This window comes from Chryseobacterium sp. AC405b, assembly GCF_979258685.1.
Window position 1 is genome coordinate 1,903,161 of sequence record NZ_OZ409877.1, and the last position, 57,671, is coordinate 1,960,831.

The 57,671-nt window shown below is 35.3% G+C and carries 46 protein-coding genes, 2 tRNA genes and 1 pseudogene (1 of these 49 only partly in view); 31 read left to right on the forward strand and 18 right to left on the reverse strand.

Annotation, left to right across the window (positions count from 1 at the left end; all coding sequences use genetic code 11):
• From tssR to polA, 12 genes and pseudogenes are all read left to right on the forward strand, one after another.
• On the forward strand, positions 1-1,363 hold the 3' portion of the coding sequence (gene tssR, locus ACZZZA_RS09245; RefSeq protein WP_463431181.1) for a type VI secretion system protein TssR domain-containing protein. It extends 1,106 nt beyond the left edge of the window; 1,363 of the gene's 2,469 nt are visible here — the last part of the coding sequence; its start codon lies off the left edge, out of view; the stop codon is at positions 1,361-1,363.
• A gap of 93 nt (positions 1,364-1,456) precedes the next feature.
• Positions 1,457-1,960 carry a DUF4280 domain-containing protein gene (locus ACZZZA_RS09250; RefSeq protein WP_463431183.1) on the forward strand — a complete coding sequence of 168 codons (504 nt, stop codon included), beginning with the start codon at positions 1,457-1,459 and terminating at the stop codon, positions 1,958-1,960.
• Positions 1,961-1,978: 18 nt separating this feature from the next.
• Positions 1,979-5,002 carry a M23 family metallopeptidase gene (locus ACZZZA_RS09255; RefSeq protein ID WP_463431185.1) on the forward strand — a complete coding sequence of 1,008 codons (3,024 nt, stop codon included), beginning with the start codon at positions 1,979-1,981 and terminating at the stop codon, positions 5,000-5,002.
• A 28-nt stretch (positions 5,003-5,030) separates the two neighbouring features.
• Positions 5,031-5,828, forward strand: coding sequence for a hypothetical protein (locus tag ACZZZA_RS09260; RefSeq protein ID WP_463431187.1), 798 nt, complete (start codon positions 5,031-5,033; stop codon positions 5,826-5,828).
• An 85-nt stretch (positions 5,829-5,913) separates the two neighbouring features.
• Positions 5,914-6,861: a hypothetical protein gene (locus tag ACZZZA_RS09265; RefSeq protein WP_463431189.1), complete on the forward strand. Its 948-nt coding sequence runs from the start codon at positions 5,914-5,916 to the stop codon at positions 6,859-6,861.
• A 163-nt stretch (positions 6,862-7,024) separates the two neighbouring features.
• On the forward strand, positions 7,025-7,429 hold the full coding sequence (gene tssD, locus ACZZZA_RS09270) for a type VI secretion system tube protein TssD (RefSeq protein WP_463429230.1): 405 nt from the start codon (positions 7,025-7,027) through the stop codon (positions 7,427-7,429).
• Between the two features lie 293 nt (positions 7,430-7,722).
• Positions 7,723-9,649 (forward strand): annotated as a pseudogene (locus ACZZZA_RS09275) (type VI secretion system Vgr family protein).
• An 11-nt stretch (positions 9,650-9,660) separates the two neighbouring features.
• The gene (locus ACZZZA_RS09280) at positions 9,661-11,004 is read left to right on the forward strand and encodes a hypothetical protein (protein WP_463431191.1); all 1,344 of its coding nucleotides are present in this window, start codon (positions 9,661-9,663) and stop codon (positions 11,002-11,004) included.
• 7 nt (positions 11,005-11,011) lie between these two features.
• Complete coding sequence (locus ACZZZA_RS09285; protein ID WP_463431193.1) at positions 11,012-11,452, forward strand: hypothetical protein; 441 nt, start codon at positions 11,012-11,014, stop codon at positions 11,450-11,452.
• 258 nt (positions 11,453-11,710) lie between these two features.
• Positions 11,711-12,115 carry a type VI secretion system tube protein TssD gene (tssD, locus tag ACZZZA_RS09290; RefSeq protein ID WP_463431195.1) on the forward strand — a complete coding sequence of 135 codons (405 nt, stop codon included), beginning with the start codon at positions 11,711-11,713 and terminating at the stop codon, positions 12,113-12,115.
• A gap of 89 nt (positions 12,116-12,204) precedes the next feature.
• Complete coding sequence (locus ACZZZA_RS09295) at positions 12,205-12,591, forward strand: META domain-containing protein (protein ID WP_463431197.1); 387 nt, start codon at positions 12,205-12,207, stop codon at positions 12,589-12,591.
• Between the two features lie 98 nt (positions 12,592-12,689).
• Complete coding sequence (gene polA / locus ACZZZA_RS09300) at positions 12,690-15,524, forward strand: DNA polymerase I (RefSeq protein WP_463431199.1); 2,835 nt, start codon at positions 12,690-12,692, stop codon at positions 15,522-15,524.
• An 18-nt stretch (positions 15,525-15,542) separates the two neighbouring features.
• Here polA and ACZZZA_RS09305 read toward each other — a convergent pair whose 3' ends face one another.
• The 5 genes from ACZZZA_RS09305 to ACZZZA_RS09325 all read right to left on the reverse strand — a co-directional run bounded on the left by ACZZZA_RS09305 (position 15,543) and on the right by ACZZZA_RS09325 (position 18,780).
• On the reverse strand, positions 15,543-15,962 hold the full coding sequence (locus tag ACZZZA_RS09305) for a hypothetical protein (protein WP_463431201.1): 420 nt from the start codon (positions 15,960-15,962) through the stop codon (positions 15,543-15,545).
• A 260-nt stretch (positions 15,963-16,222) separates the two neighbouring features.
• Entirely contained in the window at positions 16,223-16,621 is a 399-nt protein-coding gene (locus ACZZZA_RS09310) for an immunity 22 family protein (RefSeq protein ID WP_463431203.1), read from the reverse strand.
• Positions 16,622-16,859: 238 nt separating this feature from the next.
• The gene (locus ACZZZA_RS09315; protein WP_463431205.1) at positions 16,860-17,423 is read right to left on the reverse strand and encodes a DUF4256 domain-containing protein; all 564 of its coding nucleotides are present in this window, start codon (positions 17,421-17,423) and stop codon (positions 16,860-16,862) included.
• 24 nt (positions 17,424-17,447) lie between these two features.
• Complete coding sequence (locus tag ACZZZA_RS09320; protein ID WP_463431207.1) at positions 17,448-18,158, reverse strand: hypothetical protein; 711 nt, start codon at positions 18,156-18,158, stop codon at positions 17,448-17,450.
• A gap of 64 nt (positions 18,159-18,222) precedes the next feature.
• The gene (locus ACZZZA_RS09325; RefSeq protein ID WP_463431209.1) at positions 18,223-18,780 is read right to left on the reverse strand and encodes a YdeI/OmpD-associated family protein; all 558 of its coding nucleotides are present in this window, start codon (positions 18,778-18,780) and stop codon (positions 18,223-18,225) included.
• Between the two features lie 266 nt (positions 18,781-19,046).
• On the opposite strand from ACZZZA_RS09325, the gene ACZZZA_RS09330 reads away from it, so the two are divergent.
• Positions 19,047-21,926 (forward strand): M16 family metallopeptidase, encoded by a 2,880-nt coding sequence (locus ACZZZA_RS09330; protein ID WP_463431211.1) that lies wholly within the window; start codon positions 19,047-19,049, stop codon positions 21,924-21,926.
• A gap of 23 nt (positions 21,927-21,949) precedes the next feature.
• Here the strand turns inward: ACZZZA_RS09330 and ACZZZA_RS09335 are convergent, their stop codons facing one another.
• Both ACZZZA_RS09335 and ACZZZA_RS09340 read right to left on the reverse strand, forming a co-directional pair.
• On the reverse strand, positions 21,950-22,756 hold the full coding sequence (locus tag ACZZZA_RS09335; RefSeq protein WP_463431213.1) for a GLPGLI family protein: 807 nt from the start codon (positions 22,754-22,756) through the stop codon (positions 21,950-21,952).
• Between the two features lie 5 nt (positions 22,757-22,761).
• Positions 22,762-23,073: a hypothetical protein gene (locus tag ACZZZA_RS09340; RefSeq protein ID WP_463431215.1), complete on the reverse strand. Its 312-nt coding sequence runs from the start codon at positions 23,071-23,073 to the stop codon at positions 22,762-22,764.
• Positions 23,074-23,202: 129 nt separating this feature from the next.
• Between ACZZZA_RS09340 and ACZZZA_RS09345 the strand changes: the two genes are divergently transcribed.
• Positions 23,203-23,556: a helix-turn-helix transcriptional regulator gene (locus tag ACZZZA_RS09345; RefSeq protein WP_463431217.1), complete on the forward strand. Its 354-nt coding sequence runs from the start codon at positions 23,203-23,205 to the stop codon at positions 23,554-23,556.
• A gap of 59 nt (positions 23,557-23,615) precedes the next feature.
• Here ACZZZA_RS09345 and ACZZZA_RS09350 read toward each other — a convergent pair whose 3' ends face one another.
• The 5 genes from ACZZZA_RS09350 to ligA all read right to left on the reverse strand — a co-directional run bounded on the left by ACZZZA_RS09350 (position 23,616) and on the right by ligA (position 33,521).
• On the reverse strand, positions 23,616-25,757 hold the full coding sequence (locus ACZZZA_RS09350; protein WP_463431219.1) for a S46 family peptidase: 2,142 nt from the start codon (positions 25,755-25,757) through the stop codon (positions 23,616-23,618).
• A gap of 207 nt (positions 25,758-25,964) precedes the next feature.
• The gene (locus ACZZZA_RS09355) at positions 25,965-26,546 is read right to left on the reverse strand and encodes a Crp/Fnr family transcriptional regulator (protein ID WP_463431221.1); all 582 of its coding nucleotides are present in this window, start codon (positions 26,544-26,546) and stop codon (positions 25,965-25,967) included.
• A 126-nt stretch (positions 26,547-26,672) separates the two neighbouring features.
• A complete protein-coding gene (locus tag ACZZZA_RS09360) occupies positions 26,673-27,317 on the reverse strand; it encodes an MgtC/SapB family protein (protein WP_463431223.1) in 645 nt (214 codons plus the stop codon).
• A 117-nt stretch (positions 27,318-27,434) separates the two neighbouring features.
• Positions 27,435-31,181 carry a DUF7619 domain-containing protein gene (locus tag ACZZZA_RS09365; protein WP_463431225.1) on the reverse strand — a complete coding sequence of 1,249 codons (3,747 nt, stop codon included), beginning with the start codon at positions 31,179-31,181 and terminating at the stop codon, positions 27,435-27,437.
• Between the two features lie 339 nt (positions 31,182-31,520).
• Positions 31,521-33,521 carry an NAD-dependent DNA ligase LigA gene (gene ligA, locus ACZZZA_RS09370; RefSeq protein WP_463431227.1) on the reverse strand — a complete coding sequence of 667 codons (2,001 nt, stop codon included), beginning with the start codon at positions 33,519-33,521 and terminating at the stop codon, positions 31,521-31,523.
• A gap of 179 nt (positions 33,522-33,700) precedes the next feature.
• Here ligA and ACZZZA_RS09375 point away from each other — a divergent pair, with 179 nt between their 5' ends.
• From ACZZZA_RS09375 to ACZZZA_RS09415, 9 genes are all read left to right on the forward strand, one after another.
• On the forward strand, positions 33,701-34,450 hold the full coding sequence (locus tag ACZZZA_RS09375) for a glycerophosphodiester phosphodiesterase (protein ID WP_463431229.1): 750 nt from the start codon (positions 33,701-33,703) through the stop codon (positions 34,448-34,450).
• Between the two features lie 275 nt (positions 34,451-34,725).
• Positions 34,726-37,701, forward strand: a complete 2,976-nt coding sequence (locus tag ACZZZA_RS09380; RefSeq protein WP_463431231.1) for a SusC/RagA family TonB-linked outer membrane protein — start codon at positions 34,726-34,728, stop codon at positions 37,699-37,701.
• Between the two features lie 13 nt (positions 37,702-37,714).
• Positions 37,715-39,166, forward strand: coding sequence for a SusD/RagB family nutrient-binding outer membrane lipoprotein (locus tag ACZZZA_RS09385; RefSeq protein WP_463431233.1), 1,452 nt, complete (start codon positions 37,715-37,717; stop codon positions 39,164-39,166).
• A 46-nt stretch (positions 39,167-39,212) separates the two neighbouring features.
• The gene (locus ACZZZA_RS09390; protein ID WP_463431235.1) at positions 39,213-40,778 is read left to right on the forward strand and encodes a calcineurin-like phosphoesterase C-terminal domain-containing protein; all 1,566 of its coding nucleotides are present in this window, start codon (positions 39,213-39,215) and stop codon (positions 40,776-40,778) included.
• A gap of 158 nt (positions 40,779-40,936) precedes the next feature.
• Positions 40,937-41,650: a 3-ketoacyl-ACP reductase gene (locus ACZZZA_RS09395; protein WP_463431237.1), complete on the forward strand. Its 714-nt coding sequence runs from the start codon at positions 40,937-40,939 to the stop codon at positions 41,648-41,650.
• A 252-nt stretch (positions 41,651-41,902) separates the two neighbouring features.
• The gene (prmA, locus tag ACZZZA_RS09400; RefSeq protein ID WP_463431239.1) at positions 41,903-42,733 is read left to right on the forward strand and encodes a 50S ribosomal protein L11 methyltransferase; all 831 of its coding nucleotides are present in this window, start codon (positions 41,903-41,905) and stop codon (positions 42,731-42,733) included.
• Between the two features lie 13 nt (positions 42,734-42,746).
• Positions 42,747-43,583 carry an SH3 domain-containing protein gene (locus tag ACZZZA_RS09405; protein ID WP_463431241.1) on the forward strand — a complete coding sequence of 279 codons (837 nt, stop codon included), beginning with the start codon at positions 42,747-42,749 and terminating at the stop codon, positions 43,581-43,583.
• Between the two features lie 7 nt (positions 43,584-43,590).
• A complete protein-coding gene (locus tag ACZZZA_RS09410) occupies positions 43,591-43,998 on the forward strand; it encodes a hypothetical protein (protein ID WP_463431243.1) in 408 nt (135 codons plus the stop codon).
• 72 nt (positions 43,999-44,070) lie between these two features.
• Positions 44,071-44,568 carry a hypothetical protein gene (locus ACZZZA_RS09415; protein ID WP_463431245.1) on the forward strand — a complete coding sequence of 166 codons (498 nt, stop codon included), beginning with the start codon at positions 44,071-44,073 and terminating at the stop codon, positions 44,566-44,568.
• An 86-nt stretch (positions 44,569-44,654) separates the two neighbouring features.
• On the opposite strand, the gene ACZZZA_RS09420 is transcribed toward ACZZZA_RS09415, so the two are convergent.
• From ACZZZA_RS09420 to ACZZZA_RS09430, 3 genes are all read right to left on the reverse strand, one after another.
• Positions 44,655-44,728, reverse strand: a tRNA-Arg gene (locus tag ACZZZA_RS09420).
• A gap of 30 nt (positions 44,729-44,758) precedes the next feature.
• A tRNA-Pro gene (locus ACZZZA_RS09425) sits at positions 44,759-44,833 on the reverse strand.
• 225 nt (positions 44,834-45,058) lie between these two features.
• Positions 45,059-47,206, reverse strand: coding sequence for an endonuclease MutS2 (locus ACZZZA_RS09430; protein ID WP_463431247.1), 2,148 nt, complete (start codon positions 47,204-47,206; stop codon positions 45,059-45,061).
• Positions 47,207-47,461: 255 nt separating this feature from the next.
• Between ACZZZA_RS09430 and ACZZZA_RS09435 the strand changes: the two genes are divergently transcribed.
• From ACZZZA_RS09435 to ACZZZA_RS09445, 3 genes are read left to right on the forward strand one after another with little or no spacing between them, the layout of a single operon-like run.
• A complete protein-coding gene (locus ACZZZA_RS09435) occupies positions 47,462-47,971 on the forward strand; it encodes a GNAT family N-acetyltransferase (protein WP_463431249.1) in 510 nt (169 codons plus the stop codon).
• A 21-nt stretch (positions 47,972-47,992) separates the two neighbouring features.
• Positions 47,993-48,664, forward strand: coding sequence for a hypothetical protein (locus ACZZZA_RS09440; RefSeq protein WP_463431251.1), 672 nt, complete (start codon positions 47,993-47,995; stop codon positions 48,662-48,664).
• A gap of 4 nt (positions 48,665-48,668) precedes the next feature.
• Entirely contained in the window at positions 48,669-49,310 is a 642-nt protein-coding gene (locus tag ACZZZA_RS09445) for a uracil-DNA glycosylase (RefSeq protein WP_463431253.1), read from the forward strand.
• On the opposite strand, the gene ACZZZA_RS09450 is transcribed toward ACZZZA_RS09445, so the two are convergent.
• The 3 genes from ACZZZA_RS09450 to ACZZZA_RS09460 all read right to left on the reverse strand — a co-directional run bounded on the left by ACZZZA_RS09450 (position 49,297) and on the right by ACZZZA_RS09460 (position 51,534).
• On the reverse strand, positions 49,297-49,785 hold the full coding sequence (locus ACZZZA_RS09450; protein WP_463431255.1) for a hypothetical protein: 489 nt from the start codon (positions 49,783-49,785) through the stop codon (positions 49,297-49,299). The two genes, ACZZZA_RS09445 and ACZZZA_RS09450, sit on opposite strands and share 14 nt — an antisense overlap.
• Positions 49,786-49,789: 4 nt before the next feature.
• Positions 49,790-50,281, reverse strand: a complete 492-nt coding sequence (locus ACZZZA_RS09455; protein ID WP_463431257.1) for a DUF456 domain-containing protein — start codon at positions 50,279-50,281, stop codon at positions 49,790-49,792.
• 74 nt (positions 50,282-50,355) lie between these two features.
• Positions 50,356-51,534, reverse strand: coding sequence for a carboxypeptidase regulatory-like domain-containing protein (locus ACZZZA_RS09460; protein ID WP_463431259.1), 1,179 nt, complete (start codon positions 51,532-51,534; stop codon positions 50,356-50,358).
• A gap of 166 nt (positions 51,535-51,700) precedes the next feature.
• Here ACZZZA_RS09460 and ACZZZA_RS09465 point away from each other — a divergent pair, with 166 nt between their 5' ends.
• The 5 genes from ACZZZA_RS09465 to ACZZZA_RS09485 all read left to right on the forward strand — a co-directional run bounded on the left by ACZZZA_RS09465 (position 51,701) and on the right by ACZZZA_RS09485 (position 57,661).
• Positions 51,701-52,966: a mechanosensitive ion channel family protein gene (locus tag ACZZZA_RS09465; RefSeq protein WP_463431261.1), complete on the forward strand. Its 1,266-nt coding sequence runs from the start codon at positions 51,701-51,703 to the stop codon at positions 52,964-52,966.
• Between the two features lie 79 nt (positions 52,967-53,045).
• The gene (locus ACZZZA_RS09470) at positions 53,046-53,765 is read left to right on the forward strand and encodes a pyridoxine 5'-phosphate synthase (protein ID WP_463431263.1); all 720 of its coding nucleotides are present in this window, start codon (positions 53,046-53,048) and stop codon (positions 53,763-53,765) included.
• Between the two features lie 98 nt (positions 53,766-53,863).
• Complete coding sequence (locus ACZZZA_RS09475) at positions 53,864-54,652, forward strand: alpha/beta fold hydrolase (RefSeq protein ID WP_463431265.1); 789 nt, start codon at positions 53,864-53,866, stop codon at positions 54,650-54,652.
• 232 nt (positions 54,653-54,884) lie between these two features.
• The gene (locus ACZZZA_RS09480) at positions 54,885-55,901 is read left to right on the forward strand and encodes an NAD-dependent epimerase/dehydratase family protein (protein ID WP_463431267.1); all 1,017 of its coding nucleotides are present in this window, start codon (positions 54,885-54,887) and stop codon (positions 55,899-55,901) included.
• Complete coding sequence (locus ACZZZA_RS09485; RefSeq protein ID WP_463431269.1) at positions 55,901-57,661, forward strand: AMP-dependent synthetase/ligase; 1,761 nt, start codon at positions 55,901-55,903, stop codon at positions 57,659-57,661. Before ACZZZA_RS09480 ends, ACZZZA_RS09485 begins: the two co-directional genes overlap by 1 nt.
• The last annotated feature ends 10 nt before the right edge of the window (positions 57,662-57,671 follow it).

Here is a 57,671-nt window from a genome sequence, read left to right on the forward strand (position 1 = left end):
TGCACCGTATGCCCCAATCGTAAAATCACTTTTACAGGATCTGCAGCTGAGATTTGAAAAACCTTCATATTTTAATTCAGTTAAATATGGTGTTGTACTTTATAAGAATAATCCTTGCGGAGAAAACGTAGTTCCGTCTCCTTTAAGCAAAGACTACAGCAAGATCACAACATTTATTGATCAGAAAGTCAATGAGATGAATTGCCAGAGTACAGGCGGTAACCAACCTGTCAACGAAGGTTTGATTGCAGCTGGTAACTTATTGTCTGAAGTTCCGGACGAAACCAATATCGTGATCACAATCGGCACCTCTGCCAATAGCGGCAATATGTACGGCGTTATCAATTCTTTAACGCAGGCTCAGGCGAAAGTGATTATGTTCCAGACGAGTGCAAGATCTTCAGATACGTACAATGACTTCGTTTTGATGGCAGAGAATATTGTTACAAATACTGCCAAGAACGTTGCTGAGCTCAAAAAACAGAAAATCATCAATCAAAGTGATGTTTTAACGAAGAATAATTTTAATTTAATTGAAGGTGATGCGGGCTTTTACTCACTAGATTTTCCTAAGCAGAGTATGGCTCCGGGGTTTGTTATTTTTCCTAAAAAAGGTGATATTACAGCACCCGGTTTCCTGAAAAAATCGGTTGATAGTCTTATCGCTCAGGTGACATTAGACAACAATATGATAGATAAATCTTTAAATGATTATTTCCATTCATCGGTAGGTGCAGGAAGAACAGATGTAGATTTTAAATATAAATATCTTTACCCCGGACTTACCAATCCGGTTCCTTCCGGTATTGCGGCACAGTTGATTAATTACGGGAATCCTTTTTTAGTGAAAGGTTATATTCCGAGAGAACTAAAAGAATTTGATCCGGGAATGGAAAAGGGAATTTTAATTTCTGAAACCGAATATGATCAGCTTAAAGCTTTTTATGCTGAAGTGTATGAAAATACCGGAGCTGCAAGAACAGATTTTAAACAGTCAAGAGCCGTCAGAGAGTACATCAAACTTCTTAAAAAATATAATCCTACCCTTAAATTTTTAGATAAAGGAGAATTGTATGAGCAGCCCATGTCTTACGCAGTTGGGGTGAGTACCGGGTTTGATAATTCTGAAGCTGAATTGATGTCAAAATATAAATTGAAAGGCTGGAAAAAATCAAAGATTATTACCAACGATCAGGCGAGAACCTATTTCAAATTTTACAAAGATTTGGCTGAAAGAATGCTTACCCACAGAAATAATCCTGCTGTAAAGATCAGGCAGAACGGACAGGAATTTTACTGGCTTAATGAATATTTTATGCCGACTACTTTACCTGCAGATGCACCGGAATATACTCAACATTAATAACTTATAATACAAAAAAAACGGAAATTTACTTTCCGTTTTTTTTATGTTTAATATCTTTTCGTTATCTTTGGTTACCAAACATCACAAAATATGTCAGAGCAATCATCATCTCATGATGGCAAACACTTTGTCGTTCAAAAAGGGAAATGTCAGTGTAATCAAGGTGATCAGTTCCCACAGCATAAAGTTACAACCCATCAAAAACATTACTGGAATGATGCTGAAGGCGGTGCAGATTATCTTGCCGTTACAGAAGACGATTTGCAGTTTAACCCGGCAGGTCCCAGTTTCGGAAAATGCAAACTCAAGCCAAGCTCCAGCGGATACCTTCCCTGCTCGTATGCTCCTGCAGGAAAATGGCAGAAAACCTATGAGAAAGTTCTGGTTATGGGTAAAAAAGTTGTGACAGAAATTTCTGAGCTTCAATGTACTGTTGGCGGTAAAATTACCATTAAAGATCACGGACAACGTGGCGAAATGAGCAAGCAAAATGTGAAAAATGCTGATGAGAAAATCATCAGACATATAAATCCTCTTGTGGATGTGAAAGCATTCAAAGAAACGGCTTTGGAAAGTGAATTAGACGCTTATTAATCTGTAAATAGTTCTGTGATGACAAAAAGAGGAGTTTCAAAAATAGCAGGAAATCCTTCTCCAAAAATAGGAGAACAAACCACTTATACCGTTACCGATTGGTACCCTGCAACACCGCAAACAGAAAGAAATATAACTGGTGTTACCTGGGAATTGTTTAAAAAACGTTCCAATGGCAGATTTACCACTACAAATATAAAAAAAACAGGTGCAGGAGTTTTCACATTCGGGGAGGTGGCTCAGAGAAATACGTACCGTCTTGAGGCATATCTGTACGAGTCTGAAGGGGACGGACCTTCATCCATAGAAATTTCGCCGCAGCCTGTTGCTATTCCAAGAATTAATAAAGTTGAACTTCAATATGTTGATGATTCACCCGGAACAGTTTTTAGTTATACCGAAAAAATGCGTGCAAGAGCACAATGTGTAAACTTATCAGGACAAAAATTAAAATTCTCTCTATGGGAAGATGATGCAACAGGAGATGGTCATAACACCAGCAATCTTTTAATTGAAACTAAAGAAGCAACCGTTAATTCCAGCGGAGTTGCCGTAGCAGAATTTATGTTAACCCGAGCATTGATGCAAAAAGCAATGCGTGGCGAGACAGATCCTCAAAAGCTAGAATTTTATGTTACGGTAGAATATTTTCAGGACAGAAAACACGCAACGGAAAATCGGGAGGTGAACAACCCTTCATACACTCCGAGATCAACTGCACAGCCAAGACCGCAGCAACCTGCAAATAATTCTACACCGGCTCAACCAACCCAACCTCGTAACAATAATGTTCCGCCAAGAGCTCCAAACTCACCTGCAGCCGACAAACCACAGTCTCAAAAAGAAGAGAAAGGAATTGTGGATACGGTAACTGAATGGTGGAATAATCTGGATCTTTGGGATTGGGCAGAGTCTCCAGGAACAATTACACCCGCAAAACCACCCACGCAGCAGGCTGATGGTGGAAGAACGGTAAGTATCGTACAAGATTCTGGAGTTGAAAATTTATTGGACGCTTATTTTGCTAAAAAAGAATATTCTAAACTAACGGGTGAAGCAGATGGAAATCATGTTTACACTTTTGGCGGAAGAAAAGCTAATAACAAAACATCAACAGCTGAAGAAAAAACAAAAGTTGCTGATTCTATTTTGAGAAGAGTTGCAGGTACTTTAAAGAAAGAAAAAAAGTATACCACAAAGGAAGCCATCATAGGTGCTCTCACTGCAAATGAATATGGAACAGATACTGTAAATAATAAAACAGTTACCATTCCAGCCTTTAAATTAGGCGCAGAATTCAAAAAAATTAACAGTGCTCCAATAGATTCTAAAGTTTATTTGGTTGCCAGAACATCTGGTTTGAATGGAACACAGGCAACAATCATCATCAAAGAAAAAGATGGCTTACTGAAGGGCTCTGCGGGAGCTGTACTGCCAATTTTAGAAATAACCGAAGCTCAAATGGAACAAGCTCCACCTACGACAGGAGAAGTTCCAGGAACTGAGAAAACAGAATTTAAGGCAACCATAGAAAACGGAGTTGCCAAAGTACCGGTTCATCTGAGACCTAAATCTAATGATGATTTTAAAATTTGGAGAGAAAAAATAGCAAAAGGAAAAGAAGAAGGAGAATATACGTATAAATTTGGAGGTCCGAATACGATAAGCAACGAGGCCGATAAGAAAAGAATTGCCGGGATTATCTTAGATATCGCAAAAAAAGGAAATGCCAACAACCCTAAAATTGCAGATGATAAAACAGCTTTTGTAAGCGACATTGAAAGTGTATTAGCAATAAAAACGTATGCTCAAAATGACACGATTAAATTTAAGCTCTATAAAAAACAACCTGAATTTTTATACCTGCAGGCAAAAGCGCAAGGTGAAAAATCGCATGAAAAAGATTTCCTCAAGTCTGACGGGGCATATTTCCAGATGACAAAAACAAAACCGGTAATTTTCCCATTGCTTGTAAAACCTGAAAATGATACAGGTAAAACATGGGGACAAAATTATTATTGGGCAGCAAGCCAGGGAAGTAACATGACCACCTTTAATTCTAATAGAAGCGGAGGCAAGCGAAAACATGCCGGTCGAGATTTATATACATTACCGGAAACCGAAATTGTTGCAATGGCAGATGGTATAGTCCTGAAAACAGCACCTTTCTATGCCGGAACAGATTATATTGCGGTACATCATACCACCAATGACGGAAGAGAATTTATCATCAATTACGGAGAGGTTGCTCCAGGCAAAAAAGAAGTGAAAGAAGGTGATAAAGTAGTACAGGGTCAAAAATTGGGCGTTACAGGTTATCTTCAGGGGATTACTGTAATCAGCGGTCATACGATTTATATGATTCACTTTGAACATTATACCGGAAGTGAAGGATTTGATTTAAACGCCAATCATATTTTGTCTGGAGATAACCGTTATAAAAGGAGAAGTGATTTGGTAGATCCTCTGGAAATTCTGAAGGAAGGTTATCGCAATACTTTTGAAGAAGATACAGATGATGATGAATTGTTTACTGTCGAGGATGGTAAAGCAGCGATAGAGGAACTTTACAACCGCTACAAGGATAGTAAATGGAATTGGAAATGGGAAGGTTCTGAAGAAGAAGTTGAGGTTACCGGAAAAGATTTGGTTACTATTGTCGAGAAAATGTATAGATTAGAAACTGCGCATTTTGCTTCAAAACAGTATCAGCACTGCGGTACCGGAGGTATGGAAGCATTTGGAGAGCCACCTTATTACGGCTGGGATTCTACACTTTTTGTCGAGCAGCCGGTAGGAACCTGGAGTGCATTTGAAGGAAAAGGATTAAGTGGTGCCGGTGGAAATGCGCAAATTACCGACAAGCCAAAAGAATTTGTGAAATTACCTTCAGTAATCGCCGGAATGGAGTACAAAGCAAAATACATCATCAAGTATCAGGGAAATTACGCAAGATGGTTTAACAGTAGAGATACAACCGCACAAACCGCATACAGAACATCTCTTCAGAACGTTAGAGCAAGATTTACTGATGCCTTGTAATAAAATTTAAAATATTTATCAAATTAAAATGAAGCACACCGCAATAGTTTTTTTCGTTTTATTCATGTTCGGATGCCAAAAGGCTTCCAGCAAAGTAGATAGAAATGCCATAGTACAAACAGCTCAAAGTCCACAACAGCAAATTGATACAAAAGATTCTGAAATTAATTGTGAAGAGTTTTTCCGGCAAATTGTTTTATCAAGTAATATTACAGCAGTAAAAAATTACAAAGATATTTTTGTTAAAATAGAAAGTAACTCTGATGAGAAGATTGTTTTGGAAGTCTTTGTAAAAAACCAGTCAGAATCTGTGGAGAAACAGACCATAGAAAGTGCGGTTGCCTGGCTTCATTTTTTTCCGGATACAGAGAAACTCTATGATATCACATCAGATCCGCAAGAGCCATCTGACGTCAGTTACAATAAACAACTTCTGAAAAAATATGATTTTAGAAAGCTTTGCGGAATAACTGCTCAAAAAAGAACAGAAAATAAAGCCGCAGGCTTAAATAAAACAAATTGTAAAGAAATTACGGGAGATATGCTTTCAGGTGAAGAATGTACGGTTTCAAATCAATCTTTAGATGAGGTTTACGAGGAAATTGTTAATAAATCATTAGTGAAAGACGCAGAATTTCTATTGAAAAAGCTTCCTAAGAGTAATACATCCGAAAAAATTAACAAGAATGGGATCATTGAGATCTCCTATAAAATAAAGCAAAATCAAGTTCTGATTGAAATGCTTTATGAAGGTGGAATTACAGATATTGAACTGAATAAAAAAAATGAATCTGTCGTTAGAAAAATTATATACAATGCTGATTAGGAAAATAATTATCAAGCAGCAATTTTGCGATTACGATAATCAACAGCTGTATTTAGTTGACTAACTTAAAGAATAAAGAAAAGGTATGATGCTTCATTTCATTCGTCCGGGAGACACTCTGCAAAGCGTTGCCGATCAGATCAATTTAGAAAATCCAATATACATTAAAGAATTTCACAATCAGAATTGTGCGAGCGAAGATCTGATTGATGAAAATCTCATTGCAGGAAAAAAATTGTTTCTTCCCAATAATGTAATGGTTCAGAAATACAATTCAAGAAATGATGCACCTTTCAAAAGCCCTGAGCGAAATCCGAAAATCAATTTTATACCGAAAAATTTACATTCAAAATACAAAGTAAGTATCACAGAATCATCTTCAGATGATGAAAGACAGACAAAAAATTCCTTTTCTTGTGAGTTTTCTTTAAAATGGATAAAAAATGAATTTGGAAACCATACTTTTCATCTTTCAAAAAACAATTTCTCCAATAAAAATCACTCAAAGATGGGAGATTTGGCAATGGGCTGCATTCAATCAATCAATCCGATAGAAATTCACACCAATCAAAAAGGTGAAATTCTGAGAATAAATCTTTTACAAGAAACCATTGAGAATTTCCCTAAAATAAAAGAAAAACTGAAAGATCAGTTTCCGGATCAGTATGCCGAAATCTATATTGAAGAATTTGAATATGTTGTTCAAAATGAAGAATTATTTCAGAAAAAAATGAAGGATGATGAGTTGATCAAAACCTATTTTGCACCCATCCGTAACGAATTCAAAAACGGAAAATCTCACTTTGAAATAATTTTAGAGAATGAATTGACAGCTATTCATCAGGTTGCGGATATTTCAGAAAATGATGATGAGATTATTCTCAACCAAGCTTCTCATTCCGGAATTTATTATACAGGAAAATATATTCTTTCAAAAGACAAAGGTCTCATCAAATCTTTGGAAATCACTCATTCCTATACTCAATATAAAGTTTTGTACACCACAGATTTCAAGCTTGATGAAGTTATTTAAATCCATTTCCACTTCTTTAGATTGTAATTTACTGTATTAAAATCGTAGAATTACTACAAATTTTGAAATAGTGCTTTAAAATTTTCAGAATGAGTTTGGTTGGAATTATCTTTGGTAAACAAAATACAAATCAACATATATTAACGATTAAAATTTACGGTACATGGCATCAAATTCAAGAGGAATCTTAAAATTCAACGGGAGCGAGGGTCAGAAGTTATTAAAGCTTAATTACAGCGTATCGCGCTCCACGGATGTTTCTGGGAGAGTGGCTTCAGATCCGTCGAATGCAATCATCAAATTAACGATCGAGGCGACAGAAAAGTCAGACATTCTGGAGTCTTTACTGAACGGAAAATACAAGCCGACTTCGGGCGAGATCACGTTCAACAAATCTCATGAAGAGGGCACACTGATCACCCTGAACTGGGAAAACGGCTACGTGATCCAGCATGAGGTAGACTTCGATGCGGTAGACGAAAACTCAATGCTCATCAGCTTTGTAGTGAGTGCCGAGAAGATCAATTACGGAAACGCAGCTTATGAAGGTCTTTGGCCTTCAAGCTAAAAATTTTTCACTTTTCAGTATTATTGTATACAAAGCAAAGATCGTCCTGCAGGACGGTCTTTTTTGCCTGAAATGTTTTTTGCATCAATTTCCGTCTGTAGTTTATCCTGAGTGAAGTTGAAGGATTTCCCTCCGGTCTTCTGGAAGCAGGTTTTAGAAATACCTGTCAGCGAAAGGATTATTTTTCATAAGTATTGACGAATTTAAAAGTTAAAAATCCAAAATTTAATCTTTAAAAACGGTAAGAACAGATAAAATTTAATAACTTTAAACCACCACACAATCACAACAATATGAATACCGCAGAACAAAGCCGAGGTTCATCCTTCCGCCCTTCTCAGAATGCAGAAGGAATCTCAGAGAGCCATCATACGGGGATCAACCGTCTGGTAAAATTATCTTTGGTGATAGAAGGTAAGGTGATCAGATATTACAAACATTTTAAGCTCACCCAGAGCGCACGCCGCCATCATGAGTTTACCCTTACCCTGGCTCACGACACTTTGGGAGACCGTCAGACCCATACTTTAGAAGAAGCCAACAAGTTTTTAGGCAAACGCTTGACCGCCGTTATTTCCTACAAAGACATCGACAGGAGTCCGGAACGTACCTTTGTGGGCGTTATTACGGGGGTAGGTTTCAGTCAGGAAAAAATGAGTCTGGGGAATATTGTTTTATCCGGTTACAGTCCGACCATTTTACTCGACGGAGCACCGCACATCCAAAGCTTCGGAGGCAGCCAGCCTGTGAATATGGGAATCATCGCCGAAGAAGTCATCAAACAGGGTTTAGATAAAAGCCGCTTCGATATCCGGATCGATACCCACGATTATTCACAGATTGTCTACAGCAGCCAGTACGATGAGACGCATTACAATTACCTGGCGAGAATGGCAGAAGCGTATGGCGAACAGTTCTACTACGACGGGGAAGTGCTTCACTTCGGGAAACTTCCTGCTCAGAACACACCGATCAGACTCACGTACGGAAGCAGCGCCAACGACATCAAAGTAGAGCTGAAAGCGGTACACACCAAACCTCAGTTCTACGGTTACAACAGCAGCAAGAACGAGAAGCTGACTTCAGGAGAGACCCCGATCCGCCATGTCGGAGATCTGGCCAAAACAGCGTATCAGCACAACGATAGTATTTATAAAACTCCTTCACTGCGTGTTGCCCCCATTAAAGCTACGACCCATTTGGATGTAGAATATTCGCAGAAAAGCACATCGGGAAGTGAGGGCGTGAATGTTTTTAATCTTTCAGGTTCTACAACGGTTCCTTTTTTACATCCGGGATGCGCAGTCGACATCGAAATGCGGAAACCGGATACGAATGAAACCTCTTACTTCACGAGAATCATGGTGACGGAAACCACGCATGAGATTGATGCAATCGGTCACTACACGGGAAGCTTCCACGGGATTGCTTCAGACACGGGCTTTCTCCCGAAGCCTGACTTTTCAACCCCGAAAGCCGAACCACAGATCGCCACGGTGATCTCGAACACCGATCCGGAAGGACAGGGCAGGGTTCAGGTGAGGTTCGACTGGCAGACGAACGATACGACGCATTTTATCAGAATGATGAGTCCTGATGCGGGAGGTACAGATCAGATCACCCAAAACCGGGGGTATGTTGCGATTCCCGAAGTGGGCGATCAGGTGATGGTCAACTTCGTACACAATCATCCGGAACCGTCCTTTTGTGATGGGCGGAATGTTCCACGGAGGCATCGGATTGGGTGGCGGGATGGATAACCGTGTAAAATCGATCCAGACGCGGAGCGGTCACCGAGTGGTTTTCACAGAAGATGAAAGCATTATCATTACCGATAAATCCGGCAATAAGATTCATCTGGATACCACGGGAAGCAACATCAATATTACAGCGCCTGAAACGATCAATATTAAATGCAGGAATTTTAATATTGATGTTCTGGAGAACATGAATACGAATGTAGGAATGAATAAAAGCAATTCTGTCGGACTGAATATAACGGAAACAGCGGGAGCCAATATCTGGCAGAATGCGAGTTTAAATTATAATCTGAATGCGACCAATATCATGAATATGGCGTCAGAAAATTTCACTTATGATGCTACAGACATCCACAAAAATGCTTCAGAGGGTATTGAAGTAGCGGCTGCAAAAGATTATGTACAAAACAGCGAGCAGACGATTCATAATCTGTCAGGAGAGAAAGGTCATAATGCATAAATCGAAAGGCGATGGAAGATCAGAAAACGAAAGGCAGGATACAAATTTTCGCAAAAAACATCAGAGGTAATGCCAACGGAGGAATTCTAGAAGAAAGCAGATTTACAAAGAATGTTGCAGGAGGACGACAGGTGCAGAATGGTTCCGGTGGAGGGGTAAATCATGATGTGAATCAACCAAAAAAAGAACTTTTAAAAGTCATTAAAGTTGAAGGTCCGTTTGATGAAAACAATAAACTTGTAGACTGTGTTGAAAAAGGAAAGTGGTATAATTATAAAGCAAAATTTAACAGGCAGCCGGAAAATGATGAAGAAAAAAATTTAAAATGGGCTTCAGAATATGATGAAAACGGTAGAAAAAAAATATTAATCGATGTTTCCAATAAAGGATTAATAGAAGTTTCTCATAAAATTCTAAATTCTTTTACGGCTCATAAATTAAAGATGTATGCTTATTTCCAGACACCTGAATCTCACGCTAAAGCTGAAATCATACAAGGGGAAATTCTGATCGTAGTAGGAACCGAGCAACATTCTCAATCTTATGGAAATAAACTTATGTTTCCCGCACAAGCGGTTCGAGAGATCAGAGAACATTATAAAGATCATAAATATGCAAATATCATCATCTTTTCTGATGCGTTTACAGACATGCAACTAAGCATCATCAAGAGAGATGCAAAAAAATGGAATGCAAATCTGTATTTTAAGAAAATAAAAACGGTAAGCGAGCTGATAAAATATATCAATGACGGAGATGCTACCATAAGCAGAAGCAAAGCAAAAGTTTCTACTCTGAAGATTTTTGCACATGGTTTACCGAGTATCTTAGATTTTGGTTTGGATGGTGATCAGGAAGAATCTCAACGTTTTAAGAAGGAACATGTATCGGAATTAAAGAAAGAATCTTTCACTTTAAAGCCTGAAATATTTTCTTACGCATGCCGAACCGGAAACAGCGATGACAGAACAGTCACTCTCAATCCATCTTATAAATATGATTCAGAATCTTTAAAATTAGTAAAGCCAAAGGAAAGTTTAGCTCAAAAGCTAAGCGATCACCTTGATGCGAAGGTTTACGCATTTCTGAGAAGAAGTAATTACACTTCTACATGGCTTGACGGAGGAAATAAAGAATATAAATCTCAGTACATGACCATCGAGGATGAAGGTGTGAGCAGTCCATTCAATCCTGCAGACTGGTACAGGGCAACTCTTGGTGACAGCCGATGGGATGAATCACTTTGGAATCCCAGAGGAGCATTTCTATTGCCAACCTCAGGAGCTTCGCCAGCAGGTCTTCTTGAAGCAGGAATGTTCATTTTTGAAAAAGGAAAAGAACCAATAAAAAAATAATCGACTGATGAGATTTTTTAAAATATTTACATTTTTTGTGATTGTATATTTACTGAGCGTTTTTACAGCTTACTTTTCGATGATTGATTATAAAGATACCGTTTCAGCATCATGTTTAGAGTGCTCACTGATTCGTGATGTTTTTGTTCTTCCTTTATTGAGTAGTGTTGTACTGACTGTTCTATACATTTTTTTGAAAAAAATAATCGAAAAAAAAATAGTGCTTTCTATTATTACAGTAATACTTTTTTTAGCATTGAACTGCCTGAATAATTATTACATTTTTGTCGACCGGGTTTCATCATGGAGTTCATTTACTTTGCAGGGTGAGATAGCAGGAATGATTTCCAATTCATATTTATATTTAATAATAAGCGCTTTTATAGTCTATATCTCAGCAAAGAAATTAAATGTAAAAGCACAAGATGATATTCAATTGAGAAAATAAACTGAATGATCTTATTTAATTATTTAAAATTCATTTAATAGTGAATTTTATTCGATAAAATATATGTAAAACCTTTTCTGATAAAGGTTTTTTTCTTTTCGATAAATCAAAGTAGTAATTCTACTACACAAAATCGTAGTTCTACTACAAAATACAAATTAGACGAATAAAAACTTCCGGTTGCCAATCTTTGGCTCTATCTTCGCTATAGAAATAACATCAAATCACAAAATATTAATTGCTTAAAATTTACAAATCATGGCAGACAATTCAAGAGGAATCTTAAAATTCAACGGTAGCGAAGGACAAAAATTATTAAAGCTTAATTACAGCGTATCCAGATCTACAGACGTTTCAGGACGTGTAGCTTCAGATCCTTCCAATGCGATCATCAAACTTACCATCGAGGCTACAGAAAAATCTGAAATCTTAGAAAGTTTGCTCAATGGAAAATACAAGCCAACTTCTGGTGAGATCACTTTCAACAAATCTCACGAAGAAGGTACACTGATCACTTTAAACTGGGAAAACGGATACGTTATCCAGCACGAAGTTGATTTTGATGCAGTAGATCAAAATTCTATGCTGATCAGCTTTATCGTAAGTGCAGAAAAAATCAATTACGGAAATGCAGCTTACGAAGGTGTTTGGCCAAGTGCTTAAAGAGATCTTTAATTAAATTATCAATGAATAGCCTGCCTAAAAGCAGGCTATTCATCTTGTAAAATCAAAAAAATCAAAAAAAATTAATTATGAAAAAAATCATCATCTTAGCATTATTTACTTGTTTAGGTTTTACCATAAAAGCTCAAACAAATGAACTTGAAAAAACATCTTGGGAGATCGAAAAAGTGAATACTGACGGAAGTGCCACTTTCAAAAAAGCTAAATCAATAAAATTTCCTGAAGAACAGCCCAAAAATAATTTTCTGCAGTTTGATGAAGACAAAAATTTTCATACAGGAAACGATTGTTTTCACATGATGGGAAAATACAATGTTTACGAAAATAATCAAATAGAAATTTCAGAGGGCATTTCAGATATGGTTGAAAATTGTAAAGAACCCAAAACATTCGTAGGGACCTTTACTTTCAAAATCAATAAAGACCGTCTTGAATTGATCCCTGTTAAAAATTAAATTTTTGAATCAGTTTTTTACTCGGATAATTTATGCTCATTTAGAAATTCTGGAATAAAACCAAAGCCATTTTCTTATATTTGTTCATTATTCAAAATATGGACGCAACACAAGACAAAAGGCTTTTTCTGATCGATGCTTATGCAATGATTTTCAGAGGATATCACGCAATGTCAAAAAACCAGAGGTATACCAGTTCCGGAATGGAGACAACGGCTATTTTTGGTTTTATGAATTCATTGATCGAACTCATTAGAAAAGAAAAACCTACTCATTTAGCAGTAATTTTTGATGTCGGTCAGGCAAGTATTCGCACAAATGATTATGCCGAATATAAAGCGAATCGAAGTGAAACACCTGAAGCAATTAAATTTGCCATTCCATATATCCACCGTATTTTGGAGGCGATGCACGTTCCGAGTTTAGGTATTGAAGGATACGAAGCTGATGATGTCATAGGTACCATTGCATGTAAAGCCGAAAAGGAGAATTACACGAGTTTTATCGTGAGTGGAGATAAAGATTTTGCTCAGTTAGTTACGGATAAAATTAAGTTGTATAAACCAGGTTTCAGGGGTGGCGAAATTTCAATTTTAGGGGTAGAAGAAGTAAAAGCAAGATACGGAATTGAAGATCCGAAACAGGTGATCGATTTCTTAGCAATGATGGGCGATTCATCTGATAATATTCCGGGACTGGATGGTGTAGGAGAAAAAACAGCCATGAAATTTCTTAAAGAATATGGCAGCATAGAAAATCTTTTAGCAAATACCCATCAGTTAAAAGGGAAGATCAAAGAAAAAATAGAAGCCTCTGCCGAGCGTGGAATTTTATCTAAAAAATTAGCAACCATTATCTGTGACGCTCCCGTAGAATTTCACCAGGAACAATACGATCTTGATACTCCCGATTTTGAAAAGGTAAAAGAGATTTTCGACGAGATAGAATTCAGAAGACTTTACGAAAACCTTTACCGTGCATTTGCTCCGGCTGAAACAGTTACGGTAAAAACGACAACGGTAGAATCTAATGCCGACAACCAAAAACCAAAAACCGCCAGCCAAAGTGGTCAGCTTGATCTTTTTGCCAGCTTTGAAGAACTCGATCAGGCAACTTCTACCAAAGAAACCATTGAGCAAAATGACCATCTGTATCAATTTGTTGATAATCCTAAGGCTCAGAAAATATTAGTACAAAATCTTCTAAAGCAAAAAGCGGTATGTTTTGATACGGAAACAACTTCGCTGAACGAATTGGAAGCCGAATTGGTCGGAATGAGTTTCTCCTACAAAAAAGGTTTGGCATATTACATTCCGCTTTCTGATGATCAGGGCGAAGTTTTGCAGACACTGGAAATTTTCAGACCGTTTTTTGAAAAAGAAGATTTAATTAAAATCGCTCACAACTTAAAATACGATTATAAAGTTCTGAAGCAATATAACATGACCGTAAAAGGTGCGATGTTCGATACCATGATTGCACATTACCTTTTGAATCCCGACGGAAGACATGGTATGGATTATCTTTCAGAAGTTTACCTCAATTATAAACCTGTTTCCATTGAGACCATTATTGGCAAAAAAGGAAAAAATCAGGGCAATTTCAGAGATGCAGATTTGCGGACACAGACTGATTATGCAGCAGAAGATGCAGATGTAACTTTCCAGTTATATGAATTGTTTGCACCTCAATTAAAGAAAGAAAACCTTGAAGACCTTTTCTATAATGTGGAAATGCCTTTGATGGAAGTTTTAGCTAAAATGGAACTCGAAGGAATTTCTTTAGACGAAAAATGGCTTGCTCAGGAAAGTATTGACCTGGAAAATGATTTAAGACAATTAGAATCGAAAATTTTTGAAATTTCGGGTGAAGAATTTAACATGAACTCACCTAGACAATTGGGCGATGTCTTATTCGATAAAATGCAGCTCGACCCAAAAGCCAAGAAAACGAAAACCGGACAATACGCAACATCAGAAGATATTCTACAGAAATTAGCTACAAAGCACGAGATTATTCAGCATATTTTAGAATACAGAACCTACCAGAAACTGAAATCTACTTATGTAGACGCTTTGCCATCACAGATTGATAAAGATGACAATCGGGTTCATACCAATTTTTCACAAACCACAGCTGCAACAGGTCGTTTGGCAAGTGTAAATCCGAATTTGCAGAATATCCCGATTCGTACGTTGAGAGGTCAGCAAATCCGTGGAGCATTTGTTTCCGGTGAAGGAAAGAAGATTATCTCTGCCGATTATTCTCAGATCGAATTGCGTCTGATTGCCGAAATTTCTGGGGAAGATAATATGATCAAAGCGTTTCAGGATGGGGAAGATATTCATGCTTCTACAGCTGCAAAATTATTTAATATTCCATTGGAAGAAGTTTCAAAAACACAGCGTGGACAGGCAAAAACCGTCAATTTTGGAATTCTCTACGGTCAGGGAGCTTTTGCCTTAGCCGAACAAACCGGTTTATCCAGATCTGAAGCGAAGCAGATGATCGAAGCCTATTATGAAACCTACCCGAAACTGAAAGAATACATGGCTGCACAAGTACAAAGAGCCCGCGATATGGGTTATGTAGAAACGATTTTAGGAAGAAAACGTCACTTGAAAGACATCAATTCCGGAAATTTTGTGGTGCGCGCTCATGCTGAAAGAAATGCCGTAAATGCTCCCATTCAGGGAAGCGCAGCAGATGTGGTGAAAATGGCTATGATCAAAATTCAGAAAGAATTAGAAAAAGAAAAATTGCATACTAAGATGCTTCTTCAGGTACATGACGAATTGGTTTTCGAATCTCCTATTGATGAGGTTGATGTGGCTACAAATATTATTAAAACCGAAATGGAAAATGCTATTGAAACACAAGTTCCGTTACTCGTTGAGGTTGGAGTAGGATATAACTGGCTGGAAGCGCATTAGAGTATCACTGAAAATTTTCTAAAAATGGACTTGCTCTTTCAATAATTCGATTTGTCTTTTGTATAAATCACTATATGCTATATGAATAACAAAATTATTTAATTCTTGAGAAATAAAGCGTACATAGTTTTGATATAGAATAAGATTTAAGTTATTTGAATTTGATATTTTAAGTAATGTAATTTCACCCTCTTTATTAATAGCCGATCTATCATTTGCTATACTAAAAGTATTAGCTATGGGCTCTGCTATTCCAGTTTCGGGATATAATACTAAAATATCTTTAAAAGATTTATATATATTACCATTAGTGATATGATGGATTTCGTACTTATCAATTATCATTGGTCCTAAGCCATAATTGCTTAAAGAAATTTCTAATTCACCATGATTATTTATGAAATTAAAGTTTCCATATGGTCTAGCTAGTTCTTGCAACGTCCATTGATTTCTTTCGGTATCTTCTTTTACTAAATTTATTGATAAATAAGTAAGAACAATTAGGTTAAGAATTCCAATAATAGGATTTAAAAGTCCTCCAACATAATCTCCAAAAGTGACCCCAACTTTCAGGACTGGTAGAGAAATTTAAAATTCCAAAATTGCAGATGTAAGGAATAATTACAATGCATAATGCAATTAATGTTGAAATCCAAAGTGATCTGATTAAAGTTTTATTTTTCATAATTCAAATTTCACTAATACTCAATCTCCACGCTACCCATATACACCAAAGAAAATTCATCATTTTCAACAGAAACAGACTTTGGAATTTGTCCTTGGCTTACAAATATTAAAGAGTTGATATCAAATTTCAATTCTAAAAGGTTGATTTTGTGAACCAATTCCGGAAGCCATTGATCGGCAAATGAGTATTCTGAAAAGTTTTCGTAAATATTATTGCTTAGATTTTCAAAGCCATATTCTGCCAAATCGCCGTCAAACCAAACCGTATCTTGCGATTCTGCAAATTTTGAGATATAATTGTCGTCATCTTCTTCATTCAGATAATAGTTCTCATCTTCCTCTACAAATTGTAAAAACTGTTCTTCTGAATTAAAATTCCCTACCCAAAAATCTAAAATCTGTGTATTCATGCCTAATTTTTTGAAGCGTCAAAGGTAAGATTAATAGTTTTTATATTAAAAGTTTTCTGTGATTTTACAAGGGAACAAATTGTGTAAACCGTCAGTTCGAGTAGATTTTGAAAAAATCATATCGAGAACTTGTCAGATGGTAAACAAATGTTGTTTTTAGTCTCACAGGTTCTCGATACATTTTTCTCCATTTCATTCCGAAAACCACTCGAACTGACGAAAGTAATATATTTTAAACCTAAACCTTCAAAACTCCACGAAAGGCTCTCGCTGCATAATAAGAATTGGCACCATTATGATACACAAAAACCGTATTATAACGTCGGTCACAAAATAATGCGCCGCCCAAAGCTCTGATGTCTTTTGGTGTTTTGATCCAGCTTGATGTTTTGAGATCAAATTCTCCTAAGGTCTGTAAAAACCGATATTGTACTTCATCAAGAATTTCAATACCCATTTCTGTAGCAACTGTGAGTACATCATTCTGGGGTTTATTTTCTTTTCTCGAATCCAAAGCTTCTCGGTCATAGCAAAAACTTCTTCTGCCTTTCGGGCTCTCTGCCGAACAGTCAAAAAATACATATTCATCAGAGTTTTTGTCGTAATCTACGACATCTGGTTCGCCACCTGAATTTTCCATTTCGTTCAATGACCAAAGTTTTTGTGGATTTATCGTGAGTTTTTCTTCAATTTTTGACCAATCCATTTTCGGATGGCGATGGGTATTTTTTTCAAAACGTTGTTGAAGAACATCAAGAAGTTCTGTGGTTTCTCTTTCAGATAATTGTTGTTTTGATGCCATGATGAAGTGTTTTTAGTTTAAAATTTAAGGAAAATAGATCAGCCTGTCATTGGGCAGATCATACTCGTAGATTTTGTCAGTTTCAGGATCAATGTAAAGCCATTGAAAAGTATTGATTGTATGTTCAGATTCGGTATAAATTCCCAGCACGTAATATTGCTTGTCTTCTCTGTTGCGTTTCTCAACTGAATAAGACAAGTTTTCCTTATTTTTTATGGATAATTTAATTAAATCTTTATGAGAATTGGCAATATAATATTCTGCAAGTAGATAAAGACGATCACGATAGCTGTCGGACAATTGATCTTCATTAGATAAATGATATTTGATTTCTTTGCCGTATTCTTTCCTGAACTTTGAAACGTTTCCGTCTCTGATTTTTTTAGCAGAAACAATCCATTGTGCATTTTGCGGAGTTTCTCCGTCTCCTGCAATGTAAATAGAATCATTTTTCCATGTAATGGCGATGAGGTCACCTCGAAGGAAACTTCGGTCGTTGTTTTTATCGTTTATAAAATCAACTTCTTTTTTTCCTTTTTTACCGTTGAGTTGTGAATAATCGAAATCATCATTATAAGAAATAAATTCGATGGTGTCTTTTTTAATGGAATCTTTCGCAGCGACAATTTTCTGCACTATTTCTGTTTCACGCTCATCTACTGATTGTTTTTTTGGTTCAGTCGGTGTACAGGAAAAGCAAAATATAAGGAGTAGAGCTACTACAGCTTCTTTCATATCTTTTAATTTGGAATTTAAAAATAACAAAATTTTATGAGTAAAAATTGTAACTGTTATTGTTTTAAGTAACTCTCTTCTCCTTTTCACTTTCTGTAATCGTTTTTTCTAAACGTGAAATTTTCGTTTTTTCCTGTTTCGCACTCATGATCCAGTGCGTCATGACCTTTTTATAAGATGGCGCTTGCTTTTCGAAAAATTCCCAGGCTTTTTTATTGTCCTTAAATTGTTTTTCGTACTCATCAGAAAGCTTAATGTTTTCAGTTTCGTGAGAATAGATTCGGGATTTGTTTTCTTTTCTGAGTCTAAAAGCTTCTAAACCTTCATTTCGCATCAAACCGGCTTTGGTAAGTTCTTCAACTTTATTGATATTCACTGCACTCCAGATGCTTGTCGGTTTCCTCGGGGTAAAACGAATGCTGTAGCTTTCTTCATCGATTGATTTTCTCACTCCGTCAATCCAGCCAAAACATAAAGCCTGATCTACAGATTCAGACCAGGTGATGGAAGGTTTTTTGGTTCCGACTTTATAAAATCCTACTAAAATTTCTTTTTCAGTTGTATAATTTTTTTCGAGCCAGTCTCGGAAGTCTTTTGGGGTTTGGAAGAAAGTTGGTTTCATTTCACGGAATATTATCGTTACTTTCAGTTGGTTTCATCTGCAAGTATAGTTCTTTTCTTTCTTTTTGAGAAACACAACTTCGCTTCTTTTCCAGATTTCGTTTAATTTTAAAATTCTTTTATGCTTTATTTCAAACTGAATTTCAATATACCACACGAAGATAAAAAAAGTTATCATCATCATAGACGTAATATTTTTAAAATCAGTCACTCTTCCTTTCCGATTCGCTATATTTGTAAAGCATTCGAATACTAAAAAGAGTGAAAATGAATTTAGATATGACAGACAGAAGATATAAGGAAACAATTCATACAGACACCAATAATTACGAATATACCACAGTTATCCACGACGAAAATAAAGTCAGAATTTACACCCTCAAAAACGGATTACAGGTTTTTTTGGCGCAGAATTTTGATGCACCAAGAATTCAGACATACATTCCGGTGAGAACGGGAAGCAATAACGACCCTTCTGATAATACAGGTTTAGCCCATTATCTTGAGCATATGATGTTCAAAGGAACATCTAAGATCGGAACACAGAACTGGGAGAAAGAAAAAGTTTTGATTGATCAGATTTCAGATTTATACGAAGAGCATAAAGCCGAGCAAAACCCTGAAAAAAAGAAGGAAATTTATAAAAAAATTGATGAAATTTCTCAGGAAGCCAGCCAGTTTGCGATTGCCAACGAGTATGATAAAATAATTTCATCCATCGGAGCCAGCGGTACCAATGCTCACACTTGGTACGATGAAACGGTTTATAAAAATAATATCCCGAGTAACGAACTGGAAAAATGGCTGAAAATTGAGAAAGAAAGGTTTTCAGAGATTGTTTTAAGACTTTTTCATACAGAATTAGAATCTGTTTATGAAGAATTCAACCGTGCACAGGATAATGATTCCCGATTGGTAAATGATGAATTGATGGAAGCACTTTTTCCAAATCATCCAAATGGTCAACAAACCACATTAGGAAAGCCGGAACACTTGAAAAACCCTTCAATGAAGGCGATTCATAAATATTTTAACGAATATTATGTTCCCAATAATTATGCAATTGTTCTGGTAGGCGATTTAGATTTTGAAAATACGGTGAAGCTCATTGATCAATATTTTGGTGAAATTCCGTATAAAGAACTGCCTGAAAAAGAGGCGGTTATTGAGCAGCCCATCACAGAAATTATCGAAAGAACAGTGTACAGTCCTACAACTCCAAGAGTTCAGCTGGCTTGGAGAACAGAGAGTTATGGTTCAAGAGAAGCTATGCTTGCTGATGTAGTTGCCAATATTTTGAGCAACAGAGGGGAAGCCGGATTGCTGGATTTACATATCAATCAGACTCAGAAAATGCTTTGGGCACAGGCTTATTCTTTAGGTTTAAAACATTACGGTTTTTTCTCAATTGTTGCCGTTCCTAAAGAAAACCAAACTTTACAGGAAGCCCGGGAAATGGTTTTGGAACAAGTTGAACTGGTGAAAAACGGCGATTTTCCGGACTGGATGCTTCCCGCTATCATCAATGATTTTAAACTGCAGCGAATGAAAAGTCTTGAAACTGCAGGAGGTTTGGCAAATAATCTTTATGATACTTACATCAAAGGCAGATCCTGGGAGCAGGAGTTGAATGAAATGGATGAATATGCTGAGATCACAAAAGAAGAAGTGATCGCTTTTGCCAATCATTTCTTTCAGGATAATTACGTAGTTGTCAACAAAGAAAAAGGAGTCAATAATAAGTTGCTGAGAGTTGATAATCCCGGAATTACTGCGATCAAAATTAACCGTGATGCACAATCTGAGTTTTTAAAAGAAATTTTAGATGAAAAAACTGATGATATTCTACCGGAATTTATTGATTATCAAAAAGAAATAACAACTGTTGTTATTAAAGATAAAAAAGTAAGTTTCGTTAAAAATAAATATAACGAAATTGCCCAGATTCATTTTATTTTCCCTTTCGGAAGTGATCATGACCGTGAGCTTGGAGTTTCTACACAGATTTTACAATATCTGGGAACAGAAAAGTTTTCATCCGAAGATTTGAAGAAAGAATTTTTTAAAATTGGAATCAGCAATGATTTTAAAACCACTTCAGATCAGCTTCAGATTTCGTTAAGCGGATTGGAAGAAAACATGGAAAAAGGGATTGAATTGCTTCAGCACTGGATGAAAAATGTAGAGCCGGATCAGGAAATTTACAATCAGTTTGTCGATACGATTCTTGAAAACCGAGAAGCAGGAAAAAAGGATAAAAATCGTATCATGACTGCTTTGACGAATTATACAAAACTCGGAAAAGGCTCAAGATTTTTAGATTTTCTTTCAAAAGATGAGCTTCAAAATACCAAAGTTGAGAATTTTACGGAACGAATCAAAAGTTTATTCAAATTCCAATATCAGATATTTTTCTACGGAAAAGATTTTGAGAAATTTAAAAATGAGATAGAGAATTATATCGAAACCCAAAGTCGCAGTATTCCTGATCCAAAGATTTATCCAGAACCGGAAACCGTAGGAAATGTATACTTCACCAACTATGATATGGTGCAGATGGAAATGAGTAAAATAGGAAAGGGACAGCATATAAATATTGATAATTTTGGAAAGATCAATGTTTTTAATGAATATTTTGGACGTGGTTTATCATCTATTGTTTTTCAGGAAATTCGTGAGAGTAAAAGTTTGGCTTATTCTGCATATGTTTCGTATTCGCCCAGTGAAGAAATCGGGCATCCGGATTACATCACAACGTACATCGGAACTCAACCGGACAAACTGAAAATAGCAGTCGACACAATGACCGAACTGATGGATGAACTTCCGGAAGTGACTACTCAGTTTGAAAGTGCAAAAAGTGCTGCTTTAAAGCAAATTGCATCAACGAGAATTACAAGAACCAATATATTTTTCAATACGTTAAGACTGCAAAAGCTGGGAATCACACACGATTTCAGGAAAGATATCTACAGCCAGATTGATAGTCTGAAGTTTGAAGATGTAAAGCAGTTTTATCAGACAGCAATAAAACCAATACAGTTCAACACCGCTATTATCGGGAAAAAGGAAAACCTTAATTTGGAAGCAGTGGAACAAATGGGAAGTTTTAAGGAAGTGAGTCTGGAAGAGATTTTTGGGTATTAAAAAAGAGGCTTTAAGCCTCTTTTTTAGTCTAGAAAATTGTTTATACTTTTAATGTTTTTTATGATTATTTCTTCCGATTCTTTTGGTGCAGGTCTTCCAAATGTATTAAAAAAAGAACCTATAGGATCGTCCATTATTTCTTTTCTTTTTTTGAAAAATTTTTCATAGCTAGTATTTATTCCTCTGTCGAGAGGTACTATGGGTTTTCTAACATTTTTCAAACCGGCTAAAGTAAAATGAAAGTAATATTTACTGTCATAAGCTTCTAAAACCAAACCGGGCAATCCTTTGAATGTGTAAGGACCTTCGGAAATAGGTATATCTTTAGTGTACCAAGCTGTAATTTCTTTATTCCGATATTTTCCTGTTGCCTTTTGACAATTATATCCACTAATTATTTTAGTTTCGTTAATAAGCTTCCAATCTATTTTTCCATTAATTTCAAAACTATAGGTAGCTTTCAAAATCTCGTCCCAAAGAATAAAACTATCCTCTTTAAATTGAAGTTCTGGAATAAATTCTACATAGGCGAGATTCCCTGTGTTAATTACTACTTTTCCATTAACTGGATTATCCATACTTTTGCTAATGTATGCCAATGATAAGGAATCTGCCAACTGCTTAATATTACTCTTGAATAGTGAAGAAAACTTACCTATTTGCAAAGTTGTAATTTCTTCTTTTTTTGAGCGAATATTTGCAGTATCAATTAAGAACACGGCTTTGTATTTAACCTCAATATTGGCAGTATCAGTTTCTTGTGAAAATAGAAGATTGGTTTGAAAACTTAATAATAATATTATTAGTTTAATAAATAATAATTTATACATATTTTTTAATTAATACTTACATCTTTTGTGATAGCAGCTGTTTCTCTTCCACAAAAATAGACGTTTGTTAACCTAGAATTTCTATCCATGCAATAAAAAGCATGCGCTCTATCAGCAGCATTAGTTGGCTCATAACATACAGTATCAACAGTTCTAACACCACACCATGTTTCTATTGCGTATTCTTGGCAATAAATAGTCTTTGGACAATTATTCTCAACTTTGGAATTGAAAACTTTTGATTCAATTTCTTTGTTGTCTTTTGCGTTGACTAATCCAGCTACGCCAAAGGTAGCTAATAATAAGATTTTTTTCATTTGGTTTATTTTTTTAATTATTTTAACATTTCAAAAGTAAAAAATTAAATAAATTTAAATATAATTTTCTTTTTGCGATTTTTTTGCGATTTTTCGCAAAAACTATATCTTTACACTAAACTTTGTAAAATGGAGAAAACAAAACTTATTGAAACTCGTAAAAGAAAAAATATTACTCAGGAAAAAATGGCAGATCTCCTTTTTATGGATGTTTCCAATTATAATAGGAGAGAAAAGGGAACTGCAAAGATTTCTTTACAAGAATGGCAGAAAATTTCCGAAGCACTACAAGTTCCTTTGGAAGAAGTTTATGAAAATGATGAAAGTTTGGTTTTCATTTTTAATGATAATTCTACAGGAAATGGAAATATTGTAAGCAACAATTATAATATTCCGCTTTCTGTTTGGGAAACTCAGAAAAAATACATTGAAAAATTAGAAGCTGAGATTGAAATACTTAAAGCGAAAATTGCTGAGAAATAAATAATAAGCGGGCGAAAATCGAAGATTTTCGCCCGCTTATTTTAACGATAAATAATTTCTTATTTCACTATTTTCATCTCGTTAATCAGCCATTTAGAATCGGCAAATTTATCAATGATGAAAAGAATATATTTGGTGTCAACCATGATGTTTCTGCTGAAACGCGGGTCGTAGTTGATATCACTCATTGTACCTTCCCACTGTCTGTCAAAGTTTAAACCTACCAGATTTCCGTATGCATCCAATGCAGGGCTTCCTGAGTTACCACCTGTTGTGTGGTTGGTTGCGGTAAATCCTACAGGTACATCGCCTGTTTTGTCTTTATAATTTCCAAAATCTTTTTTGTCATACAAATCAATCAGTTTTTTAGGTACATCAAATTCATAATCTCCCGGAACATATTTTTCCATGACACCTGCCAAATGCGTTTGATAATCATAAGTTACTGCATCTTTTGGAGTCGAACCTTTTACTTGTCCGTATGTTACACGAAGTGTAGAATTGGCATCCGGAAAGAATTTTCTGTTTTTATCAGTAGACATCTGCTGCGCCATGTATTTCTTTTGCAAGGCATCAATTTTCACCTGTAAAGAAATAAATTCCGGGTCAGCAGTTTTCATGTATGTATCTTTAATATTCATGAATAGCTGATAAACAGGATCTTTTTTAATCGTTTTAATTAATTTGTCCTGATTAGAAAAAGCTTTGTCAATATCAGAACTTAATGAAGCGCCATTCACTTCAGATCTTCCTGTGATGACAGAGTTTTTTGATATTTCTTCAAAATTGGTAATATTTTGAGCTTCATTTTTATATTTGTCAAAACCTGCAGGTAAAAATTGCGGAGCTGTTTTATTAGCATATAGAGCTAAAAGTTTTGCTGTTACTTTAGCATCCAGTTCTGCGCTGTAATCTTTGTAGAAAGAGGTCAATCTGTTTTTGAAGGCTTTAGTTCCCTTTTCGTCCATTCTTCCTGCTTCAACAGTGGTGATGTAGTTGGAATAGAGATTGGCAAGCATCAAAGTTTCTGCATTTCTCACCACTTCTGAATAATAAGCATTGTTTAGAGCAAAAGGAGCCTGTTGAGTATAAAGTGTGTTGAGTTCGCTTATTGTGTTTTTTATTTCAGGATTTTTTGCAGATAAAGTGCTTTCGTAGCTTACTTTTTTCTGTACGGCATTAGATTTTTTCAAACCTTCCACTTCACCTATCCATTTTTTCCAGTAGTTGGCAACCGAAGCAAATTTTGAAGCATATTTAATACGTGTCGCATCGTCGGTGCGCATTTTTTCGTCAAGAGTTTTCAAGGCAACATCACGCACAGCAATTCTTGCAGGATCAATTTCTGTCATGATTTTTTCAACGGCGATAGCAGGAAGATATTCTGTAGTTCTCCCAGGAAACCCATACACGAAAGTGAAATCATTTTCATTTTTATCTTTTATAGAAACAGGCAGATAATGTTTCGGGACGTAAGGAATGTTGTCTTTAGAATATTCTGCAGGTTTGTTGTTTTTGTCGGCGTAAATTCTGAACATTGAGAAATCTCCGGTATGTCTTGGCCAAACCCAGTTATCGGTATCGCTTCCGAATTTACCAATGCTTTGAGGCGGTGCTCCTACCAAACGAACGTCTTTGTAGGTTTCAATTACATAAGCATAAAATTTATTTCCATAATACATCGATTTTACAGAAATCGACTGATACGGTTCTGTTTTTTGAGAATTTTTATAAATCTCAATATTGGCAGCAATTTTCTTTGAAAGTCCCGGTTCCTGAAGGTTGTCTGTGTTTTCGAGAATCTGATTGGTAACTTCTTTAATATCCACGATAAAATCAACTGTTACGCCAGGATTGGGAAGTTCAGTTCCCATATTTTTGGCCCAAAATCCGTTTGACAGAAGATCGTTGTCAACCGTAGAGTGTGCCTGAATTTGTCCGTAACCACAGTGATGATTGGTTAAAAGTAATCCTTTTGGCGAAATAATTTCAGCCGTGCAGCCTCCGTTGAATTGTACTACGGCATCTTTAATACTGGGCTTTTGTGTGTTGAAAATATCTTTAGCGGAGATTTTCATTCCCAAATCTTTCATTTCCTTTTCATTCAATTCAGTGGGAATCCACATTCCGCCGTATTGCTGAGCAATTCCAAAAGAAAAACTGAAGAACGCCGAGGCAATTAAAATATTACGTTTTATCATTACAAAAAAATTTTGACTAAAATACGGATTTAATTTTCGTGGGAAAAAGAAAACCCTTCCGAATTTTTATTCTGAAAGGGTGTGGGAATTTATATCTTCTAGATTCGAAAAATCTGACTTAATTTTTACAAATACGATCTCATCATTTGTGCCTCTTAAGTAGCGACAAAATTAGGAAAATGAAAAATTACTGAAAATGAACCTATGTTAAGAAATCTGTTTCCTGATGCGGCTTAACGCCTGCGGTGTAATTCCCAGATAGGACGCAATATATTTTAACGGAATTTGCAGCACATAGTCAGGATAAGATTTTAATAAATTCAAATATCTCTCTTCAGCACTGTACATCAAAAGCGACATCTCTCGCTGTGCTTTTCTCACATACAGTCCTTCGGCGGAAATTCTGCCAATATAATTACCAATTTCTGTACTCTTATACAAATCCTGAAGATCTTGATAATGAATTCTGAAAAGCACGGTGTCTTTCAATGTTTCAATGTTGTAGTGACAAGGTCTTCTTGTAATGAAAGAATCATATGCGCTGCAAAACATATTTTTTACGATGAATGAAAACGTAATTTCTTTTGGAGGTTCTGTAGGATGCGGTTTGTGTACGAAAAAACGGACTATCCCTTCAGATATAAAGTATAAATAATCTTCGGTTTCTCCGCATTTTAAAATCGTTGTTTTCTTTGGAATTTCTAACCGCTCAAATTTGACGGTATGGAGTATCGCCAAATCTTCGGGAATTCCCAAAACTGAAACATAAAAATGTATTAAATCGTCCATAAATTATGGAAGACAAAATTAAGTAATTACGATGTACTTCCAGCTATTTTATAATAAAAATCAATCATAGTTATGGGTATCAGAAGCAATTAAGAGTTTTATTTTTAACAATAGCTTCTTATTTGTTTAAAATTCATAAGAATTTACCTTACCGTCATTTTGCAGCTTTTTGATAAAAAGATCATGATGGATATGTTTTCCTGTAAGAACCCAGCTTATGGTAATATTTTCTGTACTGAATTTTTGTCTCGTAACGATAAATTTCAAATGATATTCTTTAAATGTATTTTCTAAATAAGCAATGTCTTCCAAATGTTTGACTACGATTTTATATTCACGGACTTTATGATTACTGTCGATAAAATTCTGCAGATAATTGAGTGAACTCAAAATCAGCAGAACCAAAACCATCCCCGTTAAAGACAGATAAACATATCCTGCACCCACTGCCATTCCAATAGAAGCTGTTGCCCAAATAGTTGTAGCAGTGGTGATTCCTTCAATCTTATTATCCCCTTTGAAAATGACTCCGGCTCCTAAAAAACCAATCCCTGTAATGATATTTGCGGCTAAACGATCAGGATTGCTCACCCCGATTTTTATTGAAAGAATCGTAAATAAACAAGAGCCGAAACATACCAGAATAAATGTTCGCAAACCTGCAGATTTATTTCTGTATTCTCTTTCTGCACCTATAAATAGCCCCAGAATGACCGAAATGAAAATTAATACCAATTCATTTTGAATAGAATGATCTTTTAGAAAATCCATTATATGATTTATTTTAATAAAATTACAATAAATCTTGAATATAGGAATAATTAAAATCCTTCTAAAACGAAAAGACCGTCTTATAAACGGTCTTTTGGTTATTTTGAATTGAGAAAATTAATATTTAATAAATTTTTGAGTTACAAAATGACTTTTTGTATATAATCTGATCATGTAATTGCCTTTGGAGAGTTCAGATACGTCGATCGAATCATTATTTACACTTCGAGAGCTTACAATTCTTCCTGCGGTATCATAAATTTCAGCCTTTAAGATTTTTTCTTTTGACTTAATGAAAAGAGTATTGCTTACAGGATTCGGGTAAATGCTTATATCGATTTTATCATTACTGACTTCTGATGTTCCTAAGATGTTTTGTACAGTAGTTGTATAGGTATTTGTAACAATAGGGAAGTTATAATCAAAATAAATGTTTGCGGTATTATTGAAGCTTTGACCGAGTGTTAAAGTAGATTTTGTTTTGATTTTGAAAGCGACATAACCATCATTAGTAGCATTGGCAAAAGGTAATTGAATGTTTTCAAAAATAAATTCTACGGTATTCGGATTTGTAATTCTCGTTACAAAGCTATGACTTCCGTTCAAAGCCTGTAAAGTACTTAAATCAAATTTCGAAGTATCAATCAGGTCTTTCACTACAATATTTTGTGCGTTTGCAGTTCCGGTATTTTCAAATCTGATTAAATAATGTACATAATCACCAATTTGTGTCGAAGCGATTGTAGATCCCTCTAAACAGGTTTTGTCATTGGGATCGAAAGAATTTACAACGGTTTGGTTTAATGTAAACGTATTATCCAGCGGAGTTTCGTCTGTAGCACCGTTAATTTGTGTAGTGTAATTTAAAACATTTCCGCCTGACAAAGGTGGCGTTTGTGTAGGGGTATTGAGTACAAATGTTAAAGTGATTTCTCTCGTTTCAAATGGAAGAAGATTAGCAAAATTCCAGTTTAAAACTCCCGACGATTGTGATGTTGGAGCCAGTGTAGAACTCTGGTAATTCATCAGATTATCATTGTAATTATAAACCAAAGTTCCTGATTGCGAAGCGGTTCCTTTGTTTTTGTAAATAACTTTATATTTTGAGTTGAAACCAGGTGCAGCAGCGGTAATAGGAATCACAAATACTTCGAGATCATTATGAATTCCGTTTGCTGTTAAACAGAAATTTTGAGACAACGGACTTGCTTGTGTCGGGAAATTTGCAGTTACATTTGCCGGAGAAACAGAATAATAAGTGGGGTTTTCTAATGTAGGGGTAAGCGTGTGAGTACCGGCCTGTAAATTAACCGTATGTTGCCCTTGCTGGCTGGCAATATAAGTGCTGTTTACTCCGCCGCTGTTGATACTTATCTTTAAGTTCGGAAATCGAGGATCAGAAATGTCGCATCCGTTATTAGAAACATCATAGCTGCTATTTCCGGTCACACTGTAATTACTTCCAGCCGGAAACAGACTACAGTAAGGTGTGAAAATAGTATTTGCCAGACTCGAATCTAAACTCTGAAGGAGAATACGCTCGTTATCGTCGTCCACACAGATATTCTTGAAATATTCAGTATTTAAAACCAAAAGATTGGGATTGCCGTTTTTCAGATTGATATAATCCAACGTTTGTGGTGCACTGTTATTACTTGCCAGGAAATGAAGCTGCTCCAGTTGAGGTGCTTGTGAAAGATCGATTCTCTTTAGTCTGCCGTTATTGTAGTTTAGATTTGCAATTTTAAGAACGGGAAGGTTCAGTAAATTCAGTATGTAATTCCCAGTTCCTGGTGCGTTATTGTAGTTACTTGTAAAATTCTGCAAAGCTGGAAGATCAGCAACCGTAAGGGTTGTAAATTTATTACTGCTTACATTCAGAGTCATCAGTTGGGGAAGATTGCTGAGTTGAAGACCTGTAAGAGCTCTGCTTACCTGAAGTGTTTTCAACTGTGGGAAATTGTTAAAAGCTAAGCTTGTAAGCGTGCCATACACTGCCACAGCATTACTAAGATGGAAATTCTCAAGCGATGTATTAACGTTCCCGAAATTGATGCTGTTTAGATAGAAAAAATCTTTTAAAGAAATGTTTTTAATTGCAGGGAGGTTATTAAACGACACATCGTTCATAAATTGTGTAGGACTGTTATTAGACTGTCCGCTTTGAATACTGAAATTTTCCAGAGCCGGAAGATTCTGGAATGTATAACTCGTTCCAAAGAATGATTTGTAAAACGATAAATCTTTTAAAGCAGGTAAATTATTAAGTGTAAGAGTGCTTATTGTAGCAAAATTAAGAATAATCTTATTCAGTAAAGGAAGGTTGGAAAAATTATAGGCCACTGCGACACTGCTGCTGCTGTTTGTGTTGGGATTATCAGTCTTAAATAATGTAAGGCTTGGAAGATTATTAAAGGTGATAGAACTTATATAAGGATGTTCTAACTCAATAGTCTGCAAGCTGGGCATGTTATTGAATCCTAAATTGTTGACAAGGTTTCCACTCGCTCCGTCATCAGAAATCATTAGAAAAGTCTGTAGCATGGGAAGTGCATTCATATCTATTACAGCAGATCCGTTATTATAAAGTTTAATACTTTTTAATGCGTTCAGAGAATTCATTGTAAGATTCTTCAGCTTATTATCGCCAATAATAATTTCCTCAAGCTGTGCTAAGCTCGAAATATTAAGAGCGGAAGTTGCTGGTGTACAGCTTTTGGCATACACTGTTATTTTTTTAAGGTGATTAAGATTCGAAAGATTCATCGAGCTGTAGCTAATCTCATCAACATCCAGATATTTAAGAGACGGAATACTGCTGAAATCTAAGGCAAGACAAGTATTGGTAGAAGAATAGTAACCACCTATTTTTAAGTCTGTCAGTAATGGAAGATTGTCAAAATGAATTCCTAATGCGTCCTCATCAATGTCAAATTTTAAATTGGTAACGCTGGTCAGATTTTTGAAATAATACTGTTTTGCACGTATATTAATTAATTGAACAGTGCCGGTGTTTGAAACTCCGTCCAAATGAAATTCATTAATCATAAAAGCAAGACCACTTGAACTTATGGAAGGATTTATATTTTTTACAGTGACCTTAATGGGCGCACTTATACTTGCATAGGTTAACGACGGAAGGTTTTGTAATAATAACCCGTTTACAGGAGAAATGGATCCGTTAATGGTAGTAAGATTGGGGAAATTTTGAATAGCAAAATTTAGTGGCGCATACGAATAAGCGTTAAGATACAGAGTCTGTAATGCAGTGATGGGCTGAAGCACAAAACTTGCCGATGCATTAGTGATATTCAGTTGGCTCATCGGGTTTCCCTCTGCGAGAAAATCTACAAGTTGAGGATGATTGATCGTGAAATTTGAGAATAAATTACCCTTTATATTTAAATAAGTTAGACTTGAATAATTTGTTAAATTAAGATCATTAATATTATTGTTTTCTGCATTGATGGATACAGGATTTGTCAGTTTTAGTACGGTCAGTTGATTGTTTTGGCATTCTACAGACTGTAAGCCTGTAATGGAAGTAAGATCAAGAATTCCGGATATACTATTAGTCTGGCATTTCAGCGATGTGAGATTTACGAAAGAGGTTATATTGACTATATTAGCAATACCGCTGTTGCTGATGTCTAAGTAACTTACCGCATTGGCTTCTGCCTGACTGATCTCACCATTCTGATTAGAATCTACAGCAAAATAATTACCGGCAATGTTTTTTGCAACCTGATTTCCAGGGTTTGAACTTAGAATTTTATTCTTAAAATTCTGATCGTAAAATCCAATGTTTTGTGCTTTAAATCCGCAAAAGGCAACAAGAAAAAATAGCAGATAAATTTTCTTCATATAGTTATTAGTTTATAATTTTTAAAATATGTGAAAGATAAACAAATATATGTGATTAAAATGTTATCTGGGAGGTTTAAAAATTAATAATTCTATAATCTGTATTTTTCATTAAGTTTATTCTAGAGATCGACTTCATGGTTTCAAATCTCATTAATTCTTTTTATCCTGAAAAGTTAATTTCTTCAGCTAATTTATGCGATTTTTAAAAACTTTTCTGTCATACATTTTATCTGAATTAGCTGAAGGAATCAGTAATAATATGACAAAAAAACTCTCAGAAATCTAACTCTGAAAGTTTTTTTTAGAAGTATTCTCGTTTTATTTGTCTTTTTATTTTTATTCAATCAAATCCAAAAACTGCTGTTCATCCAGGATCTCAATCGTTCCGATATCCTGTGCTTTCTTCAGTTTGCTTCCGGCTTTTTCACCCACCACTAAATAGTTCAGGTTTTTAGAAACTGCAGAAATGTTTTTTCCTCCGTGTTTTTCTACCATTTCTTCGGCAGATTCTCTGGTGAAAAGAGATAATTTTCCTGTAAAAAGGAACGTTTTACCATCTAAAGTATCTGATAAAACTTCATTGGTGTTTTCTCCTTTTTCCAACTGAACGCCATAAGATTTCAAGCGTTCAAGCATCAGAATATTTTCAGGATTATTAAAGAAATCTACAATGCTCACAGCGATTTTCATCCCGATGTCTTCAACTTGACACAATTCTTCTGCGGTTGCTTTTTTCAATTCGTCAATGGTGTTGAAATTTTTTACCAATTTCTTGGCAACGGTTTCCCCAACGTGTTTAATACCGATTCCGAATAAAACTTTCTCAAACGGAATTTCTTTTGATTTTTCGATACCGTCAATAATATTCTGAGCCGATTTTTCTGCCATTCTTTCCAAAGGCAGAATCTGTTCTTTCGTTAAAGCATAAAAATCTGCCGGATTTTCAATGAGTCTTTCTTTGTACAATTGCTCGATGGTTTCGCTTCCCAGATTGTCAATATTCAAAGCTTTTCTGGAAACATAATGTATCATTCTGCCCACAACTTGTGGCGGACAATGCAAGTCATTCGGACAAAAATGAATCGCCTGATCTTCCAGTTTTATCAGTTCAGTTCCGCATTCCGGACAGTTTTTAATGTACTTAACTTCTTTGCTGTCGGAAGTTCTTTTGTCTGTATTAATGCCGATAATTTTCGGGATAATCTCACCGCCTTTTTCCACAAAAACAAAATCGTGCTCATGTAAACCAAGTTTTTTAATAATATCTTCGTTGTGAAGTGATGCGCGTTTTACCACTGTTCCCGCCAATAAAACCGGTTTCAGATTGGCAACAGGTGTAATCGCTCCTGTTCTTCCTACCTGATATGAAACGCTTTGCAATTCGGTTTCTACTTTTTCAGCTTTAAATTTATAAGCCATTGCCCAGCGTGGAGATTTTGCCGTGTAACCGAGCTGTCTTTGCTGTTTTAATGAATTGACTTTCAGTACAATTCCATCAATTTCAAATGGAAGATGATGTCTTTCTGTATCCCAAAAGTTGATGAACTCTTTTATTTCCTCTAAATTTTTGCAGAGTTTTGTCTGAGCCGAAATTGTAAAACCCCAATCGTGAGCCTTGTGAAGTAATTCCCAGTGGCTTTCTGCGGTTGTTTCTTGCGAAACAAATTGATACAAAACTGAAGACAATCTTCGTTTCCTCACTTCACCGCTGTCCTGCATTTTCAAACTTCCGCTTGCTGTATTTCTGGGATTCATAAACGGATCTAAACCTTCTTCCTCCCGAAGTTTATTGATTTTATCGAAGTTTTTTCTGGTTAAATAAATTTCTCCACGCATAAAAAAACGTTCAGGAAAATCACCTTTCAACGTAATCGGAATATCTGAAATTGTGCGAACGTTGGAAGTAATTTCATCTCCCTGAAAACCGTCACCACGAGTCACTGCCTGAACTAATTTTCCGTTTTCATATAAAATAGAAATCGAAGCACCGTCATATTTCAATTCTGCAACAAATTCTACCGGCTCATCAATCGTTTTGATAATTCGCTTTTCCCAATCTGCCAAGTCATCAAAATCGTAAGAATTATCCAAAGAATACATTCTGAACTGATGCTGAATGGTCGGGAAAATCTTCGTTACGCCACCGCCAACACGCACGGTAGGAGAATTATCATCGTGAAATTCCGGATGTTTAGCTTCCAGATCCTGAAGTTCTTTTAATAATAAATCAAATTCAAGGTCAGAAATGCTCGGTTCATCCAGCAGATAATAGTTTTCATTATGCTGATTAAGTTCTTTTCGGAGCTGTTCTATCTTTTGCTGACTATTTTCGGGCATTGCTTGGGTTTATTTTCAACAAAAATAATAAGTATTGAGGAGAAATGAATGGTTAAATTTAATATTAGGTTCAATAAATGTTAATCAGAATTCAACTGATCTTAAAAATCTCTTTTTAATTTTGCAGATATTCACTTGAGTTGAAAAAAATAATAATGTAGAAGAATATTTTAGAATTTATGAAAAAGTTTATCTTAGGGTTTGCAGTTTTAACACAAGTTTTTATGAATGCACAAACCAAAATTATCGCTCACCGAGGATATTGGAAAACCAATCCCGCAACAACAGAAAATTCTCTGAAAGCACTGGAAAATGCTCAGGATCTGAAAATTTACGGATCTGAATTTGATGTTAGAATGACCAAAGACGGCATTCTGGTGATTAATCATGATGAGCATCATGGAAAAATGGAAATTTCGGAAACTGATTTTAAAGAATTGGAAAAAGTGAAATTATCTAATGGAGAAAAATTACCGACATTAAAAGACTATCTGAAGCAAGGGAAAAAAGATAAAGCATTGCAGCTTATTGTTGAGATCAAACCTGCTAAAACCAAAGAACTGGAAGATGAATTGGTGACTAAAACCATTAAAACCATCAAAGAAATGAAACTTGAATCTCAAAGTGAGTTTATTTCTTTCAGTCTTAATATATGTAAGGAAATTAAAAAAGCAGAGCCGAAATTTAAAGTTCAGTATCTCAACGGAGAATTGTCTCCGCAACAAATCAAAACCGAAGGTTTAGACGGAATCGATTATCATTACAGTATTTTTGAGAAAAATCCCACTTGGATTAATGAAGCCAACAGTTTAGGTTTGATCACCAATTCGTGGACGGTAAATGATATAGAAATTTATAAAAAACTGAAAGAACAAAGAATAGGGTTTATCACTACCAATGTTCCGGATGTTTTAAAGAATACCCAATAAACTGCTATCGTTTTTTAATAAAATACCTTACGTTTTGTAAGGTATTTTTTGTTTCTGCTAGTAAACTTATTTAAGATCTTTATAAAATAGCGTTCAAAAGTCATATGTAATACATTAAATTTTATTCATCATTCTAAGTAAATGTTTAATAGAGACTTATGTTTTTGGTTAAAGAATAGTTAATATGACGTTCAATATTTGTTTAAAATATGTTAAGGTGATGTTAAAAGCTTAGTCATAATGGCGTTCTAATTTTGCACAAACAAAAATAGGATATGCGTAAAGAGACTCAAAAGCTGTTCATGTTGTCTGTACTAGGATTGATAAGCGTCAATGTTGCAGCTCAACAGCAAGTAAAGAAAGACACTATTCAGACCATTGATGAAGTGGTAGTAACTGCTTTAGGAATTAAACGACAGGACAAATCATTAGGATATGTAGCCGAAAAGGTAGAAGGTGAAGAGTTTACAAAAACACAGAATAACAACTGGGCGCAAGCTTTGGAAGGTAAAGTAGCAGGTTTGAAAATTCAGACTGCAGGAGCGGGACCGTTAGGATCTGCAAAAATTACTTTGCGTGGAAGTGCATCTATGAATTTAGATAACAATCAGGCTTTAATTGTTGTAGATGGTGTGCCTTTGGGAGGTACAAACACCGGAACAGGAAATGCTGCATATGGAGCAGGAACCGGTGGTGATCTTCCTGTAGATTTTGGTAATAATTTTAACAGCATTAATCCTGATGACATAGAATCTGTAACAGTGCTTAAAGGTGCTACTGCAGGAGCATTGTATGGTTCTAGAGGAATGCATGGTGCCATCATGATCACCACAAAATCAGGAAAATCTAAAAACGGTAAAGTATCAGTTACTTTTAATTCTAATACAAGTTTTGATTCTGTTTTGCATTGGCCGGATTATCAGTACGAGTACGGACAGGGAACTTTACAGAAAAATACCGCAGGACAGTTTTATTATTCTTACCAAGCTTCTCCAGATGGTGTAAATACCGGTTCTACGAGTAGTGCTTTTGGTCCAAAATTTAACGGACAGTCTTATTTTCAATACGATCCGACCGTAGAAGGACAAAGCCTTCAGAGACAAGAATGGAAGCCTTATAAAAATAATATAAAAGATTTTTGGGAACTAGGAACTACTTATGCCAATAATTTGTCAATTGAAAGTTCTACCGAAAAAACAGCTTTCAGGGCATCATTAAATTACACCAAAAATAACTGGATGATGCCCAATACAGGTTTCGATAGATTTAATGGTGCTTTATCTGTAGATCATCATCCAAGCGATAAACTTCATATTGTAACCAAGTTTGCATACAACAATACCAAAAGTGATAATCTGCCTGCGACAGGATACAACAATCAGTCAATTTCTTATTTCATGATTTTTCAGAATCCGAACGTAGATTTGCAGTGGTACAGACCGATCTGGAAGAAAGGGCAAGATCAGATCGATCAGATACATCCGTTCAGTTCTTTTATAGATAATCCATATTTGATTGCATACGAAATGCTCAATGGTTTAGATAAAAAATTTATTACAGGAAATGTAACTGCCAATTACAAATTTGCCAAGAATTTTGATGTGATGTTGCGTTCAGGGATTGAGCTTACAGATGAACTGAGAACAACAAAAAGACCGTACAGTTCTGCCAATTATCTTCAGGGATATTATAGAGAGCAACACATTAAAAATTCTGAATTCAATACAGATGTTTTATTCAGTTACAAAAATAATTTCGGAAAATTTGGTTTCAATGCATCTGCAGGAGGTAACCTTCGATACAATGAGTATAATTTATATGATTACCGAGCTACAGGATTAAAAATTCCTGGTCTGTACGAACTTACTAATGGTATTTCTTTGCTTACAAGAGTACCTCAGCCAAGAGATAAAGAAATGAATAGCTTGTACGGTTTAGCTTCTTTAAATTATGATAATGTATTGTTTTTGGATCTTACTGCAAGAAATGACTGGAGTAGTGCCCTTCCCAAAGCCAACAGATCATATTTTTATCCGTCGGCAGCTACATCAGTTATCCTTTCAGATCTATTTAATTTAAAATCAAACAATTTTAACTTCTGGAAACTGAGAGCTTCATGGTCTATGGTAGGAAGCGATACAGATCCTTATAATTTAATACAGACTTATAATGCCAGTGATTTTAATAATTCTGCTGAAATTGCCTCTGTCTACCTTAATCCCAATCTAAAACCTGAAATGAATACCAACATTGAAGCGGGGATGGATTTCAGTTTTCTTAAAAATAGAGTAACATACGGTGTTACGGTATATCAGAGTAATACAGATAACCAGATTATTCCTGTTCCTACATTGATAGAAACCGGATATTCTACCAGAATTATCAACGCCGGTGAAGTGAGAAACAGAGGTATAGAGATGACACTTGGAGCATATCCTATCAAGACTAAAAATTTCTCATGGAATGTGAATGCCAACTGGTCCATGAACAGAAATAAAATTCTTTCGTTACCGGAAGAATTTGACGGAGAGCCTTACACTATGTCTTCTGTAGGGGGGGTAGTTTTCTTTAATGCGGTAGTGGGAGGATCTTTAGGAGATATGTACGGAGCAAAATTACAGAGATCACCGGATGGTCAGGTAATTTACGGTTCGGACGGATTAACGGCAAAATCTACAAAAATAGAATATGTAGGAAACGCTTATGCCAAATGGAGAGGGGGTTTACAAAACACATTCAAATATAAAAACTTTTCTTTCTCATTCAGTTTAGATGGTCAATACGGAGGAATGGTATATTCTCAATCTCATCACAAAATGTCTGAACAGGGTAAGCTTGAAAATACTTTGCCGGGAAGAGACAATCCGAATGGAACTTTCGTAGGTGTTGGTGTTGTTCAGAATTCGAATGGTAGTTTTTCTGCCAATACCAAAGCAGTTGCCCTTCACACTTATTATGGAGATTATTACAGAAGAGCCAATATAGAAACCAACAGCTTTGATGCTACTTTTCTAAAATTGAGAGAAGCAACCATTACCTATGATTTTCCACAGGATATGGTGAAATCTCTTAAAATGTCTAATCTGAGTATTTCTTTATACGGAAGAAATCTATTGATGTGGACTAAAAATTTTCCACTTTTCGACCCGGAAGCTGCTACGCTTAACGATTCTTCTATCACACCGGGTGTTGAAGTGGGTCAATTGCCAACAGCAAGAACTGTGGGTATACAACTGAATGCTAAATTTTAAAAAAGAAAAAATCATGAAAAATAACATTTCAAAATTCTGCGTAGCTCTTATAGCCGCTGCAATGCTTACTTCTTGCGACAGATCTTTCGAAGAAATAAATACAGACACCAGCAAAATCAATACTCCCACAGCGGGAAGTCTTCTGATGCCGATACAATATAACATGGCATCCAATGCTTACACAAGAGCTAATAATTTCACTTTTGATATCATGCAGGTTTCTATCGACTTTCCTAATGAAGGAAACTCACTCAGCAGATATTACATCACAGAAACTACAGGAAATTCTTATTGGAATACTTCTTACAAATGGCTAAAGCAAAACAAAGAGATGTATGACTTTGCAACACAGCAGGGTGATAAAAACTATCAGGCTATTGCGTTAGTTTTAAATGCATGGATGTTTGCAAATCTTACCGATACTTTTGGTGACATTCCATTCAGTGAAGCTTCACGTGTTGAAGAGGGAATTACCCAACCGAAATTTGATAAACAAAAAGACATCTACATCAAACTTCTGGCAGATTTAAAAACCGCAAATTCTTTATTTGTAACCACACAAACAATTTCAGATGCAGACTTATTCTTTGGTGCAAACACTTCTGCTGCTGGTGTTGTTAAATGGAAAAAGTTTTGTAATTCGCTTTCATTAAGATTATTGGGTAGAATTTTAAAGAAAAACGGTGAAATTGATGTATATGGTAAAATTCAGGAGATTGTCAATAATCCTACAACCTATCCCTTGATGACGAGTAATGCAGATACAGCAGGTTTAGATATTACGGGTGTTGCACCGCTTTTACCACCAATTGCGCGACCTCAGGATTTCACAACAGGAAGAGCCGCAGCAGAATTTTTTGTGGAAACACTGAAAAGTAATAACGATCCTAGAATGGCTACTTTCTTTTCTCAGGCTAAAGATATAGCCACCAATGCAAATCTTGGTTATAAAGGCGCTCCTGCAGGATATGCTCCGGGAACAGTATTTACTTATCAGCCATCCAATATGAATCAGAATTTGGCAAAAGCACCACTCAAAATTCTTATTTATCCTTATGCCGAGCTTCAATTGACGCTTGCCGAATTTGTCCAGAGAGGAATTATCTCAGGAAGCGCACAGACTTTCTACGAAAACGGAGTAAAGGCTGCTGTAGAACAATGGGGAGGTGTGGTTCCTGCCAACTATTTTACCAATCCAAATGTTGCATATAATGGTTCTTTACAAAGAATTATGCTTCAGAAATATGTTGCTCTTTTCTTTGTAGATCAGCAGCAATGGTATGAGAAAAGAAGAACAGGTTTTCCGGTGCTTCCTAATAACAATGGGTTGCTAAATGATGGGAAATTACCTCAAAGACTGATGTATCCCGTTCAAACCAAGATTCTTAACACAAACAATTATCAGGCTGCAGTACAGTCGATAGGTGGTGATAATATCAACGTTATCAACTGGTGGAATCAGTAATTAATTCAATCAATAATCTAAAAGTAAAATGAATATAAAATTTTTAATGCCGTGTTTATTAATTTCGGCAATGGCATTTTCTCAAACTTCCATTTCAGGGTATGTTTATGAAGACGCCAATAACAATCAGAAGAAAGAAAAAAGCGAAAAAGGAATAGAAAATGTAGCAGTTTCTAATGGAGCTCAGGTTGTTTTAACCGATAAAAACGGAAAATACAGTTTGCCGGTTCAGGAAAACCAGACGATTTTTGTCATCAAGCCTTCAGGATTTAGGTCTGCTTTGAATTCTAATAATCTTCCTCAGTATTTTTATCAGTACAAACCAAAAGGTTCACCTTCAGATTTTAAATATAAAGGTACAGCCCCGACAGGAACGCTTCCGAAAGAATTAAATTTTGCCCTGAATAAGCAGAGTGAAAGCAAAAACTTCGACATTTTAGTTTTTGGAGATCCGCAACCTTACACAGAAAAACAATTGGATTATTTTAAAAGATCTATTGTAAATGAAGTTAAAAACAACAAGAAAAACGCTGTTTTTGGTTTGAGTTTGGGCGATTTGGTTGGTGATGACTTAAGCTTGCAGAAACCTTACGCTGATGTGATGAAAGAAATCGGTCTGCCTTGGTACAACGTAATGGGAAATCATGATATGAATTATGATGCTCAGGAAGATCAGTTTTCAGACGAAACTTTCGAATCCAATTTCGGTCCGGCAAATTATTCTTTCAATTACGGGAACGTTCATTTCTTAGTGTTAGACGATATCCTTTATCCAGATCCGAGAGACGGAAAGGGGTATTGGGGCGGATTTCGTGAAGATCAGATTCAGTTCATTCAGAATGATTTAAAATTAGTTGATAAGAATAAACTGGTTGTGGTTTCTTTCCATATTCCATTGGAACATAATAATGAAGATAATTTCAGAAATGCAGACCGTCAGATATTATTTGATGCGCTTTCCCCATTTCAGAATGCTTTATTGCTGTCTGCTCACACGCACATTCAACAGCAGATTTTCTACGGGAAACCACAAGGCTGGAATAACGCAAAAGATTTGCATGAGTACAACGTAGGAACCACCTGCGGAGACTGGTGGTCAGGAACTTCCGATGATATAGGATTGCCTACTTCTACAATGAGAGACGGTACAGCAAAAGGATATTCTTTTATCAGTTTTAATGATAACCAGTACAAAGTTAAATACAAAACTGCCGGAAAACCGGAAGACTATCAGATTCAGTTGTATGTTCCCAATGTTATTCCTCATCCATCAAAGACATCTGCTAAAATCTTAGCAAACTTCTTTATGGGAAGCAAAAAAGACAAAGTAGAATACAGAATCGACAATGGAGAATGGAAAGATATGGAATATACCGAAACCATTGATCCTAACTTTGCTCAATCAGTTTTTAAGTGGGACACAACAGAAAAGCTTTTTCCGGGAAGAAGACCTTCAAATCCTGAAAACTCAAAGCATATCTGGATGGGAGGTTTTACCAATAAACTTACTTTAGGAAAGCACAAAGTAGACGTGAGAGCTTCTGATATGTACGGAAATAAATTCTCAGCTTCAGAAGACTTTCAGGTAGAAGAGTCAATTTTAATCCCTTAATCTGAATTTTCATTCATAGATTACTTTCAGAAACCAACTTCTAGTAAGTTGGTTTTGTGTTATAGAAGAACCTGATAATTCAATGTTGATAAATCGAAAATATAAACACTTGTTTAAAAAAATGGTTTTGTAATTTTGCATCTGTAAAATTTGATGTAATGAATTTAAAAGGAAAAAATGCCATCATCACAGGTGGTGGTAAAGGTCTGGGAAAAGCGGTTGCTTTGATCCTTGCCAATGAAGGAGTAAACATAGGAATCACAGGAAGAAATGAAGAGAATCTTAAAATGACTGTTGATCAAATCCAAAAATTAGGGGTAAAAGCAGCGTATGCAGTTTTTAGTATTGATAACGAAATTCATGTAAAAGCAGGAATTGAATCTATTGCCGGACAACTTGGTGGTGTAGATATTCTTATCAACAATGCCGGAATTGGTGACTTCGGAAGCATCGAAGATATGCCGTCAGAAACCTGGGAACAGGTAATAAAGACCAATCTTTTTGGAGTATATTATGCAGCAAAAGCAGTATATCCTTTCCTTAAAGAAAAAGGAGAAGGCGATATCATTAATGTAGCATCAACGGCAGGTTTGAAAGGCGGTGCAAATATGTCAGCTTACGCAGCTTCAAAAGCAGCAGTAGTTTCTCTGTCACAATCAATGATGGCAGAATGGAGAAAACAAAACATTCGTGTGGTTACTTTAACGCCAAGTACAATTGCTTCAGATATGAGTATTGAAGGTGGTTTAACAGACGGAAATCCCGATAAAGTGCTTCAGCCGGAAGATTTTGCAGAATGGGTAAGAGATATTCTGAAAATGAACAGACGTGCATTGATTGCTAACGGATCTATTTTCTCAACCAATCCTTAGAATAGAAGTTAGAAACTAAATATTAGAAATTAGTTTTACAATGATAAATATGAGCGGACTTCGGTTCGCTTTTTTGATGCTTACATAATTAATCTCAAATATTAAATAAAAATACAAAGTTTGTCATTCCGTAGGAATCTAAGCAAAGTGTGTATTAATTTATCTAAAAAAGATTTGAGTCTGGATTCCTAGGAATGACAAAAATGACGACAAATCAAAAAAGTAGTTTTATTTTTGCACCAAATTACTCACATGCAAAATTATTTGGAATTCAATTTTAAAGTACAACCTCTTCAACCCTGGAGCGATATCTTAATGGCGGAGCTTATTGAAATAGGTTTCGACAGTTTTACAGAAGAAATTCACGGTATTTTAGGATATATCCAGAAAGATCTTTTTAAAGAAGAAGATTTGAAAGCTTTGCCGCTCTTTCAAAATGAAGAAGTAAAAATTGAATATACCTTCACCGAAATGCCCAACATCAACTGGAATGAAGAATGGGAAAAGAATTTTGAACCGATTAACATTGATGATAAAGTTTTAATAAGAGCAGAATTTCATGAATCTGTAGAAGGAATGCATGAGATTATCATTCAGCCAAAAATGTCTTTTGGTACAGGCCATCACCCGACAACGCATTTGATGATTCAGCAAATGATGGATATTGATTTTAAAGACAAAAAAATCCTGGATATGGGTTGCGGAACTTCGGTTTTGGCAATTTATGCTAAACAAATCGGAGCCGGAGATACCAAAGCAATTGACATCGACGAATGGTCTGTAGAAAATTCCAAAGAAAATGCAGTGAGAAACAGTGTTGAATTGGATATCGAACAGGGAACTGCGGATAATTTAGGAAACGAAAATTATGATGTTATTTTAGCCAACATCAATAGAAATATTCTGATTTCAGATATTCCGACGTACGTTTCTGTTTTAAATGATGGCGGAAAATTATTACTTTCAGGATTGTGCTTCTTTGATGTGGATGATATTATGGAAGTTTGTGAAGAAAATAATTTAGAACTGAAAAAGAAATTGCAGCGTGAAGAATGGGTGAGTTTACTTTTGGAAAAAAAATAAATGTAAAGCTGCTATGAAATCTATTTTTATTTTTCTTTCGGTATTTCTGATGCATTTTTTTTCTGCACAGGAAGAAATTTATCCCAACGGAGTTTTCAGTTTTGAAGAAAATAAAACGCAGAAAATTTTCACTGAGTCTACGAGAGTGAGGCAATTACCGAATGTAAATTCTCAGATTTTAGATTCATTACAAGCCAATCAACAAATTCTTATTCTTAAAAAAGATGAGACGGTATTACAGTTGGGAGAAAGAGCCGCAAACTGGTACGAAGTTTCTTATCAAAAAGGAAATCAAACTTCAAAAGGCTACGTTTGGGGTGGAAATCTTTGTATAGGTTTCAGAAATAAAAATGGATACGATTTTCTTTTCGGAATTTCAAAAACTGTTGATAAGAAAGATGAAAAATTTAAGCAGACCTACAAACAAAATATAGCGAGTATAAAAATGCTTACAGGAAATAAATTAACAGATGAGGTTTTCTTTGAAACTGGCGCAGGAGAAAGTCTCAGTTATGGATCTTTCATTATTGAAAGCAGTCATCAACTTAAGAATGTTGATTTTACTTTAAAAGCTACCGTTTCAGGTGAAGCCTGCGGAATTGCTGGTTACGACCAATATGTCCTGTTTAAAGATAAAAAACTGATTGCTCTTCCGCAGTTGATGAACGTTGGAGATGCGGATGTCTATCATCATAGTGAAGAATTTATTTTCCCAAACGATAAAGGCGGAATTGCAAATGCTTTTATCTTTAAAATGGAAGAGATGGAAAAGGATGAAAATGATAAAGAGAAAACCAAACATTTTTCTAAAACCTATCTTTGGGATGGAAGTTCTTATAAACTGAAGTAATTTAAACATGAAGGCTAGGGTCGTTTCTTTATTTTTTATATTACTTCTTATTTCTCTGACTGGATGTGAAAAAACTATATTAGATTGCGAAAATTCAAGTATTCAAATAGAAAATAGATGGTATGCAGAAAATGGAGGAATTGATTATTTGGAAGTAAAAAGTAAAGATCGAATATTTATTTGTGAAACAATCAATAATTTCTCAGAGGGAGAAGACATCATGATCAGTCATAATTATGGATATTTAGAAATATTTTTAAGTGGAAAAAAGACTGATATGATTTTCACCTATTCAAATGGCGTCGTATATAGAGTTGGCGTCGGTAAATATGTGCGGAATGAGAAGCTAACAAGAAAAATCTTAAAGTTAATGTATATCTCAAAAAGATGTTGGGTTAAAGATTGTGTAAGTTGAAATAATATTTCTTAATAAATTCTAAAACCACTGTATATTTACGGTGGTTTTCGTTTTTATTAAATTAAAATTATGAATTACTTTGTCTATGCACTTGAGCATGTTTATACAGATAAAACTCACCGTAACAGTAAGTTTTTAGGATATTTTGATGATATTGTAAAGCTGAAAGAAGCAAAAGAAAATGCTTTGAGCCTTCCTGGATTTAGAATCTACCCTAAAGGATTGATTATTAGGAAATATCACGTGGATAAAATTCATTGGCAAGATGGATTTAGTAATGTTATAGGAGAAATTGGAAGAGATTATTTAAGCGAATTAGATGTTATTACAGGAGAGAGCAGATCAATAAAAGAATTGAATTTACAATGTGTTTTTCAAATAAGTCACACCTACACAATTCATACCTTTTTAGATGATGAAAGAATAATTGGAGTGTTTTTAAATGAAAGTAATGCTAACGAAATTGTAGATGATCTCAAAAATAAGCAAGGATTCAAAGAGCATCAAGACGATTTTATAATAAGTAGATTTACTTTAAATAACCAACTGTGGACCACAGGATTTTAAACGGTATAAATAAATTTGAGTAAGTGTGTAAGAGAAGTACATATACATAAAAAAGAGAAACCAAACATTTGATTTCTCTTTTTTAGTGAGCGCGTCAGGATTCGAACCTGAGACCGTCTGCTTAGAAGGCAGATGCTCTATCCAGCTGAGCTACGCACCCATTTGTAATTTTACGAAATTACTAAAACAGTCGGGGCGGCAGGATTCGAACCTGCGACCTCCTGGTCCCAAACCAGGCGCGATGACCGGACTACGCTACGCCCCGATTAAAGGTCATCTAAATACAAGTTTTACCTTGTTTTTTGTGGGTGCAAATATATGGTTTTTTTTGACAATACAAAATTAAAATCAAAGAAATTTAATTTATCATAAAATAACTGATCCTTCAACTTAGAACAAAACGAATGAAAATTGACTAAGATCATCAATAAATAAATCAAAAAAGAGAGTGTCGCACAACATACTCTCTTTTGTTTTTAATCATCAATTTTTAAATTCTCTCTAATTCTTCAGCGCTGATAACGGTTTTAAAACTTCCGTAATTCACAGTAACTTTATTTTTAGAAATTGTTTCTATGGTTCCTACACTCGTACTTCCGGTTATACGAACGCGTTGTCCGATTTTCATCCAGACTGCACGGTCGGTTTTGCGTTTTTCCTCAATTTTATCGTTGGTTTCGCTTATTTTATCGATAATGTCTACCTTTTTAAGCTGTTGGGTGATTTTTCTTTTTACCACCTGCAGACGTTTTGTTTCGTCCTTATCAGCTCCGATTTTTCTGAATTTTTCCTGTTCAAGAATTTTTACAAAATCTTTCACCACATCTTTTCTCGATTTTCCTTTAATATAACTCTCGATAAATGATTCAATTTTATTCCCGAATTGCAGCTTTCGGTGTTCATCTTCATACAGTTTCTGGAAGTTAAAAAGCTTCTGCTGTAGCTGTTCGTTCAATTTCTGAAGATGATCACGTTTGTCTTCTACAGAACCTTTTCTTTCGGCAAGATCAGTTTTTAGTTTTTCGACTTCAAATTTTTCCTGCTGAAGTTTTACAATGGTTTTATCTAAATTGACGATGTCATGTTCTACTTTTTTCTTTGCAGAATGAATGATAAATCTCGGAATTTTATTTTTTTCGGCCACCTCAAAAGTGAATGAGCTGCCGGCTTGTCCGATTTCCAGTTTATACATCGGTTCCAGGGTTTTCTCATCGAAAAGCATTGCTGCATTTTGTGCATTCGGAAGTTCTTCGATTACGATTTTAATGTTGGTATAGTGAGTCGTAATAATAGCAAAACTCTTCTTATCATAGAAAAACTCAAGAAAACTTTCTGCCAAAGCACCACCCAGTTCCGGGTCAGAACCTGTTCCGAATTCGTCAATTAATAAAAGGGTATCAGGATTAGATTCGCGGATGATTCCGCCCATTTTCTTTAATCTGGATGAGTATGTCGAAAGATGATTTTCTATCGACTGATTATCCCCAATGTCTGTCATGATTTTTTCAAAGAAAAACATTTCAGATTTGGGATGCACAGGAACTAAAATTCCGCTTTGGATCATCAGCTGAAGCAATCCGACCGTTTTCAAAGTAATGGATTTTCCACCTGCATTAGGCCCGGAAATGCAGATGATTCTGTTGTGTTCCGTTAAGCTTAATGTCTGTGGGAAAATGGTCTTGTTTTCAGCCTTATTTCTTAACCATAATAAAGGATGGAAGGCATCTCTTAGCTTTAAAGTTTTGTGACGGTTGATTTTAGGCAAAACACCATTCACCAGTTCACCAAATTTAGCTTTAGCTCTCGTTAAATCAAGATCAAAAATATAAACCTGATACCTCCAGAGTTGGGGTTGAAAAATGGCCAGTTCTGCCGTAAGCTGTCGCAGGATTTTGTCAATTTCTTTCTTTTCTTCTTCCTGATCTTCACGAAGCTTAAAATAATGTTTAACAACACTGTCAGGCTGAATAAAAGTAATAGAACCGGTTTTTGAGAGCCCTAAAACTCTTCCCGGAACTCTTTTTTTATATGCAGATTTTACTGCTAAAACTCTTTGGTCTTCAATGATGCTTTCGCGGATGTCATCCAGAAAATCGCTCTGGCTGTAATTAAACAGTACCCGGTTGAAATTTTCCTGAATGGCTTTTTTCGCCACCTGCATATCCGCTCGCAATGACTTCAGAATTGGGGATGCTTCACTTTTTACTTCACCGAAACGATTGAAAACTTTGTCAACTTTATCAATAATTTCTTTTTTGAATTCCAAAACAGAAGCTTCCTTCATCAAATTCGGAAACGTATCGGGCATGGTCGGGAAAAACTTCTGAAGTTTTCCTATTTGTTCGGTAAGGGTTTTTATTTTGATAAAAGCTGCATTTTCAAGACGGTAATTCTCAATCAGCATCAATTTCAACTCACTTTCAATATCTTCATATTCATCAAACGGAATCGCATTTGAGCTTTCAAAACTCGACAGATATTCTGAAGTTTTTTTCAGCGAAAGTTCCGCTTCATCAATTTTCATCGGACGAAGCTCAAGGATTTTTTCTCTCGTTTTGGGAGAGTAGGCAAAAGGTGCAATTTCCGCAAGCAATGCCGGAAATTCTAATTCGTTTAAATCTGCTTTATTTATATACACAGTGCAAATTTAGTGAGAAAATGTGAATGTGATGTTGTGGTTTTTGAAAATGAGTTTTTTTAGATCTTATTTAACCACAAAAATTTCAAAAGTTAATATAGTAGTTTTTTTAAAGTCAAATTTTTACCACGAAGTTTGTCATTCCGGAGGGATCTAAGCTTAGTAGTAGAAAATAGATTGGTAAGATTCTGGTTGAGATCCCTACGGGATGACAAAGTGTACAGGAGTTATTTTGGTTTTCAGTACATTTGAAATATGAAATTGCAAACTGAAAGATTAATTTTAAAGCCGATTGACGAAAGCTATGTTGACGATATTTTAAAGATTCGAAGCAATGAAGTGGTCAACCAATTTGTAAAAAGGATTCCGCCAAAAACAAATTATGATGCGCTGGATTTTATTTTAACCATTAAGAAAAGAACTCAAAATAACGAAACTTTCTATTGGGGAATTTCACGAAAAGAGCAACCTAATCTCATTGGAACCATTTGTCTCTGGAAATTCTCTGATGATAGAAAAGAAGCAGAAGTCGGTTATGAATTATTGCCTGAATTTCACAGAAAAGGAATCATGTCTGAAGCTTTGATTACAGTTGTACATTATGGTTTTAATGAATTAAATTTGCAGAAGATTGTTGCAATGACTAATAAGTTTAACGAAAATTCGAAAGGACTTCTTTTGAAACATAATTTTGTTTTGGAAGAGGGTAGAAATGATGAGGGTTTTCCGGAGAATTTGGTTTTTAGTTTGAAGAAAAAGAATTGATAAAATTTTATATAAACTTAAATGGCGAAAAATATTGTAGCAATTTTAATAAGTATTCTCATTCTCCTTTTTTCAGTGAAGGATTTTGGGTACATGTTTATTTCTTTGCCAATTTTCGTCTTACTATCATATACCTTATCAAATTTAATTCTGAAATTAAGTTCTAAGAAATTAGATAAAAGAAAAACTAAAAATTTTGAATGGATATTTTTAATACCTCTTTTTATGATTTTGATATTTGACGGGTATTTTGAAAATACGATTGGTGGGTATGAGTTATTTTGTAAATCTGCTTTTGCAAGTCTTATTTTTAGCAGCTCTACAGTATATATATTATCATTTTATTATAATTTTAATAATGACAAAACAAAAAGAAATAATATTCTGAGTCTTAGCATTTTTTTTCTACTTTTAATACCTTCATTAAGTATTTTCATTAATTATAGATTTCCAATTTCTGCCGACAAAAAAGATAGAGTTGAAATAAATAAAAAGTATATTAGTAATGGTTCAAAAGGTGGTAAATCTTATATAATATTTATCAGAACTAAATTTGATAAGAATGAGAGATTAAGTATTGATGAAGAATTTTACGAGAGAATCTCAGACAATCAAGTTGTTGAGTTAACTTTAGCTGAAGGCATTCTCGGATATGATTATGTTGACGAAATAAAAGCAATTAATAAATATTAGACACATGACTTGGACAGAAATTCTAGCCCCAATAAAAAGCACACCCTACTTTACCAATCTCTGGGAAAAAGTAAAACAGGAATACGCAACCACAAAAGTTTTCCCGCCAAAAAAACAGATTTTCAGAGCATTGGAAATTACTCCTTTTAATAATGTCGAAGTTGTAATTATTGGGCAAGATCCTTATCATAATGATTTTCAGGCAAATGGTTTGTGCTTTTCTGTTTCCGAACAGGTAACTGCACCGCCTTCACTGAAAAATATTTTTATTGAACTAAAAAGTGATTTAGGAATTGAAAGAACATCAAAAGAATTGGATGATTGGGGAAAACAGGGTGTTTTATTATTAAATGCGACATTAACAGTTCGTGCACATTCTCCGAATTCTCACAAAGACTTAGGCTGGGAAACATTTACCAATTATATTATTAAAGAAATTTCAGAGAAGAAAGAAAATGTGGTTTTCGTTTTGTGGGGAGCATTTGCGCAGAAAAAAGCCGAACTCATTGATCCGGCTAAGCATTTTATTTTAAAGTCTGCACATCCTTCGCCTTTTTCTGTTTATAAAGGTTTTTTCGGAAGCAAGCCTTTTTCAAAAATTAATGAATATTTAACTTCGAAAGGCAAAAAACCTATCGATTGGTAGAATTTTCTCCATCTTTTGAGATTACGATTCCTATTCTGTATTTTCCGGCCAGTGATTTTGCTCCTTCTCCTGCACTCGGAGCAGGATTTACTTCAACCAAAGAAATCGTATATCCGTTAAAAACAGTTGATTTGTGGTAATTTCGTCCAGCATTTTCAGTCGTTGCTAATGGTATAGTCATGGGTCTTGTATAAGTTCCCAAAAACTCAATATTTGCAACGGCAGCTCCTTGCCAAACGCAGGTAACTCCTTCCGGACAGCGGCTGTCTTCTGAAATGTTTTTGAAAGTAATGTTCATTTCATATTCTTTCAGGAATTTATTTTCTCCTTCTGTGAAGTAGATGACTTTACCTTCAATGTTTTTAATATCAGAATTTTTAACAGTCACTTTTTCGGTGTTTTTTGAATCTTTCTGAGCGTTACAATTGGCTAAAAGTAAAACAGCGAAACCTGAAATGATTATTTTGTACAACATATCTTTAAATAAAGTTAATCATATCTAAAACGACAACCATCAGCATTGCAATTCCTACCACCAAACTGAAGCCTGTTCCATAAATAAATCCTATGAATGCACCCTTGGTAGAGCGAAGTGCCTTATTCATGTCTTTGCTGTCGTGCAATAGTTCACCTATAAAAACTCCGGCAAACATTCCTACCAAAAACCCAAGCGGAATGGGTATAAAAATTCCGACAATCGTTCCAATAACAGAGCCTATGCTTCCCCAACGGGTTCCGCCATACTTTCGGTTGGTCTTTGCAGGAATTACATAACTTAAAATTACTGATACTAATGACAGGATCACGAAAGCCCAAATATAGATCATGGAAAGGTCTGCATCTGTTCCGTATTTATAAATCAGTAAACCGGCTAGACTTAAAACTAAACCAGGTAATACCGGTAAAAAAGTACCGAGAATCCCGAGAATTAGAAGAATAATACATAAAATTGAGATAAGCGAATGATCCATAGTTAATTTTAAATTTAAAAAAGAAAGTGACTTACAAGAAGTCACTTTCACATCATCAATTTTTAAGCCGAATATTACAAGTTTAAAATTACGTATTGCAGAATGACTCCTGCATTTCCGATATTTCCAGTAGCGTGATTATGGAAAGTTGTATAATAAATATACCCACTTCCTGAAGCTCCTGAGCAAGTTCCTAATGTTGCTCCCAGCGCAATAAGATAAGGCACCGCAATTTGAGGAACACTAATGGTAATTTGAATGTTGCTCTGAAGGGTTACACAAATGGTTGTGTATTGTAAATTGGGTGCATTACCAATAGGTGTTGTTGGAACGTTGGTGCTGGTAAATTGGTTGGTTCTCAGCATTAACGGATCATTAGTTGCTGCATCTTTCACCAAAACTTCCCAGTAGGCAGCATCATAACTGATGATTTTTTGCCAGGCTCCCAGATCATAATCTATATTTAAACTGTTGAATCCTAAAGCGCTTACCAAGGCAGCATTGTTTACAGTTCCGGCAACCTGCCCTGCAGATCCTATATTTTTTGAGCATAATTTTGTGTCTGGTACAAATCCGCCGGGAAGAGAGCAGTTATTGGTGTTGTCATTTCCACCTACCAGATAAGAAACATCCCAATCTGATGCATATACGCTGCCTCCATTGGCTACAAAAACTGCCAAATTGGTTTCTATCAGAGGATAAATAGAAGAAAACTGACTGTATTTTCTGGAACCGCAGTTAAGAAAAAGAATATCATACTGCGCTAAAGTGTTGATATTGGCGAGGTCTGCATGGGTAATCTCGGTTGCTGTATATCCAAGATTCTGGATAATGGTTTCGATCTTATCGTAATTCCCTTTTACATAGGCTATTTTGGCAACCTGTGTCAGTTTTGTTTGTGTCAGTTCAAGATTTACAGTTTCATTATTTTTGATATTGGCTGTAACTTCTGTGCGGAAGTTGCTTCCATTTCCGGTCTGGATATAAATGGTGTGGTTTCCTTCCGGTGCTTCCAAAATAAAATTACCATCCGAATCTGAGTTGGTGTGATAAATTTTGTACTTGTCATCAAATGTAAAGACTGATGCGCCCCCAATTGGTTTTGCACCATTCTGAGACATCACTCTGCCGGAAACTTTTCCTGTTTTTAAAACATTTTCTGTAACTACCTCTGTGGTCGTGTACGGATCTGAGCTACACGATACGGAAAACATCAATAAAATAAAGATGAATAAAAGATTGAGTTTTTGCATAAGAATTAGTTTTTATGTTATTATAGGCTAAGTTACTAAATGTTTGTGAAATTATTTGTTTTTAATCTAATTTTTTGAATTATTTTATATAATTTTGAGAGCGGACAAGGGTTTTTATCAATGTTCATGGGCTATTGATCTTAATGAATTTCATAAATTCGCACTAATGAAAGACGAAATAAAAGACACTAAAAGTTTTTTTCAGGAAACGAGTGAACAGCTTTATATTTATATTACGAAAGTTTCTCCTACGGGGCTTGACTGGGTTTTCCATATCATCGTGAAACTGGCTTTGCTGTTGGCAATATTTTTAGTTATTGATTTTATTCTGAAATATGTTATCAGAAATGTTTTCCGTCTTTTTAGAAATGAGCAGAAATATCCAATTATAAAATCTATTTATCAATCCAGGATTACCAATTCTGTAGCACATTTTATTTCGTTAATTATTGTTGCATCGCTTCACGAATCTATCTTTGTGGGAGCATTAGTAAAAACCAATGTTTTATTACACAGATTGGTGAATCTGGGATTGGTTCTCATTCTTGCAGGGATGCTCTACAGATCATTGACGGCTTTCAGGAATTACTTTACCATCAAGCAGGATTATTATAAAGTGATGGCAATCAATGCGATATCGGAGACTGTAAAAATTATGGGTATTTTTATGTTTTCGATTGTAGGTATTTGTGTGATCTTCGGAATTAAAGGCACCACCATTGTTGGAAGTTTAGGTGCAATCACCGCAGTTTTGGTTTTGGTCTTCAGAGATACTATTTTGGGATTTGTTACCGGCATACACGTAGCAACTTCTAAAAGCCTTAAAGTTGGCGACTGGATTGGGATTCCGAAATATAATATTGAAGGAAATATTTTAGATATCAGTTTACTGACTACCAAAATTTCTAATTTTGATAAAACCATATCATCCATTCCAACGTATGATTTACTGACCACCGAGATAAAAAATCTTCAGGTGATGTCAGAATCCAATACCCGAAGAATAAAAAAATCTATTTTTTTTAATATCAATTCTTTTAAATTCCTTCATGATGAAGAAATTGAACGTTTAAAAGAGATTAATCTAATTTCAGGGTATCTGGATAAAAAAATAAATGAAATTGTAAAAGAAAAAGAACAGATAGAGCATAAAAATAAAATTATCAACGGAAGACAACTCACAAATATTGGTGTGTTCAGATATTATGCCCAAAAGTATCTGGAAAATGATCCTGAAATCGATAAAGAAAGCCCGATCATGGTTCGTCAGTTAGAAATCACCACGCAGGGTCTTCCTATGGAAATATATTGTTTTGCAAACGATTCTAAATGGGAAAAATTTGAGCAGATTCAGGCAGATATTTTTGATCATCTTCTTGTAGCTTCTAAAGAATTTGATCTCCAGATTATGCAGATCGGCTTGCCGAAATAAATTTTTAAAAATCAGTTAAGAGATTACGATCAACTTGTTAATAAAGTAAATCTGAAATCTCCTCTCTAACACTATAATAATGACAAAACTAAGCGTAAATATCAATAAAATTGCAACCATAAGAAACGCAAGAGGCGGTGAAACCCCAAGTGTGACAGAAGCTGCAATTAAAATCCAGGAATTTGGTGCTCACGGTATTACCATTCATCCAAGACCTGATGAAAGACACATCACAAGAAAAGACGTTTATGATCTGAAACCTTTGGTAACGACAGAGTTTAATATCGAAGGAAATCCGCACAGAGATTTTATCGATATGGTTTTGGGAGTGAAGCCAGAACAGGTGACTTTGGTTCCCGATGCTGATGATGCCATTACTTCCAATGCAGGTTGGGATACCAAAAAAAACCTTGATTTTTTAAAGGAGATTATTAAAGAATTTAAAAATGCAGGAATCAGAACTTCTGTTTTTCTTGATCCAAATCCTGAGTTGGTAGAATATGCAGCTCAAACAGGAGCCGACAGAATTGAATTGTACACAGAAGCTTATGCAAGAGATTATATTAATAATAAAGAACAGGCAATACAGCCATATTACGATACAGCAGTTGTGGCGAATGAATTTGGTTTGGGAATTAATGCCGGTCACGATTTAAGTTTAGAAAATTTAAAATATTTTGCGGATAATATTCCGAATTTGCTGGAAGTTTCTATTGGTCACGCTTTAGTTTCTGAAGCTTTATACATGGGAATGGAAAACACGGTTCAGGCTTATTTGAAGAGATTGGCAAAATGGTAAATTCATAGACATCGGATGTTAGATTTCAGATATTAGACTGAAAAAAAAGCCATAATTATCATCTAACATCTGATGTCTGAAATCTAATATCTAAGAAAATGGAAATTTTACATTCAAAAATATTCGGCGAAAATCATTCGTCAACGCCGCTTTTAGTATTTCACGGTTTATTCGGAATGCTTGATAACTGGGGGAGTTTCGGAAAAGAATTGGGTGAGTTTTTGCCTGTTCATTTGATTGACCTTCGAAATCACGGAAGAAGTTTTCATTCTGAAGAGATGTCTCACGACGATCTGGCAAACGACATTGCCAATTATATGGATCATTATGGCATCGAAAAAGCCCATGTTTTAGGACATTCCTTAGGAGGAAAAGCGGTCATGCAGTTTGCATTGAGTTACCCTGAAAAGGTTGAAAAACTGATCGTGGTCGATATTTCTCCGAAAGCTTATCCACCACATCATCAAGGAATCATTAAAGCTCTTGAAACGGTTGATTTTGAAGCAGTAAAATCCAGAAATGAAGTAGAAGCAGTTCTCAGTCAGTATATTCCCGAAAAATCTACCATTCAGTTTTTAGCTAAAAATTTATATTGGGAAGAAATCGGAGAAACAAAAAAACTCAACTGGAGATTTAATTTGAAAACACTTTCAGAAAAATACAATCAGTTTGTTTCAAACGCTATAAAATTTGGAGTTTTTGAAGGCGAAACTTTGTTTATAGCTGGTGAAAAATCAAATTATATTTTACCACAAGACAGTTTTGCTATTAAACAACAATTTCCAAAAGCTCAGATTATCGCGGTAAAAAATGCTGCACATTGGGTTCAGGCAGATAATCCTGTTGAGTTCAGCGAAGTGGTGAGAAATTTTTTAGATTTAAATTAAATCTATAATTTTAAATGAACATATCAGTGAAATTAAAAAATTTTGTGCTCTTTACTAAATATAACGCCTTGCAAACCTTAAAAACAGGTAGTAGTTAAAAAATCTTTGCGAACTTTACATTAAAATAATTTTTAGTACATTTATTAATATCATCAAATTCTATCAAACAATCACTTAAAATTTGCAAATTTGCAGAAATTTGTAATTCAACAATCAAGCAGGAAATAAACTCATGGTTTTTGTAACAGGAGCAACAGGAATTTTAGGCAGAATCATCGTTTTGGAACTTTTGAAAAAAGGGAGAAGCGTGCGTGCTGCAAAAAGACCTGCAAGTAATATGGATGAAGTAAAACATTCTTATCAGTATTACACCGAAAAACCTGAAGAATTTTTTAATCAAATTGAATGGGTAGATGTTGATTTTGACGATATTCATTCGTTACAAGATGCTTTGAACGGCGTTACAGAAGTCTATCACTGTGCTGCAAAAGTAAGTTTTCATCCGAAAGATGAAAAAGAAATGAATCATACCAATATAAAAGGTACAGAAAATCTTTTGTTTGCCTGTGAAAATTCAAGTGTTCAGAAATTTCTTCATGTAAGTTCCATTGCGGTTCTGGATAATGCTAATGAAAAGGGTGAGCTTGATGAAGAGTCAGATTTTAATCCAAAAATAGAACATTCTGCCTATGCGATTTCAAAACATCTTTCAGAAATGGAAGTATGGAGAGCTTCAGCCGAAGGTTTGAATACCATCATCATCAATCCCGGAATGATCGTGGGAACCGGAAACTGGAAACAGAGCAGTGGAGAATTATTTTCTACTTTTGAAAAAAACAGTTTTACATTTTCCGGAGGTGCAGCTTATATTGATGTGCGTGATGTAGCAAAAATTGCAGTCGATCTTATGGAAAAAGATCAATTCGGGGAACGTTTTATTTTAATTTCGGAAAGTAAAAAATATGCAGAAATCGGAAATCAGATCAGAAGAAAATTAAATCTAAAAAATGCCAGAATTCTGTCAAATACAGAATTGAATATCGGTAGATGGCTGAATGTTTTTTTCGGATGGATGATTCCTCAACTGAAGATGGCCACAAAAACCAATATAGAAGCAGTAACTACTTTGAGTACAATTTCAAATGAGAAAGTGAAAACAACTTTAAACTATCATTTTATTCCTGTAAAGGATAGCATTGATTTCCATCTCAATAATTATATTAATGACAAAAAGCTGAATAAATTATAATGAATCTTGCAGAGGCAATTATCAGTAAAAATGCAGAAAAACATCCTTACAAATCAGCTGTTGGTTTTAAAAAGAAAGAAGGATGGAAAGAATTGAGTTGGAAAAAATTCAGCGAAATTATTTATAAAACTGCAAACGCATTAAAAAATAACGGAGTAGAAGAAAATGACAAAGTCGCCATCTATGCAGACAACTCTGCAGAATGGTTGATCTTTGATTTGGCTGCAATGTCAATCGGAGCCATTACGGTTCCCATTTATTCCACCAACAATGCAGAACAGGCAGAATATATTATTAATGATTCTCGGGCAAAAGTTATTTTAGTAGGAAACCAGGCTCAATATGATGCATCTTTCGAAATTGTAAACAGAGAAAACAGCCTTCAGACCATCATCGTTTCTAAAAAAGCAGTTTGGGTAAAAAAAGAGCATACTTTTTACCTTGAAGATTTTATTGCTAAATCTTCACCAAAACTAGAGATTGTTAAAAAAGAACTTGATGACCTTGCAACCATTATTTATACATCCGGAACTACCGGAACACCAAAAGGTGTACTGCTTACCCACGGAAATTTCATTAAATCTTTTGATGCTCATTTTGAGTTTTTTAAGTTTAAAAACTTCGAAGAAGAACTTTCACTAGCCTTCTTACCGCTTACTCATGTTTTTGAAAGATGTTGGAGCTTATTGTGTCTTTATGGTGGTGCAAGAGTGTATTTTTTGGAAGATCCGAAAGATATTGCTGCAGCATTAGCTGAAGTAAAACCAACCATGATGTGCGCCGTGCCGAGATTTTTTCAGAAAGTGTACGCAGGAGTTTTGGAAAAAGCAGCGGAAAGTTCATCATTCAAGAAAAAAATATTCGACTGGGCGCTAAAAGTAGGGAAACAAACTGCAGAACTAAGAAGAAAAGAACAATCAATTCCTATTGGATTAGCTGTGAAAAGCTCTCTTGCAAATGCTTTGGTTTTCAATAAAGTGAAGCAGAAAATGGGCGGCAGACTTTGGTTTATGCCATGCGGCGGAGCTTCGATTTCGTCCGATGTGACGCAATTATTTGAGGCGATGGGATTGCATGTAACGGTTGGCTATGGTCTTACCGAAACTACAGCAACGCTCACGGCTTTTCCGCTTACCAGATTTGAGCATGGAAGCTGTGGAAAACCTTTACCCGGTGTAGAAATCCGTATCGGAGAAAACGATGAAATTCAGGCAAAAGGAAACGGTATTATGAAAGGATACTACCAAAAGCCTGAAGAAACAGCAAAAGTTTTTACACAGGATGGTTGGTTTAGAACCGGTGACGCAGGCAAGTTTGATGAAAACGGAAATCTGTTTATTACCGACCGTATCAAAGACTTAATGAAAACTTCCAACGGAAAATACATTGCGCCACAACAGATTGAAAATATTCTGACGAACAATAATTTTATCAGTCAGATTGTTCTGATTGCAGAAGGCAGACAGTTTGTTTCAGCATTGATTGTCCCGAATTTTGAATTTTTGTCAGACTATGCAAAAAAGAGCAACATCTCGTTTGCCAATCATGAGGAATTGGTACAGAAAAAGGACATCATTGATTTTTATAAAGATAAATTGAAAGAATTACAGCACGAGCTTTCAGATTTTGAAAAAGTGAAAAAATTCACTTTAATGCCATCAGAATTTGAAATCAGCAGCGGAGAAATCACTCCGACCTTAAAGGTGAAAAGAACTGTGGTTCTGAAAAAATATGCTGAATTAATTGAGAAAATGTATTAGATAAACTTTT

What these genes read in the sequence shown, in the direction of transcription:
- ACZZZA_RS09390 (WP_463431235.1), top strand. Translation starts at nt 39,213, where the DNA reads ATGCCGTGTTTATTAATTTCGGCAATGGCATTTTCTCAAACTTCCATT.
- ACZZZA_RS09320 (WP_463431207.1), bottom strand. Translation starts at nt 18,158, where the DNA reads ATGAAAGAAGCTGTAGTAGCTCTACTCCTTATATTTTGCTTTTCCTGT.
- ACZZZA_RS09310 (WP_463431203.1), bottom strand. Translation starts at nt 16,621, where the DNA reads ATGAATACACAGATTTTAGATTTTTGGGTAGGGAATTTTAATTCAGAA.
- ACZZZA_RS09440 (WP_463431251.1), top strand. Translation starts at nt 47,993, where the DNA reads ATGGCGAAAAATATTGTAGCAATTTTAATAAGTATTCTCATTCTCCTT.
- ACZZZA_RS09315 (WP_463431205.1), bottom strand. Translation starts at nt 17,423, where the DNA reads ATGGCATCAAAACAACAATTATCTGAAAGAGAAACCACAGAACTTCTT.
- ACZZZA_RS09340 (WP_463431215.1), bottom strand. Translation starts at nt 23,073, where the DNA reads ATGAAAAAAATCTTATTATTAGCTACCTTTGGCGTAGCTGGATTAGTC.
- ACZZZA_RS09280 (WP_463431191.1), top strand. Translation starts at nt 9,661, where the DNA reads ATGGAAGATCAGAAAACGAAAGGCAGGATACAAATTTTCGCAAAAAAC.
- ACZZZA_RS09435 (WP_463431249.1), top strand. Translation starts at nt 47,462, where the DNA reads ATGAAATTGCAAACTGAAAGATTAATTTTAAAGCCGATTGACGAAAGC.
- ACZZZA_RS09250 (WP_463431183.1), top strand. Translation starts at nt 1,457, where the DNA reads ATGTCAGAGCAATCATCATCTCATGATGGCAAACACTTTGTCGTTCAA.
- ACZZZA_RS09405 (WP_463431241.1), top strand. Translation starts at nt 42,747, where the DNA reads ATGAAATCTATTTTTATTTTTCTTTCGGTATTTCTGATGCATTTTTTT.
- ACZZZA_RS09350 (WP_463431219.1), bottom strand. Translation starts at nt 25,757, where the DNA reads ATGATAAAACGTAATATTTTAATTGCCTCGGCGTTCTTCAGTTTTTCT.
- ACZZZA_RS09265 (WP_463431189.1), top strand. Translation starts at nt 5,914, where the DNA reads ATGATGCTTCATTTCATTCGTCCGGGAGACACTCTGCAAAGCGTTGCC.
- ACZZZA_RS09485 (WP_463431269.1), top strand. Translation starts at nt 55,901, where the DNA reads ATGAATCTTGCAGAGGCAATTATCAGTAAAAATGCAGAAAAACATCCT.
- ACZZZA_RS09480 (WP_463431267.1), top strand. Translation starts at nt 54,885, where the DNA reads ATGGTTTTTGTAACAGGAGCAACAGGAATTTTAGGCAGAATCATCGTT.
- ACZZZA_RS09385 (WP_463431233.1), top strand. Translation starts at nt 37,715, where the DNA reads ATGAAAAATAACATTTCAAAATTCTGCGTAGCTCTTATAGCCGCTGCA.
- ACZZZA_RS09455 (WP_463431257.1), bottom strand. Translation starts at nt 50,281, where the DNA reads ATGGATCATTCGCTTATCTCAATTTTATGTATTATTCTTCTAATTCTC.
- ligA (WP_463431227.1), bottom strand. Translation starts at nt 33,521, where the DNA reads ATGCCCGAAAATAGTCAGCAAAAGATAGAACAGCTCCGAAAAGAACTT.
- ACZZZA_RS09470 (WP_463431263.1), top strand. Translation starts at nt 53,046, where the DNA reads ATGACAAAACTAAGCGTAAATATCAATAAAATTGCAACCATAAGAAAC.
- ACZZZA_RS09295 (WP_463431197.1), top strand. Translation starts at nt 12,205, where the DNA reads ATGAAAAAAATCATCATCTTAGCATTATTTACTTGTTTAGGTTTTACC.
- ACZZZA_RS09395 (WP_463431237.1), top strand. Translation starts at nt 40,937, where the DNA reads ATGAATTTAAAAGGAAAAAATGCCATCATCACAGGTGGTGGTAAAGGT.
- tssD (WP_463429230.1), top strand. Translation starts at nt 7,025, where the DNA reads ATGGCATCAAATTCAAGAGGAATCTTAAAATTCAACGGGAGCGAGGGT.
- prmA (WP_463431239.1), top strand. Translation starts at nt 41,903, where the DNA reads ATGCAAAATTATTTGGAATTCAATTTTAAAGTACAACCTCTTCAACCC.
- ACZZZA_RS09410 (WP_463431243.1), top strand. Translation starts at nt 43,591, where the DNA reads ATGAAGGCTAGGGTCGTTTCTTTATTTTTTATATTACTTCTTATTTCT.
- ACZZZA_RS09355 (WP_463431221.1), bottom strand. Translation starts at nt 26,546, where the DNA reads ATGGACGATTTAATACATTTTTATGTTTCAGTTTTGGGAATTCCCGAA.
- ACZZZA_RS09460 (WP_463431259.1), bottom strand. Translation starts at nt 51,534, where the DNA reads ATGCAAAAACTCAATCTTTTATTCATCTTTATTTTATTGATGTTTTCC.
- ACZZZA_RS09360 (WP_463431223.1), bottom strand. Translation starts at nt 27,317, where the DNA reads ATGGATTTTCTAAAAGATCATTCTATTCAAAATGAATTGGTATTAATT.
- ACZZZA_RS09255 (WP_463431185.1), top strand. Translation starts at nt 1,979, where the DNA reads ATGACAAAAAGAGGAGTTTCAAAAATAGCAGGAAATCCTTCTCCAAAA.
- ACZZZA_RS09260 (WP_463431187.1), top strand. Translation starts at nt 5,031, where the DNA reads ATGAAGCACACCGCAATAGTTTTTTTCGTTTTATTCATGTTCGGATGC.
- tssD (WP_463431195.1), top strand. Translation starts at nt 11,711, where the DNA reads ATGGCAGACAATTCAAGAGGAATCTTAAAATTCAACGGTAGCGAAGGA.
- ACZZZA_RS09380 (WP_463431231.1), top strand. Translation starts at nt 34,726, where the DNA reads ATGCGTAAAGAGACTCAAAAGCTGTTCATGTTGTCTGTACTAGGATTG.
- ACZZZA_RS09325 (WP_463431209.1), bottom strand. Translation starts at nt 18,780, where the DNA reads ATGAAACCAACTTTCTTCCAAACCCCAAAAGACTTCCGAGACTGGCTC.
- ACZZZA_RS09415 (WP_463431245.1), top strand. Translation starts at nt 44,071, where the DNA reads ATGAATTACTTTGTCTATGCACTTGAGCATGTTTATACAGATAAAACT.
- ACZZZA_RS09285 (WP_463431193.1), top strand. Translation starts at nt 11,012, where the DNA reads ATGAGATTTTTTAAAATATTTACATTTTTTGTGATTGTATATTTACTG.
- ACZZZA_RS09375 (WP_463431229.1), top strand. Translation starts at nt 33,701, where the DNA reads ATGAAAAAGTTTATCTTAGGGTTTGCAGTTTTAACACAAGTTTTTATG.
- ACZZZA_RS09365 (WP_463431225.1), bottom strand. Translation starts at nt 31,181, where the DNA reads ATGAAGAAAATTTATCTGCTATTTTTTCTTGTTGCCTTTTGCGGATTT.
- ACZZZA_RS09465 (WP_463431261.1), top strand. Translation starts at nt 51,701, where the DNA reads ATGAAAGACGAAATAAAAGACACTAAAAGTTTTTTTCAGGAAACGAGT.
- ACZZZA_RS09450 (WP_463431255.1), bottom strand. Translation starts at nt 49,785, where the DNA reads ATGTTGTACAAAATAATCATTTCAGGTTTCGCTGTTTTACTTTTAGCC.
- ACZZZA_RS09475 (WP_463431265.1), top strand. Translation starts at nt 53,864, where the DNA reads ATGGAAATTTTACATTCAAAAATATTCGGCGAAAATCATTCGTCAACG.
- ACZZZA_RS09335 (WP_463431213.1), bottom strand. Translation starts at nt 22,756, where the DNA reads ATGTATAAATTATTATTTATTAAACTAATAATATTATTATTAAGTTTT.
- ACZZZA_RS09330 (WP_463431211.1), top strand. Translation starts at nt 19,047, where the DNA reads ATGAATTTAGATATGACAGACAGAAGATATAAGGAAACAATTCATACA.
- polA (WP_463431199.1), top strand. Translation starts at nt 12,690, where the DNA reads ATGGACGCAACACAAGACAAAAGGCTTTTTCTGATCGATGCTTATGCA.
- ACZZZA_RS09445 (WP_463431253.1), top strand. Translation starts at nt 48,669, where the DNA reads ATGACTTGGACAGAAATTCTAGCCCCAATAAAAAGCACACCCTACTTT.
- ACZZZA_RS09345 (WP_463431217.1), top strand. Translation starts at nt 23,203, where the DNA reads ATGGAGAAAACAAAACTTATTGAAACTCGTAAAAGAAAAAATATTACT.